Source organism: Amycolatopsis sp. NPDC058340 (genome assembly GCF_042723975.1).
In the GTDB taxonomy this organism is placed as follows: Bacteria; Actinomycetota; Actinomycetes; order Mycobacteriales; family Pseudonocardiaceae; genus Amycolatopsis.
This window is the reverse complement of record NZ_JBHXIB010000066.1, coordinates 1-44,147: the sequence shown is the minus strand read 5'-3', so window position 1 is coordinate 44,147 and position 44,147 is coordinate 1. Positions and strand designations below refer to the sequence as shown.

The following is a 44,147-nucleotide window of genomic DNA, read 5'->3' as shown; positions in this document are numbered from 1 at the left end:
CCCCTTCCCTCGGCTGAGCCGAGGGAAGGGGGCCTTCACGTACTTACGGAACGAAAACTCAGTCGTCGTCGTTCGAGCCGAGGGCCGTCTTCGAGACCTGCATGAGGAACTCGATGTTGGTCTTCGTCTTGCGCAGCCGCGAGATCAGCAGGTCGATGGCCTGCTGCGAGTCCAGCGCGTGCAGCACCCGGTGCAGCTTGTGGGTGACCGCGAGCTCGTCCGGCGAAAGCAGCAGGTCTTCCTTGCGGGTACCGGACGGGTTGATGTCCACCGCGGGGAACACGCGCCGCTCGGCGATCTTCCGGTCGAGCTTGAGGTCCGCGTTCGCGGTGCCCTTGAACTCTTCGAAGATGACCGTGTCACCGGTGGACCCGGTCTCGACCATCGTCGTGGCGAAGATCGTCAGCGAGCCGCCGTTCTCGATGTTGCGCGCCGCGCCGAGGAACCGCTTCGGCGGGAACAGCGCCGTCGAGTCGACACCACCGGAGAGGATCCGGCCGGACGCCGGGGCCGCGAGGTTGTACGCACGGCCCAGACGGGTGATCGAGTCGAGCAGGACGACGACGTCGTGGCCCATCTCGACCAGGCGCTTCGCCCGCTCGATGGCCAGCTCCGCGACCGAGGTGTGGTCGGACGGCGGGCGGTCGAAGGTCGAGGCGATGACCTCGCCCTTCACCGACCGCTGCATGTCGGTGACCTCTTCGGGACGCTCGTCCACGAGCACGACCATCAGGTGGCACTCGGGGTTGTTCGTCGAGATCGCGTTCGCGATGTCCTGCATGATCGTCGTCTTGCCCGCCTTCGGCGGCGACACGATCAGGGCACGCTGCCCCTTGCCGACCGGCATCACCAGGTCGATGACACGGGTCGTGAGCTTGTGCGGCTCGGTCTCGAGGCGCAGCCGCTCGTTCGGGTACAGCGGGGTCAGCTTGGTGAACTCGGGACGACGCTTGGACTCGTCCGGCTCCAGGCCGTTGATCGAGTCGACGCGCACCAGCGGGTTGAACTTCTGCCGCTGCTGCTCGCCGTCACGTGGCTGGCGCACGACACCGGTGATGGCGTCACCGCGGCGCAGGCCGTACTTGCGGACCAGCGAAAGCGAGACGTACACGTCGTTCGGCCCGGCGAGGTAGCCCGAGGTGCGCACGAACGCGTAGTTGTCGAGCACGTCCAGGATGCCCGCGACGGGCAGCAGGACGTCGTCCTCGCGGATCTCGGTGTCGGGCGAACCGCCCTGTTCGCGGCCACCGCCGGAACCCCGGCGGCGACGGTCGCGGAAGCGACGGCCGCGACGGCCGCCTTCCTCGTCGTCGTCGCCCTGCGGGCCCTGGCCCTGGCGCTGGCTGTTGTCCTGGCCGCCGCCCTGCTGGTTGCGCTGGCGGTTGTCCTGGCCGCGGCCGTCGCGGTTGCCCTGGCGGTTGCCGCCCTGGTCACCGCGGTCGCCGCGGTCACCGCGCTCGTTGCGCTCACGTTGCTGGCCGCCCTGCTCCGGCGAGCCAGCGGCACGGTTGGAGCCGCGGCGACGACGGCTGCGGCCGCCCTCTTCCTGCTGCGGCTGGCCGTCCTGCTGCCCGCTTTCCTGCTGCGCGGGCCGCTCGGCGGCGGGCGCGGAGCCGTTCTCCGAAACCTTCTCGGCCTTCTCCGCGCGAGGAGCCTCGGCCGGAGCCGCTTCGGCCTTCGGGGCCTCCTGCTTCGGGGCCTCGGTCTTGGGCGCTTCGGCCTTCGGGGCCTTGCGCGGTGCGTCGATCCCCTCGAGCGGAAGCGTTTCGCTCGCCGCGGCGGGGGTCTTGCGCTTGGTCTTGCCCTGGCGCTCGCGGATGGCCGCGATCAGATCGCCCTTGCGCATACCCGTCGTCTCGCCGATGCCAAGTTCCCCAGCGATCGAGCGCAGTTCGGCGACGGTCTTGCCGGTCAATCCGCCGACCGTGCGCTTGGGAGCGACGACGCCGTTCGACTCGGCGGCGCCACCTTCGACGTCGCTCAAAAGATCGGTGTTGCTCACAAATGTCCTTCCTGACCGATCCACGCCTCCAGGTGGATCAGCGGACCGCCGCTCGCGTCCGATTGCGAAACGGCGTAATTGGCCCCCGATACGGGCGATCAGCTCCTCGGCCGTGTTGAACACAGCTAGAAGGCCTCCAGCACAGGGATTTGCGTCCTCCAAACGGAGGAAGCGGAATTCGGCACCGCCGGAACCGGGAACCCGCCTGCGTCCATCCGCTACTCCCCGCTTGCCAGGCGGTGTACGGAACTGGCGGATCAACGAAGGATGCGGGCCAAGGATGACACTGGTCACCTGGACCGGCACCGGGTGCGGAAACGCACGGTGATCGAACGCCCCCGAGGGTAGACCGCGCCACGGTCCGGTGCAACAACCACCCCCCGCGTGGCGGGGCGGGGCTCCGGCATGTGACCGAGGCTTTACTGAGCCGCAACCTGAACGCCGCCCGGATCGATCGGCAGCTCGGTGACGTCGAAAGACGTAACGTCGACGCCGGCCGGGAGTATTCCCCCGGTGGTCAGCGCGAGCACCGTCGGACCTGCGCCGGAGATGGCCGCGGCCACCCCTTCGGCCCGCAGCGCGCGTACCAATTCGCTGCTCGCCGGGTACGCGGACGCCCGGTAATGCTGATGGAGCCGATCTTCGGTAGCGGAGAGCAACAGGTCCGGGCGTGCGGTCAGCGCGTGCACCGCGAGCGCCGCGCGACCGGCCGTGAACGCCGCGTCGGCGTGCGGGACCTGGGCGGGAAGCAGCCCGCGGGTGGCGTCGGTCGAGGACCGCAGCGCCGGGACGGCGACCACGGGCCGGATGTCGTGATGCGGCTGGAGCCGTTCGGCGCGGAACCGCTCGCCCTCGTTCCACGCCACCACGAAGCCGCCCAGCAGGCTCGCCGCGGCGTTGTCGGCGTGTCCCTCGAACCCGGCGGCCAGCTGCAGCGCGTCGTCGTCCAGGGGCTTCTCAGCCAGCGCGTACGCCGCCGCGACACCGGTCACCACGGCGGACGCGGACGAGCCGAGGCCGCGGGCGTGCGGGATGGCGTTGAAACAGCGCAGGTGCAGGCCGGGCGGCCGGAGACCGAGGTGCTCGCAACCACGCCGGAAGGCCCGCACGACCAGATGCGATTCGTCGGTCGGGACGTCGTCCACGCCGCCCGCGCCGACGTCGTTCACCTCGATCTTGAGCCCGGCGTCGGTGATCCGGAGTTCGACCCGGTCGTACAGCGCGAGCGCCAGGCCGAGCGCGTCGAACCCCGGGCCGAGGTTCGCCGAAGACGCCGGGACCTTGATCTTGAGCAGCGTCATCGCAGGTCCAGCGCGGCGGCGACGGCGGTCGGGTCGACGGCGAGCGGTTCGACCTCGACGTTGCCCTCCAGCGCCGTGGCCGGATCCTTCAGACCGTGTCCGGTGACGGTGCACACGACGGTCGAGCCCTTCGGCAGGCGGCCGTCGGCGGCCGTGGCGAGCAGGCCCGCGACGCTGGTCGCCGATGCGGGCTCGACGAACACGCCCTCCTTGCGGGCGAGCAGCCGGTACGCCTCGAGGATCTTCTCGTCGGTGATGGCCTCGAACAGGCCGGCGGAGGCGTTCTTCGCCTTCATCGCGCCGTCCCAGGAGGCGGGGCTGCCGATGCGGATCGCGGTCGCGATCGTGTCGGGATCGGCCACCGGCTCGCCGTGCACGAGCGGCGCGGCGCCGGCCGCCTGGAAACCGAACATCCGCGGGGTGTTCTTCACCACACCGTCGCCCGCGTACTCGGAATACCCGGCCCAGTAGGCGGTGATGTTGCCCGCGTTGCCGACCGGAAGGCAGTGGATGTCCGGGGCCCGGCCGAGCACGTCGCAGATCTCGAACGCGGCCGACTTCTGGCCGGCGATACGCACCGGGTTGACCGAGTTGACCAGGGTCACCGGGTAGTCGATCGCGGTTTTCTGCGCGAGTTCGAGGCAGTCGTCGAAGTTGCCGTCCACCTGCAGGATCCGCGCGCCGTGCAGGACGGCCTGGGCGAGTTTGCCCATCGCGATCTTGCCCTGCGGGACGAGGACGGCGCAGGTGAGCCCGGCTCGGGCCGCGTACGCCGCGGCCGAAGCCGACGTGTTGCCGGTGGAGGCGCAGATGACCGCCTGGAGCCCGCTGGCGAGCGCGTGCGTGATGGCCACGGTCATCCCGCGGTCCTTGAACGACCCGGTCGGGTTCGCCCCTTCGACCTTGAGGTAGACCTCGCAGCCGGTCAGCTCCGACAGATGCGGGGCGGGCAGCAGCGGGGTGTTGCCTTCGCCGAGCGTGATCACCTTCGCGCCGGAGGGGACCGGGATCCGGTCCGGATAAGCCTGGATGATCCCCGGCCACGGTTGGGAAATCACTGGTCTTCGCCTTCCACCCGCATCACACTGACGACCTGGTTCACCACATCGAGTTTGGCAATGTCGTCCACAGTGGACCGCAATGCCGCGTCCGGCGCCAGGTGGGTGACCACGACCAGGCTGGCCGTGTCGTTCGCGTCGCGCTGGCGCACGGCGGCGATGCTGACACCGTGCCCGGCGAACGCCTGGGCCACCTGGGCGAGGACGCCCGCTCGATCGGCCACGTCGAGACTGACGTGGTACCGCGTCGGCGTCTGGCCCATCGGCCTGACCGGGAGCGCGGCGTGCGCGGATTCGCGCGGGCCACGGCCGCCGACGACCCGGTTTCGAGCCACCGCGACGAGGTCGCCGAGCACGGCACTCGCGGTCGGCGCGCCACCGGCGCCCTGACCGTAGAACATGAGCTCACCGGCGGCGTCGGCCTCGACGTAGACGGCGTTGTACGCGCCGCCGACCCCGGCGAGCTGGTGGCCGCGCGGGATCATCACCGGATGCACGCGCGCCGAAACGGATTCGGTGCCGTCGTCGGCGGTGACGCGTTCGCAGATGGCGAGCAGTTTCACCGTGCGGCCCAGTACGTTCGCCGCGGCGAGATCCGACGCGGTGACGTCGGCGATGCCTTCGCGATGCACGTCGGACGCGGTCACCCTGGTGTGGAACGCGAGCGAGGCGAGGATCGCGGCCTTGGACGCCGCGTCGTAGCCGTCGACGTCGGCCGTCGGGTCCGCCTCGGCGTATCCGAGCCTGCTCGCCTCTTCGAGCGTTTCCGCGTAACCGGCGCCGGTGGAGTCCATCGCGGAGAGGATGTAGTTCGTGGTGCCGTTGACGATGCCCATCACGCGGGTGATGCGGTCGCCGGCCAGCGACTCGCGCAGCGGGCGCAGCAACGGGATCGCCCCGGCCACGGCCGCCTCGAAGTACAGGTCCACGCCTGCCGCGTCGGCGGCCTCGAACAGCTCCGCGGAATGCTCGGCCAGCAGCGCTTTGTTCGCCGTGACAACGGATTTCCCGGCCTTGAGCGCGTCGAGCAGCCACTGCCGCACCGGCTCGATACCGCCGACCAGCTCGACGACGACGTCGACGTCCGGGGAGGTCACGAGCTTCGTCACGTCGGAGGTCACCAGCTCCGGCGGCAGCTCGGGGTGCTTGTCGGGGCGCCGCACCGCGATACCCGCCAGCTCCACCCTGGCGCCCGCCCTGGCGGCGAGCTCTTCGGCCTGCTCGGTGAGCAGCCGGACCACCTCGCCACCGACCGTCCCACAGCCGAGCAGGGCGACCCTGATCACGCGTCCGTCCACTGTAGACACTTGCTAGACCTCCAGGCGCAGCATGTCGTCCGTCGTCTCCCGCCGCAGCAGCACGCGGGAGCTGCCGTTGCGCACGGCCACCACCGCGGGCCGCGGCTGCCGGTTGTACCCGCTGGCCATCGAGTAGCAGTACGCCCCGGTGGCCGCCACGGCGAGCAGGTCGCCGGGAGCAAGGGTGTCGGGGAGCCAGCAGTCACGGACGACGATGTCGCCGGACTCACAGTGTTTTCCCACGACCCGGGACAGCGCGGCGCCTGCCTGGCCGTCCCCGTCGTCGTCGGATGACCGCGATACGAGACGGCAGTCGTACACCGCGTCGTAGAGGGCGGTGCGGATGTTGTCGCTCATCCCGCCGTCGACGCTGACGTAGCGGCGCGCGGCCTTGTCGCCGAGCGAGACGTCCTTGATGGTGCCGACCTCGTACAGCGTGATCGTGCCGGGGCCGGCGATGGCGCGGCCGGGCTCGCCTGCGATCTTCGGCACCGGGAGGCCCGCGTACTCGCATTCCTTGCGGACGATCTCGCGGATCTGCGTGATCATCTGCGCGGGCGGCGGCGGGTTGTCCTTGTCGGTGTAGGCGATACCGAAACCACCGCCGAGGTCGACGATCGACAGCTGGTCGAGCAGATCGGAGCCGTGCTCCTTGGCGAGTTCGGCCAGCAGGCCGACCACGCGACGGGCCGCGACCTCGAAACCGTCGGCGTCGAAGATCTGCGAACCGATGTGGCTGTGCAGGCCGATCAGCTTGAGCGACGGCGCGTTGAGCACGCGGCGCACGGCCTCGGCCGCGTCACCGGAGGCCAGCGAGAAACCGAACTTCTGGTCCTCGTGCGCGGTCGCGATGAACTCGTGGGTGTGCGCCTCGACGCCGACGGTCACCCGGATGAGGACGTTCTGCACGACGTCGTGCCGGGCGGCGACGTCGGCCAGCCGCGCGATCTCGTAATAGGAGTCGACCACGACCGTGCCGACACCCGCTTCGACGGCGGCTTCCAGCTCGGACAGCGACTTGTTGTTGCCGTGGAAGGTGATCCGCTCGGCCGGGAAATTCGCGCGCTGCGCCACGGCGAGTTCGCCGCCGCTGCAGACGTCCAGGCTCAGTCCCTGCTCGGCCACCCAGCGGGCGATCTCGATGGACAGGAACGCCTTGGACGCGTAGTGCACGAGCGCCGGGTCGTCGAACGCCTCGGCGTAGTCGGCGCACCGGGACTTGAAATCGGCCTCGTCGACGACGAACAGCGGCGTGCCGTACTTCTCGGCGAGCTCGCGGACATCGACACCGGCGATGCGGACGACGCCGTCACCGCCGCGGAAAGTGTTGCGGGGCCAGACTTTCGGGTACAGCCTGTCGAGTTCTTCCGGACTCGACGGCGGGAAACCGGAGGCGTCGGCGTGAGGGTAGACGTCGGCGTGGCGGGGGCCCGCGGGGTGAGCCATTTGCTTTTACATCCGTTCCGGAGCAGAGACACCGAGCACGTTGAGGCCGTTCGCCAGCACCTGGCGGGCGGCCTGGCACAGCGCGAGCCGGGCGAACGTGAGGGGGGTGGCCTCCTCGTCGCCCTGGGGAAGAACACGGCCCACGGTGTAGAACTTGTGGTACGCGCCGGCGAGTTCTTCGAGGTACCGGGCGACGCGGTGCGGTTCGCGCAGCTGTGCGGCCCGGCGGAGGACGGTCGGGAATTCGCCGATCGTGCGGATCAGATCGCCCTCGGCGGGCAGCGTAAGCAGCCCGAAGTCGACAGCGCCATCCGATTTCAGGCCGAGGTCGGCGGCGTTGCGCTGCAACGAGGCCAGCCGCGCGTGGGCGTACTGGACGTAGTAGACCGGGTTGTCGTTGGAGTGCTTGCGAAGCAGGTCCAGGTCGATGTCCAAAGTGGAATCGACGGAGTAGCGGATCAGCTCGTAGCGGGCCGCGTCGACGCCGACGGTGCCGACGAGGTCCTCCATGGTGATCACGGTGCCGGCGCGTTTGCTCATCCGGACGGGTTTGCCCTCGGAGACGAGGTTGACCATCTGGCCGATCAGCACCTCGACGACGGCCGGGTCGTCACCGAAGGCGGCAGCCGCGGCCTTGAGCCGGGCGATGTAGCCGTGGTGGTCCGCGCCCAGCATGTAGATGCAGAGGTCGAAACCGCGCTTGCGCTTGTCCTGGAAGTAGGCGAGGTCACCGGCGATGTAGGCCGGGTTGCCGTCCTTCTTGATGACGACGCGGTCCTTGTCGTCGCCGTGCTCCTTGGACTTGAGCCACCAGGCGCCGTCTTCGAAGTACAGGTTCCCGGAGTCCTTCAGCTGCTGGACCGACGACGACACGGCGCCGGACTCGTGCAGCGAGTTCTCGTGGAAGTAGACGTCGAAATCGGTGCCGAAATCGTGCAGGCTCTGCTTGATCTCGCTGAACATCAGCTCGATGCCGACCCGGCGGAAGGTCTCGGCCCGCTCGTCGTCGGGCAGCGAGAGCGCGCTCGGCTCCTGGCGGATGACCTCGGCGGCGATGTCGTTGATGTAACCGCCCGCGTAGCCGTCCTCGGGGGCGGGCTCGCCCTTGGCGGCGGCGATCAGGGACCGGACGAAGCGGTCGATCTGCGCGCCGTGGTCGTTGAAGTAGTACTCCCGGGTGACCAGGCCGCCCTGCGCGGACAGCACGCGGCCCAGCGCGTCGCCCACCGCGGCCCACCGGGTGCCGCCGAGGTGGATGGGGCCGGTCGGGTTCGCCGAGACGAACTCCAGGTTGATCTTGACGCCCGCGAGCGCGTCACCGAGGCCGTACTTCTCCCCGGCGTCGAGCACCTGCTGGACGATCTGGCCCTGCGCGTCGGCGGCGAGCCGCAGGTTGAGGAAGCCCGGCCCGGCGACCTCGGCCGAGTCGATGCCGTCGGTGGCCGACAGCGCCTCGGCCAGCGCGTCGGCGAAGTCACGGGGCTTCATGCCCGCCTTCTTGGCCACCTGCAGCGCCAGGTTGGTCGCGTAATCGCCGTGCTCGGGATTGCGGGGACGCTCGATCGTCACCTTCTCCGGCAGCACGGAATCGTCGAGGCCGCGCGCGGTGAGAACCTGCACGGCGGAGTTACGGACCAGGTCGGCGAGAGCTGCGGGAGTCACTCGCGGAATTCTAGGTGTGACCTGGTCCGGGCTTCGCAGCGACCGCCGGAAGGTGTGAGCCAAGCCGGTGATCTTGCGACTGTTCACGGTGATCAGACGCGCGGTCTCTACACTGGCCCGCGCAGGGACCACCCCTTTCGGAGAACGCAGGAGCCATGGCTAACGGGACAACCAGAAAAAAGGGCGCGTCGTCGAAGAACGCCATGAAGGCCGCCCGTAGTTCCGTCGTGTCCAAGAAGGGCACGCCCTGGGGCACGATCATCGCCGTCGTCGCGATCGTCGTCCTGGCTGCCTCGGTGGTCACCTACTACATGGTCGCTTCGGCGCCCAAGCGCGATCAGAAGAGCCGCGAAGAGGCCGCGGCCGCCTTCGCCCCCTCTCAGCAGGACCCGGACCCGTCCAAGCGGATCCCCGGCGTGACCACGGCCACCTACGAGGGCTCCGTGCACGTCTCGGCCGCCGAGCGCGTCGCGTACGACAAGACCCCGCCCTTCGGCGGCCCGCACGACCAGGCCTGGGCCGCGTGCAACGGCGTCGTCTACGAGAAGGCCGTCCGCAACGAGAACATGGTCCACGGTCTCGAGCACGGCGCGGTCTGGATCGCCTACAACCCGGCGCAGATCACCGGCGAGGCGCTCGACCTGCTGAAGGTGCGTGTCGAGGGCAAGCCGTACATGGTCATGTCGCCGTACCCGAACCTGGACAAGCCGATCTCCGTGCAGTCCTGGGGCCACCAGTTGAAGCTGGACTCCGCCTCCGACGAGCGGATCGACCAGTTCGTCGCCGCGCTGCGCACCAACCCGTTCGGCGCGTACCCCGAGCGTGACGCCACCTGCGACGCGCAGATCGAGCCGGGCGACTTCGACCCGACCCCGCCGGGGCCGGACGCCAAGCCGATGGACTACAAGGGCAGCGCGGGCACACAGCCGGACCAGCCCGGCGCCGGCCAGCCGTCCGCGCCCGCGACCCAGCCCTCGGCGCCCGCGAGCAAGTAAGTGAGCCAAGTGGACCCCGATCTCCAGACCGTCGACGACACTGCTTCACGGTCGGCCAAGAGCCGATGGCTGGTGATCGGGGCCGCCCTGGTCGTCATGGTGATCCTCGGCTTCGGCCTCGGCGCGCTGACGACCAGGCTGATCGACTCCGAGCCGGAGCAGAAGACTCCAGGCGCGGGCTCGGTCGAGGTCGGCTTCGCGCAGGACATGTCGGTGCACCACCTCCAGGCCGTCACCATGGCCGGCTGGGCGCGGGACCACACGACCGATCCGGCGATCAAGACCCTCGCGTTCGACATCGAGCGCACGCAGACCGGCCAGGTCGGCCGGATGAAGGGCTGGCTCGGCCTGTGGGGCCAGCCCGAGCAGACGACCGGCGCCTACATGACCTGGATGACCGAGCCGTCCGGCCACGGCGGGCACGGCGGCGACATGAAACCGTCGAACGGCGCGCCGATGCCGGGGATGGCGACGTCGGCCGAACTCGCCAAACTGCGGTCGCTGACCGGTAAGGAGATGGACGTCTTCTTCCTCCAACTGATGCTGCGGCATCACGAAGGCGGGACGGCGATGGCGCAGTACGGCCACGACCACACGTCGATCGCGGACGTGAAGTCGCTGACGCAGAGCATGCTCGTTTCGCAGGGTGCGGAGATCACCCTGATGAAGGGCCTCCTCCAGGAACGCGGCGCCGCTCCCCTGCCCGCCTGACCCCTTACTTTCTTCGCGATTCGGGTCAGAGCCAGGTGCGTCTCAAGTACGTACCGCCGGGTGCGCGGATGGCGATGTCGCGTGACTGGATGGACGACACATGTGCTCAGAGGGACGACACGCGTGATCCGGCGGCCGACTCATGGCGGAGCCCGGCCGCGGGCGTGTCGTCCATCCAGTCACGTGTCATCGCCGGTCACGCCCGGTAGTTCGCTCTGCCAACTACCGCATTCAGAGGACGAAATGCGGGCTACCAGGAGAGTTCCCGGCAGCGTTGAGCGCACTGGGGCACTTCTATCTGCAGGGTCGCGTGCTCGATCGAGTAGCGGTTCGCCAGGAGGTTCTGCGCCTCGGTGAGCACCTCGGCCTGCTCGACGGTGGGCGCGATGGTGAGGTGCGCCGAAGCGACCTCCATCCCCGAAGTGAGCGTCCAGACGTGCAGGTCGTGGACGTCCTCGACGCCCTTCAGCCCGCCGAGTTCGGCCTGGATCCCGGCGACGTCGACCCCCTTGGGCGCGTGCTGGAACAGGATCCGCAGCGCGCGCCGGGCGAGGGCGTAGGTGCGCGGCAGGACGAACAGGCCGATCGCGACACCGATGATCGGGTCGGCGTAGCGCCAGCCGGTCAGCAGCGTGATCGCGCCGCTCAGCAGCACCCCGACGGAGCCGATCAGGTCGGCGAGGACTTCGAGGTACGCGCCCCGGACGTTGATGCTCTCCTCCGCGCCCTTGCGCAGGACCATGAAGGAGACGATGTTGGCGACGAGGCCCGCGGCGGCGGCCAGCAGGACGGGCAGGCCGGGCACGGCGGGCGGGTCGCTGATCCGGCCGATGGCCTCGACCAGGACGTAGCCCGCGACGCCGAACAACAGGATGGCGTTGCCCAGCGCCGCGAGCACTTCGGCGCGGTAGAAGCCGAACGTCCTGGTGAGCGTCGGGCCGCTGCGCCGGGCGAGCAGGATGGCCGCCAGCGCCATGCCGACGCCGAGGACGTCGGTGAACATGTGCGCGGCGTCGGAGATCAGCGCGAGCGAGCCGGTGGCGAACCCGACGACGAACTCCATGACCATGAAGCCGGCGCCGATGACCAGCGCGATCGTCAAGCTCTTCAGGTAGCGGCCTGACGCGCTCGACGGCGAGGCCGTCCCATGCCCGTGCCCGTGACCCATTGCTCCGCCTCTCGTGAAGTCGACAGGCCGAATATATTGTCACATGCGCATATGTGCAATACAGGTGAGCCTAAGTTCACCATGTCCTAAGCCACACAAGGAAGCCATCCCCCAGGAGGGCCTTCCCGAAACCTGGAACCACCACGCACCGCTACCGAAGCGACCGCAAGAACCCCCGCAACTGGCCGACGAAGGCCTCGGGCTGCTCGAACGCGGCGAAGTGGCCGCCCTTGGCCAGCACCTCGTACCAGCGAAGATCGGTGTAGCGCAGCTCCGCCCAGCGCCGGGACGGCCGGATGATCTCGCGCGGGAAGATCGAGATACCCGAAGGAACTTCAACGACCGAAACGTCCCGCTCCTTGCTCTCCCAGTAGATCCGCGCCGACGAAGCCGCCGTCGCGGTGAACCAGTAGACGGAGATCGCGTCGAGCATCCGGCGCCACGACAGTGCGGTCTCCGGCGAGCCGTCGTTGTCGGTCCACTCCCGGAACTTCTCGGCGATCCACGCCGCCTGCGCCGCCGGCGAGTCGGTGAGCCCGTAACCGAGCGTCTGCGGACGCGTGGCCTGCTGCTGCGCGTACGCCGACCCGACCGCACGGAATCGCGCGAGGTCGGCGATCGCCGCCTTCTCCTCCGCCGCCGGCTCCCCCAGCACGGCTTCGTCGTACGGGACGCCCGCCATGTTCACGTGGACACCGATCAGCCGCTCCGGGACGACCTTGGCGAGCATGTTCGTCACCCCGGCACCCCAGTCACCGCCCTGCGCGACGTACCGCTCGTAGCCGAGCCGCCCCATCAGCTCACCCCAGGCCCTGGCGATGCGTTCGACGTTCCACCCCGTCGACGACGGTTTGCCACTCCAGGCGAACCCCGGCAGCGACGGCGCCACGACATGGAACGCGTCCGCGGGATCGCCCCCGTGCGCGACGGGGTCGGTGAGCGGCCCGAGCACGTCGAGGAACTCCACGACCGATCCCGGCCAGCCGTGCGTGAGCACGAGCGGCGTCGCGTCCGGTTCCGGCGAGCGAACGTGCAGGAAGTGGATCCCGAGACCGTCCACAGTGGTCTTGAAACCCGGGAAAGCGTTGACCCGGGCGGCCAGTCCGAAGTCGTAGTCCTCGGCCCAGTACCGGCACAACTCCCGCGCGAAGTCCAGCGGGACACCCTGTTCCCAGTCGTCGACGGTGGCCGGCTCTGGCCAACGCGTCGCACGGAGCCGGGTGCGCAGGTCTTCGATGGCGGCTTCGGGGATCCGCACCTCGAACGGTTCGATCACCAGGTCCTCCCAGTTCGTCGGTGTCACCGACGTTACGCAGATCCGGCGAGCACCAGCCGGAAGGCCTGGTCAGAGGGGTCCAGAGCCGCTTCGTCGAGCACCACGCCGGTTAACGACCACCACTCGCGAGAGCCCGCGGGGACATGCGCTAAGCTTCCAACGTCGCTCAGGCGGCAACGCCCTCGTAGCTCAGGGGATAGAGCACTGCCCTCCGGAGGCAGGTGTCGCAGGTTCGAATCCTGCCGAGGGCACACGGATCGATCACGCAAACCGGCCTCTACCAGCGAAATCGCGGTAGGGGCCGATTCATTTGGGTCCCGGGCTCAGCATCCGGCGATGACCCGGATCCCGGCGATCAGGCGGTCGATGTGCTCGCACGTCGTGCCGATACCGATGCTCGCGCGCACCGCCGTCGGCGCGGTCGCGCCCGCCTGGTCCAGCAGCCGCCGGGTGAACGGGTGGGCGCAGAACAGGCCGTCGCGCACGCCGATGCCGAACTCCTCGGCCAGCCGGGTGGACACGGCGCGCGTCTCGACGCCGTCGACGGTGAACGACACGATGCCCAGCCTGTCCGGCCAGCCGCCGCCCAGGATCCGGACCGCGGGGATCGCCGCGAGGCCGTCGTGCAGCCGGGTCGTGAGGGCGTTCTCTTCGGCTCGGAGCACGTCCAGGTCCGCCGCCGCGAGGGCGTCGCACGCGGCCGCCAGCGCCACCGCGCCGATGACGTTCGGGGAGCCCGCCTCGTGACGCGCGGCGCCGGTCGCCCAGTCGACGTCGCCGGGTCTGTCTCCGACATGTGCCGTGGCCCCGCCACCGGAGAGGTACGGCCGCGCGCGGTCCAGCCAGTCGGCCCGGCCGGCGAGTACGCCGACGCCGAAGGGGGCGTACAGCTTGTGGCCGGAGAAGGCCAGGTAGTCGAGGCCGAGCGCGGCGACGTCGATCCGCCGGTGCGGCGCGAGCTGGGCGGCGTCGACCGCGATGCGGGCGCCGAAGCGGTGGGCGGTGGCGGCCAGTTCGGCGAGCGGCCAGACCTCACCGGTCACATTGGACGCGCCGGTGACGGCCAGCAACAGCGGGCGTCCAGAGGCCTGCGCGGCGAGCGCGGTCTCGGCGGCGGAAACCGCTACCACCGGCGAAGAAGGAGCCGGGAGGCGGACGACGTCGTTCCACGGCAAGAGGTTCGCGTGATGCTCGCCGTCGAACGTGACGACCACGGTGTCCGGCGGAACCGCGTGGGCCAGCAGGTTCAGCGCGTCGGTGGTGTTGCGGGTGAACACCACCTCGTCGTCGGCGCGACAGCCGAGAAACGTGGTGACGGACGTGCGGGCGAGTTCGTACTTTTCCGTGCACAGCCGGGAAAGCGCGCCCGCGCCCCGGTGCACGCTCGCGTAGAGCGGGAGCAGCTCTCCCACCACGTCGGCCACTTCGCGCAGGCAAGGCGCGCTGGCCGCGTAGTCCAGGTTGGCGTAGGCGATCTTCGTTCCGTCGGCCAGCCCCACCTTGACGTCGGAGCCCAGCACGCTCAGCGTGTTCCCACTCATCACGAAGCTCCTCCAAAGATCCATGGTGAGACGGCGATCGCGCAGCCGTTCCGGTCGAACCGCTCGGGATGACGCGAGACGAGGGCGCCGAGACCGCGCCGGACGGGTACCGCGATCGAGCCCAGCCCGCTTTCCCAGTCCGCCACCGGGCGGGTGCCCAGCGCCTTGGTGATCGCGTCCGGCAGGTCTTCCATCGGCGGCACGGGAATGTCCAGTTTCGAGCACAGTGTCTCGACGTCTTCGGTCACGATCGCGAGGAGCCCGTCGGCCGCGGCGAAGACACCGTCGACGGCGGCAGACGACGGCTCGCGCAGCAGCGCGTCGGCCGCGGCGAGCAGCGACGTCGTGACCGCGCCGCCGTGGCCGGTGCGCTGACGTGCCACCAGCGCGGCCAGTATCCCTTCCGCCGAAACGAATCCGCCCGCGATGTCCACCATGATCATCAACGTCGGTCGCGGCGGTTCGCCAGCGGGCGTCAGCGCGTCGGCCACCCCGGAGTAGGCCTGGACCATGTAGTCCGTACCGGCGGGCGGGTGCTTGCCCAGCGCGTCGCCCCAGCCGCATGCCGCCGCGTAGACCAGCCCGGGGTTCACGGCGTGCATCGCGGCCGCGTCCAGGCCTAGTTCGACGTCCTTGCCCGGCGCCCAGTTGTGGAGGAACACGTCGGCGTCGCAGATCAGGTCCATGACCTCCTCGCGGCCCGCGGCCGTTTTGAAGTCGATCTCGGCGATCCGCTTGCCGTCGTTGAGCACGCGGAACTTCGCCGAGCAGTCCCCCGCCATCGGCGGCATCCCCCGCAGCGGATCGCCGCCCGGCGGTTCGATCCGGGTGACGGTCGCGCCGAGCAGCGACAGCAGCCGGGTCGCCAGCGGGCCCTGCACCCGGCGGGTCGACTCGACGACGTGGATCCCGGCGAGCGGCAGACCGGTGCCGGCACCGGGGCCCGGCGGTGCCGCCCGCCCGGCCCGAAGTGTCCACGGTGGCAGACCCGCGTCCGGGTCGGCGCGCCGCTCGGCGACCGTCCGAACAGGACAGACGTGCATTCCGGTCGTGGCGGCGATCGCGCGGATCTTCTCGAACGAGGCGGACTCGGCAGCCTCGTGCAGCTCGCGCGGGAGCACCGCCGACGCGCGCTCGTAGCGGAGAAGGAACGGCCGCCAGCCATGGGCGATCGCGCGCTCCGGCGTCCCCAGCGAGGCCCAGAACCCTTGCCAGGCCTCGCCGCTGAAGGACTCGACCTCGAACGCGATCCCGTCGGCGGAGACGAACGGCGGCCGCGCCGTCGACGGCAGGTCTTCGTAGCTCTCGGGATCCTCGTCCGCGGTGGCCGCCGCGATGTACTGCCCGACCGCGAGCAACGCGACCCCGTCCGCGCCCAGCTCGACGCGAGACACGGGGTTTCCGCGCAGTTGAGCCAAAGTCGCGGCCAGCATGCCCTGGACGGTGGCGATCCCGGTGAGGATCGAAACGTAGTCGACACCCAGTGGCCGTGGCCGCGCCTCGGACCTTCCGTGCAGTGCCATGATCCCGCAGCCCGCCTGCACGAGGTTCTCCGAGAACGGCCCGCACAGGCGGGCCTCGACCGAGACACCCGGCCCGCTCAGGCCGAAGGCATCGGCCCGGCCGACGTCGGCCTCCAGCATCCGCAGCCGGTCGAGAACCGTCTCGGCGACCGGGCCGGATCCGGGGAGACGGGCTTGGAAACCCTTCAGCGGCGCGGAAAAGGACACGACGAACCTCCATGCTGGAACGGCCTGGCGCCCGCTTGTGGCGGACGCCAGGCCGGCGGATCGAGAAGCAAGGGACTAGACCGGAACCGATTCCTCACGCTGCCGCGGCAGCGCGGCAGCGGCCTTGCGGGCGGCACGACGCTTGATGACCCGCTCACCCCAGTTCATCAAGGGACGTTCCAGCACGTAGTACGAGATCGTCGACAGGATGATCGTGCCGACCAGGGTGACCAGTTGCAGCTCCCAGAAGCCGGTACCGGCGCGGATCAGCATCAGCGGCATCGGCTCGCCGTTGAAGTAGGCGTTCGGCTTCTGCAGGTAGAAATGCATCACCGCGAACTGCCACAGGTAGACCCCGTAGGAGATCTTGCCGACGAACAGGATCACCCGGTTGGTGAACACGGCGCGGATCACGCGCGACTCGGGTCCGGGTGCGACCATCGAAAGCAACAGGCTCGCCGAAAGAATGGCCAGCAGGCCGTAGAAGATCCCTAGCGCGGTGAGACTGTAGTAGTCGTCCATGCCGATTTCACTGCCGGGACGGGCACAGTTGATCAGCAGGCAGGTCAGCGCGATGCCCAGGAACAGGACACGGTGGCGGCCGGCGAAGGTGAGCAGCTTGGGCGCCTCGTTGGGCGAGGCCTTCTGCAGCTCCAGCCAGATCGCGATGACCATGCCGATCGCGACCTCCGGCATCAGGCCCATCGGGTACCAGAACAGCGCACGGGTGCCGAGGCCGTTCATCTGCGAGTACAGCAGCCAGGCGATACCGGCGGCGAACAGCAGCGGCACGGGGAGCATCATCCGGTACGCCCGCGCCCGCGCGGTCTCGCCGCGGGAAGCGAACTTGAAGGTCGCCCAGGCCAGCAGCGGCAGCAGGAGGTAGAACTGCGCCATGTCCGGCACGGTCCAGGTGATCTCCATGCCGTTGCTCCAGCCGTCCCAGTCGTAGATGTGCAGCAACGCCAACGGCCGGAAGACGTCCCACACACTGTCGATCTGCTGGAGGTTCAGCGCGATGAGGACCACGAAGTACATCACGTAGTACGCGGGGAGCAGGCGCAGCACACGGCGGATGACCGTGCCTTCGCGTTTGCGCGGGGTTCCGTTGATGACCGACTTCGCGAACCCCTGGTAGACGAACATTCCGGTGAGCACGAAGAAAACGCCGGCGAAGATCTGCAGGCCGCCGGTGAAGAACCCGCCGACCGCGCTGGTCGAAGCGATCGTGCCGCCGAGTTCCTTGGTGCCGAGCACCCCCGCGATCATCGCGACATGCGTGAAGAGCAGGGCCAGCGCGCAGACCCCGCGCAAACCGTCGACGGCCAGATAGCGTTGTTTGGCCGGCTTTTCCGCGGCTGCGGGGGGCCCGCCTTTCCGCGTTGCGGTAACGCTCATTGTGCGTCCTTTCTCCCAAAAGCGATGGGGGTGAACCGCGTTCGAGCATTTCCACGTCACGCGGCGGAACCCAGGCCGGAAACCGGCTGCACTGCAAGCTTCGCATCGCGGGAAGGGGCTCGTCTTATTCCATTCTGCGAGAATGCGCGGCGTGAAAAAACTCGTGAGTGGTAAGGACGGTTAGAACCGTCCTTACCACTCACGAGCCGGGAGGGGGAGGATCAGGCGGCTTCTTCTTCGAGCCGTCGTGCGATGTCGGCCCGTAGTACCTTTTTGTCGATCTTGCCGATCGGGGTGCGAGGCATCGCGTCGACGATCACCAGCCGCTCCGGGAGCTTGAACCGGGCGACGCCCGCCGTCTCCATGACGTCGATGACGTCCTGCAGCTCGACGGAGGTGCCGGGCGTCGGTACGACGTAGAGGCAGCCTCGTTCGCCGAGCACCGGGTCCGGCATCGCGACCGAGGCCGCCATCTCCACCGAATCGAGCTGGTAGGCGAAGGATTCGACCTCCTCGGCGGCGATCTTCTCGCCGCCTCGGTTGATCACGTCCTTGGTGCGCCCTTCGACGACGACGTAGCCGTCCGGCCGCAGCCGCACGACGTCGCCCGTGCGGTACCAGCCGTCCGGGGTGAAGGCGCGCTCGTTGTGCTCGGGCGCGCGGTAGTACCCGCGGATCGTGTACGGGCCGCGGGTGATCAGCTCACCCTGCTCGTCCGGCGGGACCGGGTTCCCGTCCGCGTCGACGACGAGCAGTTCGTCGGCCGGGTTGATCGGACGGCCCTGGGTGTCGCAGGTGATGTCGAACGGGTCGTCCAGCCGGGTGAGGTTGGTCAGCCCCTCCGCCATCCCGTAACCCTGCTGCAGCGTGCAGCCGAACACCGAGCTGATCTGGCGGACCAGCTGATCCTGCAGCCGCGCGGCGCCCAGCGTCAGCACCTTGAACGACGACAGGTCGTGGTGCTTGTCGGCTTCGCGGTACTCCAGCCAGCGCACCACGATCGCCGGCACCACCGATGTCACCGTCGCGCGTTCGGCTTCGATCGCGCCCAGCGAGTCCCGCGGGGACGGCGACGGCGAGACGACCACGCGGCCGCCTGCCCACAGCACGCCGAGGATCGCGCTCAGCGGGTAGTTGTGCCCGAACGGCAGCACGGCGAGGTACACCGACGACGCGTCGAAGCCGAACGCGTCGGCGGATCCGTCGACATAGCAGGCGTAATCGTCGTGCGTGCGTGCGATGAGCTTCGGCAGCCCCGTGGTGCCGCCGGACAGGATCAGCAGCGCGACCGACCGCGGGTCGGGCGCCGACGTGTCCAGTTCGGCGCGTGCGGCGGCCGGATCCGCGGCCGGGGCGCACAACGCACGCAGATCCACGTGCCCGTCGCGGGCGTCACCGGCGACGATGACGTGCTCGATCGTCTCGGCGCCGGCGGCGATCCCGGCCGCCAGTTCCTGGTGGTCGAAGTCCTTCACCCGGTCCGGCACGGCGATCGCGCGCGCTTCGGACAGCTCGGCCAGATAGGACAGTTCGTGCCTGCGGTGCTGGATCAGCGCCATCACCGGGATCACACCGAGCCGGAAGCACGCCAGCGTCAGCACGACGAACTCCCAGCCGTTGGGCAGCTGGACCAGTAGCCGGTCGTCGGACCGGAGCCCCAGCGCCCGCAACCGCTGGGCGGCACCGTCCACACGGGACAGGAGTTCGGCGTAGGTCAGCCGGAAATCGCCATCGGTCAGTGCCTCGGCGTCCGGGGTCGCGTCGGCGGCGGCCACGAAGCGCGAGGCGAGCGCCTGGCCCTTCCAGTGGCCTTCGGCGACGTAACGCTCGACGAGGTCGGCGGGCCAGGGGACCGTTCCCGCACGGCTCGGCTGGACAGGTTTCGAGGGCACGACGGCCTCCCTTTCTCGTGGACTCATCCCAAGGACCGGTTGGTGGAGCTGAGGTTCTGTCCGAAAAGTGACCATGCACGTGAACCCGCCCGGCCGAAGGCCCCGCTATCGCGGTGGCAGGGCGCCTTCACCACCTGCGCGACCTGAAAGACCAGGTCGCGCCCTGCCGACGTCGATCGCGGACGCGGGTTCGCCCATGGACACGAAGCGGGCAGGCATGGATTTGGCGCCGTTGACGAAGTTCGACTCGAGCCGGGTCACCGGACCGGTCAGGCGCAGGCTGGACAGATGCGGCAGCAGTTCGGTCAGCAGCGTCGCCATCTCCAGCCTGGCCAGATGCGCGCCGAGGCAGAAATGCGGGCCGATGCCAAAGGACAGGTGCGGGTTGGGGTCGCGGCCGAGGTCGAGGCGGTCCGGGTCGGTGAACACGGCCGGATCGCGGTTGGCCGAGGTGTAGTAGACGACGACCTTGTCGCCCTCGGCGACCGGCTGCCCGGCGATCTCCGTGTCCCGCACGGCGGTGCGGCGGAACTGCATGATCGGCGTGACCCAGCGGATCAGCTCGTCGACCGCGGTGGCCACCGGCACCTCGCCGGACACCAGCCGCTCGCGTTCGGCCGGGTTGTTCACCAGTGCCTCCAGCGAACCGGAGATCAGGTGACGGGTCGTCTCGTTGCCCGCGACCACCAGCAGCAGCCAGAAGCTGCAGAACTCCCGGTCCGACAGGCGTTTCCCGTCGACCTCGGCGTTGACCAGGCGGCTGATCAGGTCGTCGGTCGGGGTTTCGCGCCGGGTCAGGCCGAGTTTCATCGCGTAGGCGAACGCCTCCGCGAACGTCCGGCGGTAGGCCTCGACGTCGCCGCCGCCGAACTCCGGGTCATCGAAGCCGACCAGCGCGTTGCTCCAGCGATAGAGCAGGTGCCGGTCTTCCGGCGGGAACCCGAGCAGGTCGCAGAGGACGAGAAGCGGCAGCTCGGCGGCGAAGTCGGCGACGGCGTCGAACTCCTGGCCGTCGGTGACCTTCTCCACCAGCCGCCGGGCGTGCGCGGCGATGCTGTCGCTCAGCCCGCGGACCGACTTCGGGGTGAACACCGTCGCCACCAGACGGCGGATCCGGACGTGCTCGGGCCCGTCCATGCTGACCAGCAGCTGCCGGGTCTGCTTGAGATCGCCCGGGGTGCGCGGGTCGGGCAGGAAGGCACCCTTGGCCGCCGACGAGAACTCTTCCGGCCGCCGCGACACCGAGTAGACGTCGTCGTACCGCGTCACCGCCCAGTAGCCGGAACCGCGCTGAGTGGTACTGCCGGCGCTGGAGTGCCTGGTCAGCAACGGTTCCGGGGTCCACGCGACCGGTTCGGTCTCCCGGCGGCGGGCGAACTCCGCGTGCGGCACGCCGTCGGCGAAGGTCGCGGGATGCGCGATGTCGGGCCGCTCGATCCCGATCGCCGCGAAGCTCTTGCGCAGTACGTCCTTGCGGAGCTTGCCGGTCGCCTCGCGGGGCAGCCGCGGGATGACGTGGTACGACCTCGGTGTCTTGAACCCGGCCAACGACTCGCGGCAAAACGGGTCCAGCACGGCGAACAGGTCTCCGGGCGCGTCGGCGGTGACCTCCACGACCGCGGCCACACGCTCACCGAACTCGTCGTCGGGGACGCCGATCACCGCCACGTCCTGGACCGCCGGATGGTTGATCAGCACGGCCTCGATCTCGGCCGGGTAGACGTTCACCCCGCCGGAGACGATCATGTCCTGCGCTCGCCCGGTGAGATAGAGGAACCCGTCCTCGTCGAGATGGCCGACGTCGCCGAAGGTGAAGGTGCCCGGCTCCAGATGCGCGGATCGCGTCTTCTCGGGGGCGTTGTGATACGAGAAGCTCTGCCCTTTGACACGCCGGACGAACACCTGCCCGGTGGCGCCCGGCGGTTGCGGTGTGCCGTCTTCGCCGAGGATCACGATCTCGTTCGGTGGCACGGCCTTGCCGACACTGCCCGGATGCGCGAGCCAGTCACGCGAGCCGGTGAGGGTGACGGCGCCGCCCTCGGTGGCGCCGTAGTACTCCGTCAGCACGGGGCCCCACCAGTCGATCATCCGGCGTTTGACGTCCGGCGAGCACGGACCGCCGCCGTGCCACACGCGGCCGAGGCTCGCCCCCGAGAACCGCTCACGGACCTCGGCGGGCAACCGCAGCAGGCGGATGAACTGGGTCGGCACCAGATGCGCGGCGGTGATCCGCTCCCGGTCGATGATGTCCAAAGTGGACTCGGGATCGAAGGACCGGCGGATCACCAGTGTCGAGCCAAGCAGGAGCCCGAGCAGCGAGAAGAACAGCTGGGACGAGTGGTACCAGGGCCCGTCGAGCAGGCACCGTTCGCGCGACGGGACGTCGAGCACGACGTGCGCGTACCGCGTCAGCTTCGCCACCCTGGAGAACGGCGCGCCGACCACGAACAGGCCGTTCACCACGCCTTTCGGCGCCCCGGTGGTCCCCGACGTGTACAACATCGTGGCACCGCAGGTCTGTCCTTCGGGCTCGGCCGCGGACATCAGGGCCAGCAACGGTTCCACCGCTTCGAAGCCGGCCTCGTCCGTGGAACCGGTGACGAGCAGCGTCGTGCATTCCCCTGTCGACCGGGCCACCGCGCGGCCCGCCGTTTCGGCGTACGCGGGCTCGACGACCAGGGCCTTGCTGCCGGAATCCGAGACGATGTAGGCGATCTCCGGATCGGTGAGATGCCAGTTGACCGGCACCACGGTGATCCCGGAATGCAGGCACGCCAACAGGACCTCGAAGGTCTCCCGTCGGTTGCCGAGCACACAGGCCAGCCGGTCTCCCTCGCCGAGCCCGCGATCCCGCAGCAGGGCGATCCAGCGGTTCACCCGCTCCCCCAGCAGGCGCCAGCCGACCGCGCCCGCCTCGTCGGCGATCGCGGTCCCGGTACCGCCCTCGGCGATGTAGTCGTTCAGTAGAGCCGGCATGACCTTCCCCTCAGTGACACTCAGTCGAGCAAATCCGGTTGGCGCCGCACGAGGTCGGCGTACAACGGCCGGAAATTGAGCCGTCCCATCCCCGGTGTCCCGATGGTCGACGCGGTGTGCCGCGCGACCTCGGGCTCGATCCGCACCGGGTTCCCGGCCGCCTCCGCGAGCAGCTGCACGTGACACGAGCTGTCCATGGTGGTGAACCACCACGCCGCTTCCTGCACCGAGCCGCCGACCGTGAGCAGCCCGTGGTTGCGCAGGATCACCGCCTTGCCGGTGCCGAGCCGGACCGCGATCCGTTTGCCCTCGTCGGAATCCAGCACCACGCCGCCGAATTCGTCGAAGACCTCGTGGTCCTCGTAGAAGGCGCACGCGTCCTGGGTGATCGGGTCGAGTTTGCGGCCGAGCGCCGCCCACGCGCGCCCATAGGTGGAATGCGCGTGCGCGACCGCGACGACGTCGGGCCGCGCGGCGTGGACGTGCGAATGGATGACGAATCCGGCCGGGTTGATCCTCCCGTCGCCTTCGACGATCTCGCCCCGGCCGTCGACCAGCAGCAGATCGCTGACCCGCACGTGTCCGAAGTGGACACCGAACGGGTTGATCCAGAACCGGTCCGGGTCGCCGGGGTCGCGGGCGGTCACGTGGCCGCCCGCGCCCTCGTCGAAACCGCGCACCGCGAACAGCCGCATGGTCGCCGCCAGCCGTTGTTTGCGGTAGAGCCGTTCCTCGTCGACGGTCCTCATCCGCAGCCGCCCGGGCTGTCCCAGTCGTAGGCGGCGCCCTCGTCCAGCAGTTCGGCGGGCACGCCGTACCACTGATCGGTGGGCAGCTCCGTGACCGTGGCCTCCTGGTCCTCGCTCATGCCGCACGCTCCTCTCGCACCGTCGGCCGCCAGACGCCGAGGAAGCCGTCCAGCCGGTCGAATCCCCAGTAACGGTGGCGGCCCCATTTGAAGTAGGGGATGCCGAAGATGTCGTCGAGATAGGCCTGGTAGAGACAGTCGACGCCCTCGGCGCGGATCTCCGGGTCGTCGACCGCGCCGACGGCCAGCTCCGGGTCGAGCCCGGCCTGTTCGGCCGCAGCGCGCACGATGCCGGGCTCGCAGATGTTGTCGCCGCGGCCCCAGCGCGCCTCGTTCAGCGCGTCGTAGAACGGCCACTCGACGCCCTCGCGGCGCGCCCGCAGCCAGGCCAGATGCGGCAGCTCCCACCACGGCTCGATGTCGATCGGCCAGGCCATCTTGCGGCCCTGTGCCTCGGCGATCCGCTTGGTGTCCATCAGCATGTACAGATGCTTCGCGCGGCTCATCTGCACGTAGTGGAACTCGCCGCCGCGTTCGTCGAGGCCGGCGCCGGTCACCGTGTCCGGATCCCAGTACGGGTAGCACTCCAGCTGTTCGAGGGCGCCGGGCACCTCGTCGCGCAGCTTGTTGATCGCGAGCCAGCTGTACGGGCTGCGCAGCGAGAAGTACAGCTTGGCGGGCCGGCTCACGTCCGGTCCCCGATCAGCGCGTGCACGACACCTTCGTCCAGCTCGGCCATGCCGCCCGCGCCCGGTCCGGCCGCGATGGCGTAGCCGTGCAGGATCTGGGCGGTGGCGACCGGGACGAGCTCCTGTCCACGTTGGACATAGCAGTCCATGCGGCCGTCGAACATGACCCCGCGCAGGATGTCGGTGACGGTGAAGACGGTGTGCACCGTCTCCTCCATCCGCGCGTCCTCCAGCAGCCGCACGCGGGCGCGGGAGACGACCGGGATCCAGGCGCGTTCGGTCAGCATCCGGCCGACGGAGATGCCGCGGTCGGCGAGGTACCGGTCGACGACCTCCTCCAGCGTCCGGACGAAACCGGAGTGCTGGACGCGGTCGGAGTAGTGGCAGTAGAAGTACGGTGCCCGCCACGACCACAGGAACGCGCCCGGCGACGCGGTCAGCACCGATTCGGCGGTCTCCCCATCCGGGATCGCGACTCGCTCCACAGTGGACTCCAGCGCCGGGACCTCCAGATGCGCCAACGCTTCGGGGGCCGCGGCCCTGGCGTCGGCCGCCCGCTCGCGGACCAGCGCGACGGTGACCTTGCCGCGCAGCACGGTGACCTTCTCACCCTCGCGGACCACCGAGAGCTGGACGTTCAGCTTGTCGCCGCGGCCGGGCGTGACCTCGACCTCGACCTCGTCGTCGAGTTCCAGCACCGCGGGCAGCTGCACCGAGCAGTCCACGATCTCCGCGCCGAGACCGTGCTGGAGGAACAGGTCGCGCGCGCTCGTGCCCTGGTCGCGCAGCCACTGCAGGACACCCTGCTCGACCAGGTACATGAAGTGCTTGAAACCGATCCAGGTGCGGATGTTGGCGCCCTCGAACGCGGGGCGGCCGTGCGTGACGGTCCGGCTTGGCCGCAGGACTGCGGTCATCGGAGCTCACCTACCTTCGGAAGGGTCCGGACGTCTTCGACGAGGCCGGTCACCTCGGCCGCGGCGTACCGGGCGTAGCGGACGTGGAAGAAGTGGTCACCGCGGTCGAGCGTGTGCAGCGTCGCGCCCGGCATGGCGTCGGCGAGGACGCGCGCGGATTCGGCGGGCAGCGTCGGGTCCAGGCCGCCGACCAGCACCTTCGTCGGGATCTCGACGTTGCCGAGCTGGAGGTCGGCGCTCGCGGCGTAGCGGTCGAACACCGCAGCGAAGCCGAGCGGGCCGGCGCGGTTCAGCGCGATCTTGACCATGCCGTCGACGACCTCGGGGTCCAGCGAGGCCGCTCGTTTGCCGAGCCGGGCGCGGACACCCTCGCCGACGTGCGCGGTGAACGTCTCGCGCGAGCGTTCGAACATCCGCCAGGTCACCTCGTAGCGGGGCAGGCGGTAGAAGGGGCAGAACAACGCCACCGACGAACCGACGCGCGGGTCGAGCGCGCACATCAGGTCCAGCGCGGCGTTGGCGCCGAACGAATGCGCGACGAGGACGTCCGGCCTGGCGCCGACCATGTCCAGCCCGTCGCCGAGCCATTTGCCGAAGGAGCGGTTGCGCCAGCGGAAGTCGTTGCCCGCCTTCCACGGCAGCTCCAGCGAAACGATCCGATAGCCCTGATCGAGATGCGCGGCCAGCGGCGTCCAGCTCTTCCAGTGGCCTTCCATCCCGTGCGCGAACAGCACCAGCGGCGCACCGGGCCTGCCGGGCGCGATCGTGTGCGCCTTCACCGCCGAACCGTTCACCGGAACCCCATCTCATCGCTGTACTCGGTGACGGTGACCGACGGCCCGCCGTCCGGACGCCGCGGGCCGATGCCCACGCGGCCTTCGCCTTCCGTGACGGCGAGGTGGGCGGCGAGCGCGAGCTCCACGACCCCGTGCGCGCCGTAGAAGTCGCCCCACCGTTCCTTGACGTCGAAGCCGCCTGGGCCGACCGTGCGCCGGGGCATGGGCATTCCGGGACCGGCGTCGACGACAACGTGCCCGGAGTTTTCGCGCCAGGGCTCGAGGATCGCGCACGCGCTCCCCGCGCGCAGCGGTCCGTCGTGCAGGATCGAGGCGATCTCGTCGTCCGGCTCGGCCCCGACGAGCACCACCCGTGTGGCCCGGCCGGAGCGCAGGAGCAGGCTCGCCATCCGCAGGCCCGCGTGCCCCGCCGTGCTGCCGGAACACAGCATCAGGTTCGGCCCGCCGAAGCCGAACCACAGCGCGACCGTGCTGGCCACGACGTTCGGTGAGACGTTGGGCGCGTCCAATACGCTCACCGCGCGGCCGCCTTCCGCCTCGACCGCGCGCGTCACCTTCGCGACCGTCTCGACGTTGCCGAGGTTGCTGCACGCGACCACCGCCGTGCCGGTCTCGATCGGCCCGGTGGCCCGCTGCCCCGGTTCCCAGCCGAGCGCGCGATGGACCGCGCACAACGCCAGACGGGTCGAGGGTTCCTTGTACAGCAGGCCCTTCCGCCCGAGGACGGTGGCGGCCTTCTCCGGCGGCGCGCCGTCGAACCCCTCGATCCCCGGCAGGTGCAGGCTCCAGCCCGTGAGGAGCAGGCGGGTCTCCCCCGCGCGGCCGGTCATGCCCGCTCCAGCAGGGTGACGGCGTTGACCCCGCCGAAGCCGAACGCGTTGACCTGCACCAGTTCCGGCTGGGCGGCGACCGCTTCGCCGATGACCAGACGCAATCCGGTTGCCTCGTCGAGCGGCTCGGAAAGGCCGGTGACCGCGGGAACCTCGCCGGTGGCGAAGATCCGCAACGCGACGTCCACATTGACCAGTGCGGCGCTGCCGGAGGTATGCCCCGTGGCGCCCTTGACCGCGGTGACGAGCGGGTTCCCGCCGCCACCGAGGACGACCTTGCGCAGCGCGTCGCATTCGACCGGGTCGTTGAGCGCGGTGCCGGTCGCGTGTGCCACCACGACGTCCACATCGGACGGTATCCGGCCCGCACGCGTGAAGGCGTCGGACATCGCGCGGGCGATGCCCTCGATGTCCGGCGCGGTGGCGTGGTAGGCGTCGCAGGAGAGTCCGGTCGCGGTGACCTTGCCGAGCGCCGGACCGTCCCAGGTCTCGGGGACGACGACGAGCACCGCCGCGCCTTCGCCGAGGAGCACGCCGGTGCGGTCGCGGTCGAACGGGCGCACCCGCTCGGTCGGCTCCTCGGCGACCCGGCCGATCATGGCGAGCATCGACCGCGTCATCGCGTCGGCGGCGGCGACCACGACGGCGTCGCATTCGCCGAGCTCCAGCAGATCCTGCGCGAGCGCGAGCACATGGCCGCCGGCACTGCACGCGTTGACGACCGTGGTCACGTCCGTGACGCCGGGCAGCGCGCCTGCCACGACGTCGGCGAAGTCCAGCCGATCGGCGGGCGGGGTCTCACCGGTGAGCGCCAGCCGTTCCACCCCGGAAAGCTCACGAAGACCCGTGCCGACGAGAACGGCGACCCGCTGGGTGGCGGTGTCCACACCGGACTGAGCGACGGCTTCGGCCAGGCATTCGGCGAGGAGCCGTCCCGCACGGAACGGCTCGTCGGCCAGGTCTGCATGGTAACCGTTGGCGACGTTCAGCTTCTCCGGATCGCCGTACCTGAGCGGTGAGACGCCGCAGGCACCGCGAAGCAGGCCCTCGAACGTCTCCGCTCCCGAACCGAGGCAGGTGCGCACCGCGCTACCCGCGATCAGGACCGCCATCGGCGTACCTCCTCACGATGGCGGCGCCCACGGCACCGTCCGCGCCCCGCGCGGTGAGCAGGCTCAGCCCTGGCCGGGTATCGCGGTCTTCGGCGAGCAGGACACCCAGCGCCACCGCGCCGGACGCCGCGTCGCATTCACCGAACAGCCGCTTGACCATGACCCGTTCCGGGCGGTGGCCGAGCGCACGGACGATCGGGCCGTACTCACGACGGTCGCCGTCATCGGCCTCGCCCGTGTACACAGTGGACACTTCGGACGCGTCGGCACCGGCCTTCGCCAGCACCCGGTGCACACATCCGGCGAGCGCGGTCTCGGCGGCGTCACCACCACCGGGCCCGTACGCCGTGGCGACCGCGAGGACCCCGGCGCGCCGCCGCGTGCCCGCCCACTCGGGCGTGTTCTCCTTGGCCAGCACGAACATCCCGGCCGCCTCACCGGCGGCGACGACCTCGGTCGCCCCGGTCAGATGTGTCGACCAAGCGCGGTGCGGGGTGAACTCCTCCACCGCGCCGGCGACCACGACGTCGACGTGGCCGCGCTCGATCGCGTTGCCGGCGTAGCGCAGGGCGTTGAGGAAACCGAGCGTGCCACCCGCGATGGTGGTGTTCACCCCGCGCAGGCCGAACCGGATGGCGACCTGCCCCGCGGCGCAGTTCATCACCGTGTTCGGGAACAGCATCGGGTTCACCAGATACGGCTTCTCCTGCACGAGGGTCTCGCGCGTGTAGTCGCTGGTGGACTTGAAACTGCCCAGCGAGGTCCCGAGCACCACACCGATCCGCGGCCGGACCTCGTCGTCGAGCTCGACCCCCGCCTCGCGCAGCGCCTCCTGGCAGCACACCACGGCGAGCCCGGTGGCGCGGTCGTAGGTGCTGGTTCCCTTACGTCCCAGGTGTTCCCGCGGGCTGAAGCTCGGCAGAAAATGCCCATTCGCCGCGGGTAAGGGTTCCTCGTAGAGATCTCCGATCTCGTGGCCCTTCTGGACCTGACCCGCCTCGGCCAGCTCGAGCCGCTTCGCCAGCGCGTCCACGCCGACGCCCGCGGAGGTCAGCGCGCTCCAGCCGGTCACCACCACACCGCTCATTCTGGCGCTCCCAACATCACGATGGCGTTGTTGCCACCGAAGGCGAAACCGTCGTTCTGGACCACCCGGACGTTCGCCTGCCTGGCCGCGTTCGGCACCGGGTCGACGCCCAGCTCCGGGTCCTCGGTGGTCCAGTTGACCGTGGGCGGCAGGAAACCGCGGTCGATCGCGATGGTCGAGGCGATCGCCCCGAACCCGCAGGCCGCGCCCATGGTGTGGCCGAGCATCGATTTGATCGAGCTGATCGGCGGCGGACGCTCGCCGAAGACCTCGAGCACGGCCTTGCTCTCGACCAGGTCGTTCACCTGCGTGCCGGTGCCGTGCGCGCAGATGTAGTCCACATCGGACGGTGAGATCCCGGAATTGCGGTGCGCGATGCGCATGCATTCCGCGACCGTCGGCGCGTCCGGGGTGACCGGGTGGATGGCGTCGCAGTTGACGCCGTACCCGAGCAGCTCCGCGTAGATCGTGGCGCCCCGTTTCGTGGCGTGCTCCAAGGTCTCCAGAGCGAGGACGGCGCCACCCTCGCCGGTGAGGATGCCCGCGCGGTCCTTGTCGAACGGGGTGCAGGCGTCCTTCGCCAGCGCGCCGAGCCGGTAGAACCCGGCGTGCGCCCAGCGGCACACCGAATCGGCGCCGCCGGCGAAGACGACGTCGGCCTCGCCGCCGGCCAGCAGGTCGTAGGCGTAGCCGATCGCGTAGTTGCTCGCCGAGCAGGCGGTCGCGATGGTCAGCGACTCCCCGGCGAGCTCCAGCTCCTCGCTGACCGCGTTCGCCAGCCGGTTGGCGGGCAGCTGGGTCAGCAGGGCCGGGTCCTGCGCGGCGAATCCGCCGTCGATGATCTGCCCGGTGAGCGCCTCCGCGACCGCGGATTCACCACTGGTGGTGCCCATGATCGCGTGGGCGCGCCCTGGCGTCACCGACGTCAGGTCGAGCCGGGCGTCGGCCACCGCCAGCCGCGCGGCGCTGGCCGCGAACTGGCTGGACCGGCCCCAGCTCGCCGGATCGACCCGGCGGAGCTGGGCACCCGGATCGAAGGTCTGGACCTCGCCCGCGTTCCGGTGCGGGAACCCGGCCGGGTCGAAGCTGGTGATGGGCGAGATCCCGGATCGGCCGGTGCGGAGCGCCTCGGCGAACGCGGCGATCCCGATCCCGATGCTCGACACCGGGCCGACCCCGGTAACGACAACGCGGGCCACGGTTCATCCCTTCTTGACGGAGTGCCGGATCAGGGCGTCGTTGACCGCCTTGAGCGTGCGCAGCTCGGGCAGTTCTGCCTGCGGGATCTCGATCTTGTACTGCTTGTCGATCCGGGCGAGGATCTCGATGGCGCGCAGGGAGTCGGCCTCGTAGTCGTCGATGAAGTCCCCGTTGTCCTCGAGTTCCTCGGGCTCGAGCTCGAGCACCTCGGCGACCAGCTCGCGGAGCTCCTCGAGCTGGGTGTCGGTCTGCGTCATGACGATCCTCCGGTTTCGTTGTCCCGTGCGGTTCTCACGCCGCGGGCCGCACAGGGCGCCGCGTCGCGGTCAGGGTGGTGACGGTGGCGATCAGGCGATCCCCTGCCCAGGTCCGGCCGGTGGCGAAGGCCGTGTCGGCCAGCACCGACTCCAGCCGGACCTCGTGGCGGAGCACGTCACCAGGGCGGGCGGCACCCGTGAAGCGGTAGTCACGGGCACCGATGAACATCAACGTCGTGTCGTCGTCCTCGACCGGCGCGCGGCCGTCGAGCCAGAGCAGCGCGGCGCTCTGCCCGAACGACTCGATCATCAGCGACTTCGGGTAGTCGTACCGGCTCGCCGGCGCGCCGTCGGGAATCCCCGCGTAGCACGGCTCGGTGCCGGTGATCGCCTTGATCGTCACGATCGACTCGCCGGGGACCAGCTCCAGCACGCGGTCCACCAGCAGCAGCGGATACCGCTGCGGGAGCAGGATCCGGACGTCGTGGTGCTCGGTCATTCCGCCTCCTCTTCGAAGGTGGCCCGGATCTTGGCCGTCGTCGCCTCGCCGAGGGTGGCCTTGCCGGTCACGTCCCAGCCCTCCTCGGTGCGCTTCGCGGTGGCCGTGAGGACCATGCGGTCGCCGTCGAGCACGGGGGCGAGGAAGCGGACGGACCGGACGGTGCGCAGCCGGGCGTTCGCGGCCTCGCGCATCGCCTGTTCCAGCGTCTCGATGACGAAGATGCCGGGATACACGGCCTGGCCGGGGAAATGCCCGCGCAGGTTGGGTTCCTTGCCGTCCACGGTGATCTGGGCGACCAGCTCGAGGTCGTCCCCGCAGGCGCGGACGTCCAGCACGTCGACCGCCCGCAGCGGCGCGGCGAAATCGGTCACAGCGTGATCCCCCCGTCGACCTGCAGCACCTGTCCGGTGATGTAGGAGGCGCGGTCGGAGACCAGGAACGCGACCAGTTCCGCGACGTCCTCCCCGGTGCCGAACCGCTTGACCGGGATCTGGGTCAGCGCCTTGGCCCGCTGCTTGTCGCCGAGGGCGCCGGTCATGTCGGTCTCGATGAACCCGGGCGCGACGACGTTGACCCGCACCCCGTGCCCGGCGACCTCCTTGGCCAGCGACTTGCTGAAGCCGATGATCCCGGCCTTGCTGGCGGAATAGGCGGTCTGGCCCGCGTGGCCGTGGACGCCGGCGACCGAGGACATGTTGACCACGACGCCGCCGCGGTTCTTCATGAACCGGAAGGCCATGGCACGGCAGAAGTTCCAGGTGCCGGTGAGGTTCGTGTCGAGCACCGCGTGCCAGTCCTCGGCGTTGGCGAGCACCAGCGGGCTGTCCTTGGTGATACCGGCGTTGTTGACGAGCAGATCGATCGTGCCGAGCTTCTCTTCGGCGTCCTTCACGAATCGTTCGACGGCTTCGGAATCAGTGACATCGCATTCCGCGAAATAGGAGGGAACACCGATCGCGGCGATGTCCTCTTCGGTTTCCGCCGACGCCGCGCTCGCTTTCGAAAAACAGCCGGCCACGGCGTAGCCCTCCTGGGCCAGCCGCAGCGCCACGGCTCGGCCGATCCCTCGTGAAGCCCCGGTGATCAGGGCCCGGTGGTGCTCCGCCACGACGCCTCCTCGGTTTCCAGCACACTTTGTTTTCATTTTATGAAGCGCGGCGCAAACTGTTCTTCTCATCGTTTGCCGCGAGCTCCGAAAGCACTTCTTCGGTATCCGCGCCCGGCCGCGGCGCACCACGACGGACCTTCGTCGGAGTACGGGAGAATTTCACCGCTGGCCCGACGATCGGCGCGACGGATCCGTTGCTCAGCACGGTTTCCTGCAACATCGCCCGCGCCTTGACGTGTTCGTCGGCGACGGCTTCGGTGAGCGTGCGCACCGGCGCGGCGACGAGGCCGCGGCCGTTCAGCACTTCGAGCGCCTCGGCCAGCGGACGCCCCGCGCACCAGCCCGCGACGATCGTGTTGACCGCGTCCCGGTTGGCCAGCCGTTCGGGCGCCGTGCCGAATCCCTCGGCTCGGCCGAGTTCCGGCCTGCCGATGATCTCGGCGAGCATGCGCCAATGCCGGTTGATCGCGACGGCGAGGTACAAATGGCCGTCGGCGCACGCGTAGACGTTGGCAGGCACCACGAAGTCGGTCTCGTTGCCGAGCCGTTGCGGCGGAGCGCCGGTCGCGGCGAGCGTCGGCAAACCGCTGCTGCTGGCGAGCAGACAGTCCACCATGGACACGTCGACGTGCTGCCCTTCGCCGGTCCGGTTCCGGTGCGCCAGCGCCGCGAGGCCGCCGATCGCCGCGTGCAGGCCAGCCAGTTCGTCGGCGAGGAACGTCGGCGCGCGCACCGGCGGGCCTTCCGGCAGACCGTTGAGCGACATCCATCCCGCCGCGGCCTGGATCGCGGGATCGTAAGCGGGCAGATGCGATTTCGGGCCGTACTGCCCGAAGCCGGACACCGACACGAACACGATGTCCTCGCGCGCCGCGCGGCAGGCCTCGTAGCCAGCGCCCCAGCCGTCCAGCGTGCCGGGCTTGTAGTTCTCGACCACGAGGTCCGCGTGAGCCACCAGTTCCAGGAACCGCGCGCGATCGGTTTCGTCACGCAGATCCAGCCCGGCGCTGCGTTTGTTGCGGTGCACGGTTTGCCGGAACCACGACAGGCCGGTACCCGGGATGTTCGGCGGCACCTCGCCGTCGTGGCCGTCGGCGAGCTCGACGCGGACCACGTCGGCCCCCATGTCCGCCATGACGCAGGTGGCGAGCGGGCCGGACCAGACCTTGGTCACGTCCAGGACACGAACGCCTTCCAACGGGCCGAGAGAACCGGCCCGCGCACGGCGGAAGAACTCCTCTTCGCGCATGGTCAAAGCCTTTCCAGCAGGGAGGCGGTGCCGAGCGAACCGCCACAGCACATGGTGATCAGCGCGGTCGAGGTGCCGGTGCGTTCGAGTTCGTGCAGCGCCGTCACCAGCAGCCTGGTCCCGGTCGCGCCGAGAGGGTGGCCGAGCGCGATGGCGCCGCCGTTGACGTTGACGCGGTCGATGTCGGCGCCGTGCGCCTTGGCCCAGTTCAGCACCACCCCGGCGAAGGCCTCGTTGACCTCAAATATGTCCACATCGGACAGTCGGCGACCGGTCTTGCGCAGGACCCGTTCGGTGGCGACGACGGGTCCGTCGAGCAGGTAGTACGGATCGGCGCCGGTGACGACCTGGCCGACCAGCCGCGCCCGCGGGGTCAGGCCCAGCGCGCGGGCCTTCCCGTACGACATCCAGAGGATGGCGGCCGCGCCGTCGGAGATCTGCGAAGTCGATCCGGCGGTGTGCACCGCGCCCTCGACGTTGGGGCGCAAGGCGGCGAGGCCTTCGAGCGTGGTGTCGCGGACGCCTTCGTCGCGGGTGACCGAACCGACCGGCGAGACCTCGCGATCGAAGCGGCCTTCTTCCCACGCCCGCGCCGCCCGTTGCTGGGAAAGGAGACCGTAGTCGTCGGCGTCCGCGCGCCCGATGCCCTCACGCTCGGCGATCCGCTCGGCGCCGCCGAACTGCGCCTTGGGCGGGTCTTCCCACGGATAGTCGGCCGTCTTGTAGTGCCCGGGCCCTTGGTACAGGTTCGTCCCGATCGGTACCCGGCTCATCGACTCGACGCCACAGGCGATCCCGGTGTCGATGGCGTCCGCGGCGATCAGCGCGGAGATCAGATGGTTGGCCTGCTGGGCCGAGCCACAGGAAACGTCCACTGTGGAGCAACCGACGGCCGGGTCGTGGCCGGAGTTGAGCCAGGCGTTGCGGGTGACGTTGAGGCTCTGCTCGCCGGACTGGGTCACGCAGCCGCCGATGATCTGCTCGACGTCGCCGGGTTCGATGCCGGCGCGGGCGATGACCTCCAGCTGGACGTGCCGCATCAGCTCGACGGCCTTGAGCCCGGCGAGCACCCCACCGCGTTTGCCGAGCGGGGTGCGGACGGCGGAGACGATGACCGGGGTCCGGTCGTTCAGCGCGGCCACGCGGGTACCTGCCTCTCCACCGGACGCGGTGCCCGGCTCCACCATCGTGGTGCGGCGCCCGACGGGGGAACGTCTCTCCGATTGCGGTGCCGACCGGGGGTTCTCCGTAGTTGCGGGAATGGTTCGCGCACCCCCTCACGATCATCGGCGCTGGCTATGGTGCCTACATGCGGCTGGACGACAGCGAAGATCAGGCGGCATTCCGGGCGGGCCTGAAAGCCTGGCTCGCCGCACAGTTACCCGAAGCCACGCCGAGCGCGCCCCGTGCGTGGTCCGCCGACGAACTACGCGCCTGGAGCAAGGCGTTGCACGCGGCCGGATACGCCGGTCTGACCTGGCCGTCCGAACACGGCGGGCGCGGCCTTTCCCCGTCGTACCAAGCGATCTACGCCGAGGAGAGCGCGCTGGCCGAGGCGCCGGACCACGCCGGGGTGATCGGGCTGGGTATGGTCGGCCCCGCGATCGTCCACTATGGAACGGACGCGCAGAAGGCCGAGCACCTCCCCCGGATCCTTTCCGGGGAAACGATCTTCTGCCAGGGCTTCTCCGAACCGGACGCCGGATCGGACCTCGCCTCGGTGCGCACCCGGGCCCGCCGCGTCGACGGCGGCTACGTCGTCGACGGTGAGAAGGTCTGGTCCTCCTACGCCCATTTGGCCGACCATTGCCTGCTGCTCGCCCGCACGGATCCGGACGCGGCCAAACACCGCGGCCTGACCTGTTTCCTGCTCGACATGCGCGCGCCCGGCGTCGAGGTGCGGCCGCTGCGCCAGCTGTCCGGCGACACCGACTTCAACCAGATCCTGCTGAGCGGCGTCGAAATCCCCGACGACCGCGTCCTCGGCGAGCCAGGACAGGGCTGGCGGGTCGCGCTGACCACCCTCGCGCACGAACGCGGCACCTTCGGAATCACCCTCACCGCGCGGCTGTCCGTGCAGCTCGACCGGCTGGTCAAGACCGCCAAGGCGTGCGGAGCCGACACCGACCCGCGGGTCCGCGCCGAAATCGCCGAGCTGTACGTCGACCTGCAGGGCCTGCGGTTCACCGGATACCGCGCGCTGGCCGCGATGGAGCGGACCGGCGAGCCGGGACCGGAGAGCTCGATCCTGAAACTGCGCTGGTCGCAGGCGAACCAGCGGGTGAGCGCGCTCGCGCTGCGGCTGCTCGGCGCGGGCGCGGCGGCCGACGGGGCGGACGCCTTCTGGGGCGGCTACTGGCAGCACCAGCGGTTGCGCAGCCGGGCCAACAGCATCGAGGGCGGGACCTCGGAGATCCTTCGCGGCATCGTCGCGGAGCGGGTCCTCGGCCTGCCGAAATCACGTTAGAGCCAGTTGGCGGAGCTGAAGATGGACTCGAGAAGTGACCAAACGCGTGAACCCGCCCGGCCGAAGGCCCCGCTATCGCGGTGGCAGGGCGCCCTGCCGGCCCTCGTGAGGTGGGAGACCGAGCCGCGCCCTGCCGACGTCGATCGCGGACGCGGGTTCACCAATCCAGGGAGGGGCCATCAATGGACTTCGCGTTGACCGAGGACCAAACCGCGCTCAAGGTCGCGGCCCGCACGTACCTCGAGGACACGTACGGCCTGGAGCGGATCGCGGCGCTGGCCGACGGCGACGCACACGACCTCGCCGCCTGGCCGGAGCTGGTCCGGCAAGGCTGGCTGGATCCGGATCTCGGCCTGGCGGAACTCGTCCTGCTGGCCGAGGAGGGCGGACGTGCCCTGCATCCGGTGCCCTGGTTCGCCACGGCCGGGCTCGCCCTGCCGGTGTACCGGGCGGCAAGCGTCGAACCGGCCGGCCCGGCGACGCTCGCCGACGGCTCCGGCACCTGCCGCGCGACCCGCCGCGACGACGGCTGGCGGCTGGACGGCGCGGTGCAGGCCGTCCTGCACGCAGACGTCGCCACGGAGATCGTGGTCGCGGCTCGCACTCCGGCCGGGGTGGCGCTCTTCGGTGTCGCCCCGTCCGCCGCCTCACTGTCGTCGCGGGACGGCGTCGACCCGCTCCGGGCGACGTCGGACGTCGCGCTGGCCGGTGCCGAGGGCAGGCTGCTGGCCGGGCCGCCGTCCGCCGCGCCGTTGCTCGCCGCGATCCGGAGCCGGGCGAAGACCCTGCTCGCGGGCGAGGCCATCGGCGTCGCCGACCGGGCGCTGGCGATCGCCGTCGAGCACGCGAAGACACGGTCGCAGTTCGACCGCCCCATCGGGTCGTTCCAAGCGGTGAGCCAACAGCTCGCCGATGGCTACGCCGAGGTCGAACTCGCGCGATCACTGGCCTACCGCGCCGCCGTCGCCGGTACCACGGAAGCCGTCGCGTGCGCCGCCCACGCCGCGAGCCGCGCCGCGGTCTCCGTCTGCGAAACGGCGATCCAGGTGTGCGGCGGAATGGGCGTCACCTGGGAATTCCCGCTGCACCGCTGGTTCCGGCGCGCGCTGTGGCTGGAGGCGGAGCTCGCCTCGGGACCGTTGGAAGCGATCGCGCACTCACTGTTCGGAGAGCACTCATGAGCCTGCAACTGCACTGGTTCCTGCCGTCACACGGCGACGGGCGCGAGATCGCCAAGACCGCCGACGGTGTCGCGGCCCCCGGCGCCCGCCGCGAACCGGATCTCGAATACCTGACCCAGGTCGCGCTCGCCGCGGACCGTTTCGGGTTCACCGGGATGCTCACGCCGTTCGGGTTGTTCTGCGAGGATCCGTGGGTCGTCGCCTCGGCACTCGCGGGCGCGACCCGGTCGGTGAAATTCATGATCGCGCTGCGGCCGGGGTTCGTCTCGCCACTGCTCGCCGCGCAGACCGCGGCGACGTTCCAGCGCGTCTCCGATTCACGGCTGCTGCTGAACATCGTGACCGGCGGCGACCCCGACGAGCAGCGCCGCTACGGCGACTGGCTCGACCACGACCAGCGGTACGCGCGCACCGGCGAGTTCATGGACGTCTTCCGGCAGGCGTGGCCGGGTTCGCGGTTCGACTTCTCCGGCACGCACTACACGTTGCAGGCCGGGATGGTCGCGCGGCCGCATGCGGTGCGGCCGACCCTGTTCCTCGGCGGTTCTTCTTCGGCCGCACTGGAGGTCGCGGCCGCGCAGGCGGACGTGCTGCTGATGTGGGGCGAAACGCCGTCGGCCATGGCCTCGCATCTCGCCCGGTCGCGGGAACGAGCGGAAGCGCTGGGACGTTCGCTTCGCTTCGGCACGCGATTCCACGTGATCAGCCGCGACACCTCGGCCGAGGCGTGGAAGGTGGCCGACCAGCTGCTCGCCGGGATGGACCCCGCGCGGATCCGGCAGGCGCAGGAACGGTTCGCCGCCACCGAATCCGAGGGCCAGCGGCGGATGGCGGCACTGCACGCCGGCCGCACCGACTCGCTGGAGATCCACCCCAACGTCTGGGCGGGCTACGGCCTGGTGCGCCCCGGCGTCGGCACGGCGCTGGTGGGCAGCCACGAAGAGGTGGCCGAGCGGATCGAGGAGTACCACGCCCTCGGCCTGGATCATCTGATCCTTTCCGCCCAGCCGCATCTGGAAGAGGCTTATACGTTCGGGGAAGGTGTCATGCCGCTGCTGCGGAAGCGGGGGCTTCTCGCCGAGACGCTCTGAGCGCTACCCGCGGCGGAGATGCTCGGGGGTTCAAGGGTTCCCAATGTCGCATTTGAGACGCTGAGTGTCTCAAATGCGACATCGGGAACCCTGCCCGGCGCCCGGAGCCCACGGCGGAGCGATCCGGCGGAACGGAGCGATCGGGCGGAACGAAGCGACCGGGCGGAGCCGGACGTTGTGAAAGCCACTTTCGCAACCTTCAACGTTGCGAAAGTGGCTTTCACAACCTGCCCGAGGCGGTCTACCACCCCCGGCGCCTTCCCGGCACCGGCAGAATTACCCTTCTTCTCCTTTCCTGCGCGCTCTATGCTCTTACCCGGCGGTGAAGGAATTGGGACACGCGACGTCCCAATTCCTTCATCGCCGTCTGGCGTCAGCTGAAGCTGATGACCACACCGCCACCGTTGCCGCCGGCGTCACCGAGGCCGACGACGCAGGTGATGGCCGTGCAGTCCACCGTGCCGTAGCTGCTGCCGTCGGGCAGCACGCCGGTGAAGTTCTTCTGCACGGTGACCGAGGTCGAGATCTTCCCGGCCGCGTCCGCGACCAGCGACTTCTGCGAAGGGCTGCAAGGGAACTGCCCCTGCGCGTCCTGGGCGCATTCGCCGACGCGATAGGTCGCGCCCGGCGTCAGGCCGGTTCCGGTCACCTGGACCACCGCACCGTCCGAGAGCCCCGACGACGGTGTGACCGTCACGGCCGCGGCGGCCGAGGCACCCGGCGCGACGACGGCCAGCAGGCCGAGAGCGGCGATGGCGGAACCGGCGAACTTGGCGGCAAGCTTTGCGGACACAGTAATCACTCCGATTCATTGCTAGGGATTTTCTGACTTCACCAGGCGCGGGTTCCGTTGCCCCCCGGCGTCCTGGTAACAACGTTACGATCACCGGACGTAGATCGTCAATCATTTCTTCGAGCAGTTTTCGAGTAGGCCGTAAGAAAAAAGGTGCAATAAACTCGCGCGCTTCGTGCGTATTTCATAGGTGCCGGGCAGTGCAGGAGAAGAAGGTACGACGGCGCGCACGGGAACCTGATTCGGTGACCTCTTCCAGCTCCGAATTCCTGTTCGGGGGCGCGCCCGAAAGGCACGCCGCCTACGCCGCCCTGCGCGAAAGCGGCCCGGTCCGCGGGATCACCCTCTCCTCCGGCACCACCGGCTGGCTGGTGAGCGGCTACGCCGAGGTCCGCCAGGCGCTCGCGCATCCAGGGCTGAGCGGGCGCACCGGCGCCGTCGGTGACCGGCGCGGGCTGTCCGAAGACGTCCGGCTCGGCATGAACACGCATATGCTGAACCTCGATCCGCCGGATCACACCAGGCTCAGGAAGCTGGTGTCCGCCGCGTTCACCGTGCGCCGGATCGCCCAGCTGCGTCCCAGGATCGAGGCCATCACGGCCGAACTGCTCGACGCCGTGGCCGACTTCGACGAGGTCGACCTGATCAAGGCGCTCGCCCTGCCGCTGCCGATCCGCATCCTCACGGAGATGCTCGGCGTACCGGAGGACGAGGCAGGCGCCTTCCACGGCTGGACCGAGATCCTCACCGCCAGCGCGCTGCCCGTCGACGAGCTCGACGCGGCCGCCGCCGAAATGCTGCGCTATGTCAGGAAACTCCTCGCCGAGAAACGCGCGAACCCCGGCACGGACCTGCTTTCGGCGCTCGTCACGGTGCACGACGGCGAAGACCGGCTCACCGAGCACGAGCTGACGTCGATGGTCTTCCTCCTGCTCATCGCCGGGCACGAGACCACCGTCCACCTCATCGGCAACGCCACTCTCGCGCTGCTCGAAAACCCGGCACAGCTCGCCGCGTTGCGCGCGAACCCGGACGGGATGCCCGCCGCGGTCGAGGAATTCCTGCGCTACGAGAGCCCCGTGCACGCGGCGATGCGGTACGCCAACGAGGACGTCGAGCTCGGCGGCGTGACGATCCCGGCCGGTTCGCTGGTCATCGTTTCGCTGCTGGCCGCCAACCGTGACCCCGCCCGTTTCCCCGGCGCGGACGCCTTGGAGCTCGACCGCGCGGACAATCCGCAGCTCGCCTTCGGGCACGGCATCCACCACTGCCTCGGCGCGCCGATGGCCCGGCTCGAAGGCGGAATCGCGCTGTCCGCCCTGCTCACCCGGTTCCCGGAACTGCGCGCGGCCGTCCCCGCGGACAGTCTCCGCTGGCGTGTCAGCATGGTGATGCACGGCCTCGAATCCCTTCCCGTCCGCCTGCGCTGACGTCCGTCCTCAAAGGACACTCCGGTCCCGGGCCGAGGTGACAAACCAGCAGGCTGGGATAAGACGCGCGGGAAACCGTGGTGCGACACTTTTTGAGACGATCACGAATTCGCGGTGCGTATCTCACGTCCGTGAGCCGCGTCATCTCCTATTCCTGGGAAGGGAGTAGAACGTGTCCCAAGACCTAGGCACCCCGGTCACGAGCGCCCCGCCACGGGCCGCCGCCCCGACCGCGCGGACGCCGAAGAAGAAGGCCAAGACGGGGCTGTCGGCACTGGCCGCCAAGCGCATCGCCGTCCTGAGCGCGCTCGTCGCCGGCGTCGCCTACGGGTGGGGTATCGGCGGGAACGCCGCGCACTACGCGTATGCCGCCGCGGTACGCAGCATGTCCGCGAACTGGCACAACTTCCTTTACGGCGCCTACGATCCCGCCGGGTTCATGAGTGTCGACAAGGCACCCGGCGCGCTCTGGCTGCAGGCGCTTTCGGTCCGTGTCTTCGGTTACGAGACGTGGGCACTGCTCTTGCCCGGTGTCATCGCCGGAGCCGTCTCGGTGTACGTGCTGTTCGTGCTCGTGCGCCGCTGGGCCGGGCACGCGCCCGCCGCGCTGGCCGCGGTGCTGCTCGCCGCGACCCCGATCACGATCGCGGGCACCCGGGTCAACCTGCCCGACTCGACGCTGATCCTGACGCTGCTCGTCGCGACCTACGCCTTCTGGCGGGCGCTGGAGAAGGCGTCCCCGCGCTGGCTGCTGCTCACCGCCGTGCTCGTCGGCGTCGGCTTCCACATCAAACTCGCCATGGCATTGGCCGTCCTTCCGGTGCTCGGGATCGTCTACCTCGTCGCCGCACCGGCCTCGCCGGGACGGCGGGTGCTGCATCTGCTCGGCGCCGGAGCGGTCACCGCCGCGGTGTCGTCGATCTGGATGCTGATCGTCGGGCTGACCCCCGCGGGCTCCCGCCCGTACATGGACGGCAGCACCTCGAACTCGGTGTGGCAGATGGTCTGGTCCTACAACCTCTTCGACCGCACGGACGCCGCGAAGGCCGGGAACTCGGCCGAGCTGCCCGTCCTGCCCGACGGCAAGGTCACGCCGGTCGACCAGGGCGGCGACACCGGTGTTTTCCGGCTGTTCAACGACTTGATCGGCGGCCAGATCTCGTGGCTGCTCCCGCTGGCCGTGCTGCTGCTCGTCGTCGGCCTGGTCGCCGCGGGCCGTGCGCCGCGCACCGACAAGGCGCGCACGGGCTGGCTGCTGTGGGGTGGCTGGCTCGTCCTTTTCGCCGGTGCGCTCAGCTTCTCGCAGAGCATCCACCCGTACTACACGAGCATCCTGGCGCCCGCCATCGCCGCGATCGCCGGCGCGGGCCTGCACCTCGCGTGGACGGACCGCCGCTTCGCGTGGGCGCTGCCTGCCGGCCTGCTCGCCACCGGTGCCTGGGCGTTCGTGCTGATGAGCCGCTCCGGCGATTACCTGCCTTGGCTGCGGCCCGTCGTCGCGATCGCGGCCGTCGCCGCCGCGGTGCTGGTGCTCGTGCGCCGCACCGGGAAATTCGCCGTCGTGACCGGCGCCGTGGCCGGGGTCGCGCTGCTGGCCGGGCCGGTCGCCTGGGCGGCACCCGCCTTCCAGCCGCCGACGGATCCGCGCACGGCGATGTTCCAGAACTTCAACCCCCTCGCGGGACCGAACCCGAACGCGCTCTCGACCGGTATCGACCTGACCAAGCTGATGGCAGGCGGCCCGAAACCCGGCGCGGCGGGCGGACAGGCCATGCCGCTGCCCCCGCCGATCATGTTCCAGATGATGCCGTCCGACGCCGACCCGAAGCTTCTCGGCTTCCTCAAGGCCAACAAGCGCGGCGAGCGCTTCGATCTGGCGACGGTCGGCGGCACCGGCGCCTCGCCCTACATCCGGGCGGGCCTGTCCGTGATGCCGATGGGCGGTTTCGTCGGCACCATGCCGATGCCGACCGCCGACGGCCTCGCCGACGCCGTCCACAGTGGACAGCTGAGGTACGTCCTGTTCGGCGGGTTCGCCTACGACAGCCCGACCGCGCTGGCCCGCAAGGACTGGGTGGTGCGCAACTGCGTGCGGATCCCGCCGCCCGCCTACACCGCCAACCCGTGGATGGGCTTCACCTCCGCCCTGTTCGACTGCAAGCCGGGAGCGTGACGCCCCATGACGGCTGAACTCACCGCGGCACCCCGCGTCGCACCGGGAAACCGCACGACGGCGACCGTCGAGATCGTGATCCCGGTGCTCGACGAGGAACGCGCCCTCCTGGGCTGCATCACCACGCTGACCGCGTACCTCGGCGACGACTTCCCGTTCCCCTGGTCGATCACCATCGCCGACAACGGCAGTACCGACCGGACCTGGGAGATCGCCACCGAACTGGCCGAGGGGAATCCGCGCATCTCCGCGCGGCGGATCCCGGTCCGCGGCCGGGGCGCGGCGATCAAGGCGACGTGGGGGTCGAGTACCGCCGACATCGTCGCCTACATGGACGTCGACCTCTCGACCGGTCTGGAGGGCCTGCTCCCCCTGATCGCACCGCTGGTCAGCGGGCATTGCGAGATCACCATCGGGACCAGGCTCGGGCGCGGCTCGCGGATCCGCCGCAGCCTCAAACGCGAGATCGTCTCCCGTACCTACAACGCGATCACGCGGCACGTTTTCGGGCTGCGCAGCAGCGACACGTCCGCCGGCTTCAAGGCGGCCCGGCGTGATGCGGTGGCCGGGCTGCTGGAGGCGGTCGAGGACGACCACTGGTTCTTCGACACCGAGATGCTGATGCTGGCCGAGCACAACGGCCTTCGGGTGCACGAGGTGCCGCTGGACTGGGTCGAGGACGTCGATTCGCGGGTCAAGGTCACCCAGACCGCGATGGGGAACCTGAAGGGCCTGGTCCGCGTGGGCCGGGCGATCGCCGCCGGGAAAGGACGGGTGAACGTGCCGGAGATCCCGCAGTTGCGCGCCACCCATCCGGACGCCGTGCTGGCCGAGCCGCGGGCCGCGACCCTGGCGAAGTTCCTCGGGTTCGCGGTGATCGGCGTCATCTCGACCGTGCTCTACACGCTGCTGTACCTCCCGTTGCGTGTCCCGCTGACGCCGGCGGGGGCGAACCTGGTCGCGCTCGTGCTCGTCGGGGTGGCCAACACCGAGGCGAACCGGCGATGGACGTTCAACCGCGGCGGCGGGCACCGGCTCGGCCTGCACACGCGGGCCGCGATCCTGTTCGCCACCACGTATCTGCTGACCACACTGGCCGTGACCGGGCTCCATCTCGTCGCCCCCGGCTCGGGGCCGGTCGTCGAACTGCTCGTGCTCATCGTCGCCTACGGGCTGATGACGTTGCTGCGGTTCGTGGCCCTCGACCGCTGGGTCTTCGCCCGGCATCGGAAGGAGCGACGGTGAAGACGGAGGACGTCGCCCGGATCACCGAGATGGAGGACCGTCACTGGTGGTTCCGGGAGAAGCGGCACATGCTCGCCGACGAGCTCAAGCGGCTCGGCCCGCCCGGTCGCGCGCTCGACATCGGCGCGGCGGGCGGCGGCAACACGCGGGTGCTGCGCTCGCGCGGCTGGGACGTCGTCGCCACGGACTACGACGAGAACGCGGTCGAGATCGCGCGCTCGCGCGGTCTCGACGCGATCCACGCCGACGCCCGTGACCTGCCGCTGCCGTCCTCGTCGTTCGATCTGGTGGTGGCGTTCGAGATCCTCGAACACATCCAGGAGGACGACCAGGCCGCGGCGGAGCTGTTCCGGGTGCTGCGGCCCGGCGGTTCCGCGCTGATCAGTGTCCCGTCCGGAATGGACCTGTGGTCGGCGCACGACGTCGCGGTGCACCACGTGCGCCGGTACGACCGGGCGTCGCTGCGGAAGGTCATGGAGGACGCGGGCTTCGTCGTCGAGGAGTTGTGGAGCTGGAACGTCCTGCTGCGGCCGGTGGTGGCGCTGCGGCGGCGCTCGGCGCGCGGCAACGAACTCAACGAGCACACGCCCTGGCTGGTCAACCGGGCCCTGACCGCGATCGTGACGGCCGAGCGCTACCTCCCGACCCGCTCGCGGCGCGGTGTCTCGCTGATCCTGAAGGCGCACAAACCCTGACGGTTCGCGCGTGAAGGCCCCCTTCCCCCGGCTGAGCCGTGGTATGGGGTCATTCACGCGCT

38 protein-coding genes and 1 tRNA gene are annotated in these 44,147 nt (G+C 69.9%); 10 read left to right on the top strand and 29 right to left on the bottom strand.

Annotated features, from left to right (window positions below; all coding sequences use genetic code 11):
* Positions 1-58 precede the first annotated feature (58 nt).
* The 6 genes from rho to argS form a co-directional block, all read right to left on the bottom strand.
* On the bottom strand, positions 59-2,002 hold the full coding sequence (rho, locus tag ACFWIW_RS38380) for a transcription termination factor Rho (protein ID WP_378372983.1): 1,944 nt from the start codon (positions 2,000-2,002) through the stop codon (positions 59-61).
* Between the two features lie 419 nt (positions 2,003-2,421).
* Positions 2,422-3,303, bottom strand: a complete 882-nt coding sequence (gene thrB, locus ACFWIW_RS38375) for a homoserine kinase (RefSeq protein ID WP_378372982.1) — start codon at positions 3,301-3,303, stop codon at positions 2,422-2,424.
* Positions 3,300-4,361 carry a threonine synthase gene (gene thrC / locus ACFWIW_RS38370; protein ID WP_378372981.1) on the bottom strand — a complete coding sequence of 354 codons (1,062 nt, stop codon included), beginning with the start codon at positions 4,359-4,361 and terminating at the stop codon, positions 3,300-3,302. The genes thrB and thrC overlap by 4 nt, the downstream gene beginning before the upstream one ends.
* Positions 4,358-5,668, bottom strand: coding sequence for a homoserine dehydrogenase (locus ACFWIW_RS38365; RefSeq protein WP_240600054.1), 1,311 nt, complete (start codon positions 5,666-5,668; stop codon positions 4,358-4,360). The genes thrC and ACFWIW_RS38365 overlap by 4 nt, the downstream gene beginning before the upstream one ends.
* Before the next feature lie 3 nt (positions 5,669-5,671).
* Complete coding sequence (lysA, locus tag ACFWIW_RS38360) at positions 5,672-7,105, bottom strand: diaminopimelate decarboxylase (RefSeq protein WP_378372980.1); 1,434 nt, start codon at positions 7,103-7,105, stop codon at positions 5,672-5,674.
* A gap of 6 nt (positions 7,106-7,111) precedes the next feature.
* Positions 7,112-8,767, bottom strand: a complete 1,656-nt coding sequence (gene argS, locus ACFWIW_RS38355; protein ID WP_378372979.1) for an arginine--tRNA ligase — start codon at positions 8,765-8,767, stop codon at positions 7,112-7,114.
* Positions 8,768-8,970: 203 nt separating this feature from the next.
* On the opposite strand from argS, the gene ACFWIW_RS38350 reads away from it, so the two are divergent.
* Complete coding sequence (locus tag ACFWIW_RS38350) at positions 8,971-9,762, top strand: DUF3105 domain-containing protein (protein WP_378372984.1); 792 nt, start codon at positions 8,971-8,973, stop codon at positions 9,760-9,762.
* Positions 9,763-9,771: 9 nt separating this feature from the next.
* Positions 9,772-10,473: a DUF305 domain-containing protein gene (locus ACFWIW_RS38345; protein ID WP_378372978.1), complete on the top strand. Its 702-nt coding sequence runs from the start codon at positions 9,772-9,774 to the stop codon at positions 10,471-10,473.
* A 250-nt stretch (positions 10,474-10,723) separates the two neighbouring features.
* Here the strand turns inward: ACFWIW_RS38345 and ACFWIW_RS38340 are convergent, their stop codons facing one another.
* A complete protein-coding gene (locus ACFWIW_RS38340) occupies positions 10,724-11,641 on the bottom strand; it encodes a cation diffusion facilitator family transporter (RefSeq protein WP_125689689.1) in 918 nt (305 codons plus the stop codon).
* A gap of 151 nt (positions 11,642-11,792) precedes the next feature.
* Positions 11,793-12,917: an epoxide hydrolase family protein gene (locus ACFWIW_RS38335; RefSeq protein ID WP_378372977.1), complete on the bottom strand. Its 1,125-nt coding sequence runs from the start codon at positions 12,915-12,917 to the stop codon at positions 11,793-11,795.
* 178 nt (positions 12,918-13,095) lie between these two features.
* Between ACFWIW_RS38335 and ACFWIW_RS38330 the strand changes: the two genes are divergently transcribed.
* Positions 13,096-13,168 (top strand) — tRNA-Arg (locus ACFWIW_RS38330).
* A 72-nt stretch (positions 13,169-13,240) separates the two neighbouring features.
* Here ACFWIW_RS38330 and ACFWIW_RS38325 read toward each other — a convergent pair.
* The 20 genes from ACFWIW_RS38325 to ACFWIW_RS38230 form a co-directional block, all read right to left on the bottom strand.
* A complete protein-coding gene (locus ACFWIW_RS38325; protein ID WP_378372976.1) occupies positions 13,241-14,458 on the bottom strand; it encodes an aminotransferase class V-fold PLP-dependent enzyme in 1,218 nt (405 codons plus the stop codon).
* The gene (locus tag ACFWIW_RS38320) at positions 14,458-16,188 is read right to left on the bottom strand and encodes a CoA transferase (protein WP_378372975.1); all 1,731 of its coding nucleotides are present in this window, start codon (positions 16,186-16,188) and stop codon (positions 14,458-14,460) included. The genes ACFWIW_RS38325 and ACFWIW_RS38320 overlap by 1 nt, the downstream gene beginning before the upstream one ends.
* Positions 16,189-16,263: 75 nt before the next feature.
* On the bottom strand, positions 16,264-17,586 hold the full coding sequence (locus tag ACFWIW_RS38315; RefSeq protein ID WP_378372974.1) for an acyltransferase family protein: 1,323 nt from the start codon (positions 17,584-17,586) through the stop codon (positions 16,264-16,266).
* A 221-nt stretch (positions 17,587-17,807) separates the two neighbouring features.
* The gene (locus tag ACFWIW_RS38310; RefSeq protein WP_378372973.1) at positions 17,808-19,478 is read right to left on the bottom strand and encodes a (2,3-dihydroxybenzoyl)adenylate synthase; all 1,671 of its coding nucleotides are present in this window, start codon (positions 19,476-19,478) and stop codon (positions 17,808-17,810) included.
* Between the two features lie 105 nt (positions 19,479-19,583).
* Positions 19,584-22,454 (bottom strand): cytochrome P450, encoded by a 2,871-nt coding sequence (locus ACFWIW_RS38305; protein WP_378372972.1) that lies wholly within the window; start codon positions 22,452-22,454, stop codon positions 19,584-19,586.
* A 20-nt stretch (positions 22,455-22,474) separates the two neighbouring features.
* Positions 22,475-23,203 carry a class II aldolase/adducin family protein gene (locus tag ACFWIW_RS38300; RefSeq protein ID WP_378372971.1) on the bottom strand — a complete coding sequence of 243 codons (729 nt, stop codon included), beginning with the start codon at positions 23,201-23,203 and terminating at the stop codon, positions 22,475-22,477.
* Positions 23,200-23,322, bottom strand: a complete 123-nt coding sequence (locus tag ACFWIW_RS38295) for a hypothetical protein (protein ID WP_255431380.1) — start codon at positions 23,320-23,322, stop codon at positions 23,200-23,202. Before ACFWIW_RS38295 ends, ACFWIW_RS38300 begins: the two co-directional genes overlap by 4 nt.
* Entirely contained in the window at positions 23,319-23,951 is a 633-nt protein-coding gene (locus ACFWIW_RS38290) for a DsbA family protein (protein ID WP_378372970.1), read from the bottom strand. The genes ACFWIW_RS38295 and ACFWIW_RS38290 overlap by 4 nt, the downstream gene beginning before the upstream one ends.
* Positions 23,948-24,868, bottom strand: a complete 921-nt coding sequence (locus ACFWIW_RS38285; RefSeq protein WP_378372969.1) for a thioesterase — start codon at positions 24,866-24,868, stop codon at positions 23,948-23,950. The genes ACFWIW_RS38290 and ACFWIW_RS38285 overlap by 4 nt, the downstream gene beginning before the upstream one ends.
* Positions 24,865-25,662 carry an alpha/beta fold hydrolase gene (locus ACFWIW_RS38280; RefSeq protein WP_378372968.1) on the bottom strand — a complete coding sequence of 266 codons (798 nt, stop codon included), beginning with the start codon at positions 25,660-25,662 and terminating at the stop codon, positions 24,865-24,867. Before ACFWIW_RS38280 ends, ACFWIW_RS38285 begins: the two co-directional genes overlap by 4 nt.
* A complete protein-coding gene (locus ACFWIW_RS38275) occupies positions 25,659-26,495 on the bottom strand; it encodes a beta-ketoacyl synthase N-terminal-like domain-containing protein (RefSeq protein ID WP_378372967.1) in 837 nt (278 codons plus the stop codon). Before ACFWIW_RS38275 ends, ACFWIW_RS38280 begins: the two co-directional genes overlap by 4 nt.
* Entirely contained in the window at positions 26,492-27,607 is a 1,116-nt protein-coding gene (locus ACFWIW_RS38270) for a beta-ketoacyl synthase N-terminal-like domain-containing protein (protein WP_378372966.1), read from the bottom strand. Before ACFWIW_RS38270 ends, ACFWIW_RS38275 begins: the two co-directional genes overlap by 4 nt.
* A complete protein-coding gene (locus ACFWIW_RS38265; protein ID WP_378372965.1) occupies positions 27,585-28,694 on the bottom strand; it encodes a beta-ketoacyl synthase N-terminal-like domain-containing protein in 1,110 nt (369 codons plus the stop codon). The genes ACFWIW_RS38270 and ACFWIW_RS38265 overlap by 23 nt, the downstream gene beginning before the upstream one ends.
* Entirely contained in the window at positions 28,691-29,893 is a 1,203-nt protein-coding gene (locus tag ACFWIW_RS38260) for a beta-ketoacyl-[acyl-carrier-protein] synthase family protein (protein WP_378372964.1), read from the bottom strand. Before ACFWIW_RS38260 ends, ACFWIW_RS38265 begins: the two co-directional genes overlap by 4 nt.
* A 3-nt stretch (positions 29,894-29,896) precedes the next feature.
* Positions 29,897-30,151 (bottom strand): acyl carrier protein, encoded by a 255-nt coding sequence (locus ACFWIW_RS38255; protein WP_005155526.1) that lies wholly within the window; start codon positions 30,149-30,151, stop codon positions 29,897-29,899.
* A 34-nt stretch (positions 30,152-30,185) separates the two neighbouring features.
* On the bottom strand, positions 30,186-30,650 hold the full coding sequence (locus ACFWIW_RS38250; protein WP_378372963.1) for a 3-hydroxyacyl-ACP dehydratase FabZ family protein: 465 nt from the start codon (positions 30,648-30,650) through the stop codon (positions 30,186-30,188).
* A complete protein-coding gene (locus tag ACFWIW_RS38245; RefSeq protein ID WP_378372962.1) occupies positions 30,647-31,024 on the bottom strand; it encodes a 3-hydroxyacyl-ACP dehydratase in 378 nt (125 codons plus the stop codon). The genes ACFWIW_RS38250 and ACFWIW_RS38245 overlap by 4 nt, the downstream gene beginning before the upstream one ends.
* Positions 31,021-31,761, bottom strand: coding sequence for a 3-oxoacyl-[acyl-carrier-protein] reductase (gene fabG, locus ACFWIW_RS38240; RefSeq protein WP_378372961.1), 741 nt, complete (start codon positions 31,759-31,761; stop codon positions 31,021-31,023). Before fabG ends, ACFWIW_RS38245 begins: the two co-directional genes overlap by 4 nt.
* 37 nt (positions 31,762-31,798) lie before the next feature.
* Positions 31,799-33,010, bottom strand: coding sequence for a CaiB/BaiF CoA transferase family protein (locus ACFWIW_RS38235; RefSeq protein WP_378372960.1), 1,212 nt, complete (start codon positions 33,008-33,010; stop codon positions 31,799-31,801).
* A 2-nt stretch (positions 33,011-33,012) separates the two neighbouring features.
* A complete protein-coding gene (locus ACFWIW_RS38230) occupies positions 33,013-34,152 on the bottom strand; it encodes a steroid 3-ketoacyl-CoA thiolase (RefSeq protein ID WP_378372959.1) in 1,140 nt (379 codons plus the stop codon).
* A 167-nt stretch (positions 34,153-34,319) separates the two neighbouring features.
* Here ACFWIW_RS38230 and ACFWIW_RS38225 point away from each other — a divergent pair, with 167 nt between their 5' ends.
* The 3 genes from ACFWIW_RS38225 to ACFWIW_RS38215 all read left to right on the top strand — a co-directional run bounded on the left by ACFWIW_RS38225 (position 34,320) and on the right by ACFWIW_RS38215 (position 37,749).
* Positions 34,320-35,477 (top strand): acyl-CoA dehydrogenase family protein, encoded by a 1,158-nt coding sequence (locus ACFWIW_RS38225; RefSeq protein ID WP_378372958.1) that lies wholly within the window; start codon positions 34,320-34,322, stop codon positions 35,475-35,477.
* A 182-nt stretch (positions 35,478-35,659) separates the two neighbouring features.
* Positions 35,660-36,658, top strand: a complete 999-nt coding sequence (locus ACFWIW_RS38220) for an acyl-CoA dehydrogenase family protein (protein WP_378372957.1) — start codon at positions 35,660-35,662, stop codon at positions 36,656-36,658.
* Complete coding sequence (locus ACFWIW_RS38215) at positions 36,655-37,749, top strand: LLM class flavin-dependent oxidoreductase (protein ID WP_378372956.1); 1,095 nt, start codon at positions 36,655-36,657, stop codon at positions 37,747-37,749. Before ACFWIW_RS38220 ends, ACFWIW_RS38215 begins: the two co-directional genes overlap by 4 nt.
* A 373-nt stretch (positions 37,750-38,122) precedes the next feature.
* Here ACFWIW_RS38215 and ACFWIW_RS38210 read toward each other — a convergent pair whose 3' ends face one another.
* Positions 38,123-38,542, bottom strand: coding sequence for an enediyne antibiotic chromoprotein (locus ACFWIW_RS38210; protein ID WP_378372955.1), 420 nt, complete (start codon positions 38,540-38,542; stop codon positions 38,123-38,125).
* Between the two features lie 245 nt (positions 38,543-38,787).
* Here ACFWIW_RS38210 and ACFWIW_RS38205 point away from each other — a divergent pair, with 245 nt between their 5' ends.
* From ACFWIW_RS38205 to ACFWIW_RS38190, 4 genes are all read left to right on the top strand, one after another.
* Entirely contained in the window at positions 38,788-39,972 is a 1,185-nt protein-coding gene (locus ACFWIW_RS38205) for a cytochrome P450 (RefSeq protein WP_378372954.1), read from the top strand.
* A gap of 172 nt (positions 39,973-40,144) precedes the next feature.
* Positions 40,145-42,145, top strand: coding sequence for an ArnT family glycosyltransferase (locus tag ACFWIW_RS38200; protein ID WP_378372953.1), 2,001 nt, complete (start codon positions 40,145-40,147; stop codon positions 42,143-42,145).
* Between the two features lie 6 nt (positions 42,146-42,151).
* Entirely contained in the window at positions 42,152-43,390 is a 1,239-nt protein-coding gene (locus ACFWIW_RS38195) for a glycosyltransferase (RefSeq protein ID WP_378372952.1), read from the top strand.
* Positions 43,387-44,085, top strand: a complete 699-nt coding sequence (locus tag ACFWIW_RS38190) for a class I SAM-dependent methyltransferase (RefSeq protein WP_378372951.1) — start codon at positions 43,387-43,389, stop codon at positions 44,083-44,085. Before ACFWIW_RS38195 ends, ACFWIW_RS38190 begins: the two co-directional genes overlap by 4 nt.
* The last annotated feature ends 62 nt before the right edge of the window (positions 44,086-44,147 follow it).

Coding starts and splice junctions, on each gene's coding strand:
- thrB (WP_378372982.1), bottom strand. CDS start 3,303: ATGACGCTGCTCAAGATCAAGGTCCCGGCGTCTTCGGCGAACCTCGGC.
- lysA (WP_378372980.1), bottom strand. CDS start 7,105: ATGGCTCACCCCGCGGGCCCCCGCCACGCCGACGTCTACCCTCACGCC.
- ACFWIW_RS38350 (WP_378372984.1), top strand. CDS start 8,971: ATGAAGGCCGCCCGTAGTTCCGTCGTGTCCAAGAAGGGCACGCCCTGG.
- ACFWIW_RS38340 (WP_125689689.1), bottom strand. CDS start 11,641: ATGGGTCACGGGCACGGGCATGGGACGGCCTCGCCGTCGAGCGCGTCA.
- ACFWIW_RS38325 (WP_378372976.1), bottom strand. CDS start 14,458: ATGAGTGGGAACACGCTGAGCGTGCTGGGCTCCGACGTCAAGGTGGGG.
- ACFWIW_RS38315 (WP_378372974.1), bottom strand. CDS start 17,586: ATGAGCGTTACCGCAACGCGGAAAGGCGGGCCCCCCGCAGCCGCGGAA.
- ACFWIW_RS38305 (WP_378372972.1), bottom strand. CDS start 22,454: ATGCCGGCTCTACTGAACGACTACATCGCCGAGGGCGGTACCGGGACC.
- ACFWIW_RS38300 (WP_378372971.1), bottom strand. CDS start 23,203: ATGAGGACCGTCGACGAGGAACGGCTCTACCGCAAACAACGGCTGGCG.
- ACFWIW_RS38295 (WP_255431380.1), bottom strand. CDS start 23,322: ATGAGCGAGGACCAGGAGGCCACGGTCACGGAGCTGCCCACCGATCAG.
- ACFWIW_RS38285 (WP_378372969.1), bottom strand. CDS start 24,868: ATGACCGCAGTCCTGCGGCCAAGCCGGACCGTCACGCACGGCCGCCCC.
- ACFWIW_RS38275 (WP_378372967.1), bottom strand. CDS start 26,495: ATGACCGGCCGCGCGGGGGAGACCCGCCTGCTCCTCACGGGCTGGAGC.
- ACFWIW_RS38270 (WP_378372966.1), bottom strand. CDS start 27,607: ATGGCGGTCCTGATCGCGGGTAGCGCGGTGCGCACCTGCCTCGGTTCG.
- ACFWIW_RS38265 (WP_378372965.1), bottom strand. CDS start 28,694: ATGAGCGGTGTGGTGGTGACCGGCTGGAGCGCGCTGACCTCCGCGGGC.
- ACFWIW_RS38255 (WP_005155526.1), bottom strand. CDS start 30,151: ATGACGCAGACCGACACCCAGCTCGAGGAGCTCCGCGAGCTGGTCGCC.
- ACFWIW_RS38250 (WP_378372963.1), bottom strand. CDS start 30,650: ATGACCGAGCACCACGACGTCCGGATCCTGCTCCCGCAGCGGTATCCG.
- ACFWIW_RS38235 (WP_378372960.1), bottom strand. CDS start 33,010: ATGCGCGAAGAGGAGTTCTTCCGCCGTGCGCGGGCCGGTTCTCTCGGC.
- ACFWIW_RS38225 (WP_378372958.1), top strand. CDS start 34,320: ATGCGGCTGGACGACAGCGAAGATCAGGCGGCATTCCGGGCGGGCCTG.
- ACFWIW_RS38220 (WP_378372957.1), top strand. CDS start 35,660: ATGGACTTCGCGTTGACCGAGGACCAAACCGCGCTCAAGGTCGCGGCC.
- ACFWIW_RS38215 (WP_378372956.1), top strand. CDS start 36,655: ATGAGCCTGCAACTGCACTGGTTCCTGCCGTCACACGGCGACGGGCGC.
- ACFWIW_RS38195 (WP_378372952.1), top strand. CDS start 42,152: ATGACGGCTGAACTCACCGCGGCACCCCGCGTCGCACCGGGAAACCGC.